52 protein-coding genes, 1 pseudogene and 2 riboswitches (2 of these 55 cut by a window edge) are annotated in these 56,986 nt (G+C 70.5%); of the genes and pseudogenes, 24 read left to right on the forward strand and 29 right to left on the reverse strand.

Annotated elements, in window-relative coordinates; translation table 11 throughout:
* Both ACGFIO_RS15350 and ACGFIO_RS15355 read left to right on the forward strand, forming a co-directional pair.
* On the forward strand, positions 1-2,375 hold the 3' portion of the coding sequence (locus ACGFIO_RS15350; protein ID WP_392826690.1) for a BTAD domain-containing putative transcriptional regulator. 931 nt of this gene lie to the left of the window's left edge; only the last 2,375 of its 3,306 coding nucleotides appear in the window; its start codon lies beyond the left edge, outside the window; its stop codon occupies positions 2,373-2,375.
* Between the two features lie 77 nt (positions 2,376-2,452).
* The gene (locus ACGFIO_RS15355) at positions 2,453-5,764 is read left to right on the forward strand and encodes a BTAD domain-containing putative transcriptional regulator (RefSeq protein ID WP_392826691.1); all 3,312 of its coding nucleotides are present in this window, start codon (positions 2,453-2,455) and stop codon (positions 5,762-5,764) included.
* Here ACGFIO_RS15355 and ACGFIO_RS15360 read toward each other — a convergent pair whose 3' ends face one another.
* The 3 genes from ACGFIO_RS15360 to ACGFIO_RS15370 all read right to left on the reverse strand — a co-directional run bounded on the left by ACGFIO_RS15360 (position 5,765) and on the right by ACGFIO_RS15370 (position 8,166).
* Positions 5,765-6,487, reverse strand: a complete 723-nt coding sequence (locus ACGFIO_RS15360; RefSeq protein WP_392826692.1) for a zf-HC2 domain-containing protein — start codon at positions 6,485-6,487, stop codon at positions 5,765-5,767.
* Entirely contained in the window at positions 6,484-7,005 is a 522-nt protein-coding gene (locus tag ACGFIO_RS15365; RefSeq protein WP_392826694.1) for a sigma-70 family RNA polymerase sigma factor, read from the reverse strand. Before ACGFIO_RS15365 ends, ACGFIO_RS15360 begins: the two co-directional genes overlap by 4 nt.
* Before the next feature lie 159 nt (positions 7,006-7,164).
* On the reverse strand, positions 7,165-8,166 hold the full coding sequence (locus ACGFIO_RS15370; protein ID WP_392826696.1) for a neprosin family prolyl endopeptidase: 1,002 nt from the start codon (positions 8,164-8,166) through the stop codon (positions 7,165-7,167).
* Positions 8,167-8,522: 356 nt separating this feature from the next.
* Here ACGFIO_RS15370 and ACGFIO_RS15375 point away from each other — a divergent pair, with 356 nt between their 5' ends.
* The 5 genes from ACGFIO_RS15375 (at position 8,523) to ACGFIO_RS15395 (ending at position 12,541) form a co-directional block, all read left to right on the forward strand.
* The gene (locus ACGFIO_RS15375; protein WP_392826697.1) at positions 8,523-9,515 is read left to right on the forward strand and encodes a magnesium transporter CorA family protein; all 993 of its coding nucleotides are present in this window, start codon (positions 8,523-8,525) and stop codon (positions 9,513-9,515) included.
* A gap of 40 nt (positions 9,516-9,555) precedes the next feature.
* Positions 9,556-10,893 carry a protein kinase gene (locus ACGFIO_RS15380; protein ID WP_392826698.1) on the forward strand — a complete coding sequence of 446 codons (1,338 nt, stop codon included), beginning with the start codon at positions 9,556-9,558 and terminating at the stop codon, positions 10,891-10,893.
* 220 nt (positions 10,894-11,113) lie between these two features.
* Positions 11,114-11,587 carry a cysteine dioxygenase gene (locus ACGFIO_RS15385; protein ID WP_392826699.1) on the forward strand — a complete coding sequence of 158 codons (474 nt, stop codon included), beginning with the start codon at positions 11,114-11,116 and terminating at the stop codon, positions 11,585-11,587.
* Entirely contained in the window at positions 11,584-12,009 is a 426-nt protein-coding gene (locus ACGFIO_RS15390) for a rhodanese-like domain-containing protein (RefSeq protein ID WP_392826701.1), read from the forward strand. Before ACGFIO_RS15385 ends, ACGFIO_RS15390 begins: the two co-directional genes overlap by 4 nt.
* Positions 12,010-12,103: 94 nt before the next feature.
* The gene (locus ACGFIO_RS15395; RefSeq protein WP_392826702.1) at positions 12,104-12,541 is read left to right on the forward strand and encodes a hypothetical protein; all 438 of its coding nucleotides are present in this window, start codon (positions 12,104-12,106) and stop codon (positions 12,539-12,541) included.
* Here ACGFIO_RS15395 and ACGFIO_RS15400 read toward each other — a convergent pair.
* The 4 genes from ACGFIO_RS15400 to ACGFIO_RS15415 form a co-directional block, all read right to left on the reverse strand.
* Positions 12,440-12,838 (reverse strand): hypothetical protein, encoded by a 399-nt coding sequence (locus tag ACGFIO_RS15400; protein ID WP_392826703.1) that lies wholly within the window; start codon positions 12,836-12,838, stop codon positions 12,440-12,442. The genes ACGFIO_RS15395 and ACGFIO_RS15400 overlap by 102 nt on opposite strands.
* Positions 12,839-13,045: 207 nt before the next feature.
* Positions 13,046-16,408, reverse strand: coding sequence for a LamG-like jellyroll fold domain-containing protein (locus ACGFIO_RS15405; RefSeq protein WP_392827072.1), 3,363 nt, complete (start codon positions 16,406-16,408; stop codon positions 13,046-13,048).
* Complete coding sequence (locus tag ACGFIO_RS15410; RefSeq protein WP_392826704.1) at positions 16,408-18,012, reverse strand: LamG-like jellyroll fold domain-containing protein; 1,605 nt, start codon at positions 18,010-18,012, stop codon at positions 16,408-16,410. The genes ACGFIO_RS15405 and ACGFIO_RS15410 overlap by 1 nt, the downstream gene beginning before the upstream one ends.
* A gap of 22 nt (positions 18,013-18,034) precedes the next feature.
* Entirely contained in the window at positions 18,035-18,541 is a 507-nt protein-coding gene (locus ACGFIO_RS15415) for a hypothetical protein (RefSeq protein ID WP_392826706.1), read from the reverse strand.
* A gap of 253 nt (positions 18,542-18,794) precedes the next feature.
* Here ACGFIO_RS15415 and ACGFIO_RS15420 point away from each other — a divergent pair, with 253 nt between their 5' ends.
* Positions 18,795-20,291, forward strand: coding sequence for a diguanylate cyclase (locus ACGFIO_RS15420; protein ID WP_392826708.1), 1,497 nt, complete (start codon positions 18,795-18,797; stop codon positions 20,289-20,291).
* Between the two features lie 58 nt (positions 20,292-20,349).
* Here the strand turns inward: ACGFIO_RS15420 and ACGFIO_RS15425 are convergent, their stop codons facing one another.
* Entirely contained in the window at positions 20,350-20,928 is a 579-nt protein-coding gene (locus tag ACGFIO_RS15425) for a hypothetical protein (protein WP_392826709.1), read from the reverse strand.
* Between the two features lie 308 nt (positions 20,929-21,236).
* Positions 21,237-21,593 carry a hypothetical protein gene (locus ACGFIO_RS15430; RefSeq protein ID WP_392826711.1) on the reverse strand — a complete coding sequence of 119 codons (357 nt, stop codon included), beginning with the start codon at positions 21,591-21,593 and terminating at the stop codon, positions 21,237-21,239.
* Between the two features lie 112 nt (positions 21,594-21,705).
* Here ACGFIO_RS15430 and ACGFIO_RS15435 point away from each other — a divergent pair, with 112 nt between their 5' ends.
* Both ACGFIO_RS15435 and ACGFIO_RS15440 read left to right on the forward strand, forming a co-directional pair.
* Positions 21,706-23,148, forward strand: coding sequence for a glycoside hydrolase family 76 protein (locus ACGFIO_RS15435; RefSeq protein WP_392826713.1), 1,443 nt, complete (start codon positions 21,706-21,708; stop codon positions 23,146-23,148).
* Positions 23,149-23,220: 72 nt separating this feature from the next.
* The gene (locus tag ACGFIO_RS15440; protein ID WP_392826715.1) at positions 23,221-25,455 is read left to right on the forward strand and encodes a putative bifunctional diguanylate cyclase/phosphodiesterase; all 2,235 of its coding nucleotides are present in this window, start codon (positions 23,221-23,223) and stop codon (positions 25,453-25,455) included.
* Here ACGFIO_RS15440 and ACGFIO_RS15445 read toward each other — a convergent pair.
* On the reverse strand, positions 25,395-26,000 hold the full coding sequence (locus ACGFIO_RS15445) for a TetR/AcrR family transcriptional regulator (protein ID WP_392826717.1): 606 nt from the start codon (positions 25,998-26,000) through the stop codon (positions 25,395-25,397). The two genes, ACGFIO_RS15440 and ACGFIO_RS15445, sit on opposite strands and share 61 nt — an antisense overlap.
* Before the next feature lie 172 nt (positions 26,001-26,172).
* Between ACGFIO_RS15445 and ACGFIO_RS15450 the strand changes: the two genes are divergently transcribed.
* Positions 26,173-27,072 (forward strand): ABC transporter permease, encoded by a 900-nt coding sequence (locus ACGFIO_RS15450; protein ID WP_392826718.1) that lies wholly within the window; start codon positions 26,173-26,175, stop codon positions 27,070-27,072.
* Positions 27,065-27,844: an ABC transporter ATP-binding protein gene (locus ACGFIO_RS15455; protein WP_392826720.1), complete on the forward strand. Its 780-nt coding sequence runs from the start codon at positions 27,065-27,067 to the stop codon at positions 27,842-27,844. Before ACGFIO_RS15450 ends, ACGFIO_RS15455 begins: the two co-directional genes overlap by 8 nt.
* A gap of 26 nt (positions 27,845-27,870) precedes the next feature.
* Here the strand turns inward: ACGFIO_RS15455 and ACGFIO_RS15460 are convergent, their stop codons facing one another.
* Positions 27,871-28,899, reverse strand: coding sequence for a coiled-coil domain-containing protein (locus ACGFIO_RS15460; RefSeq protein WP_392826721.1), 1,029 nt, complete (start codon positions 28,897-28,899; stop codon positions 27,871-27,873).
* A gap of 2 nt (positions 28,900-28,901) precedes the next feature.
* A riboswitch (cyclic di-AMP (ydaO/yuaA leader) is annotated at positions 28,902-29,049 on the reverse strand.
* 260 nt (positions 29,050-29,309) lie between these two features.
* A riboswitch (cyclic di-AMP (ydaO/yuaA leader) is annotated at positions 29,310-29,448 on the forward strand.
* A 3-nt stretch (positions 29,449-29,451) separates the two neighbouring features.
* Between ACGFIO_RS15460 and ACGFIO_RS15465 the strand changes: the two genes are divergently transcribed.
* Positions 29,452-30,489, forward strand: a complete 1,038-nt coding sequence (locus ACGFIO_RS15465; RefSeq protein WP_392826722.1) for a coiled-coil domain-containing protein — start codon at positions 29,452-29,454, stop codon at positions 30,487-30,489.
* 51 nt (positions 30,490-30,540) lie between these two features.
* Here the strand turns inward: ACGFIO_RS15465 and ACGFIO_RS15470 are convergent, their stop codons facing one another.
* The 8 genes from ACGFIO_RS15470 to ACGFIO_RS15505 form a co-directional block, all read right to left on the reverse strand.
* Positions 30,541-32,907 carry a glycoside hydrolase family 65 protein gene (locus ACGFIO_RS15470; protein WP_392826723.1) on the reverse strand — a complete coding sequence of 789 codons (2,367 nt, stop codon included), beginning with the start codon at positions 32,905-32,907 and terminating at the stop codon, positions 30,541-30,543.
* A gap of 55 nt (positions 32,908-32,962) precedes the next feature.
* Positions 32,963-33,703: an HAD family hydrolase gene (locus tag ACGFIO_RS15475; RefSeq protein ID WP_392827074.1), complete on the reverse strand. Its 741-nt coding sequence runs from the start codon at positions 33,701-33,703 to the stop codon at positions 32,963-32,965.
* 79 nt (positions 33,704-33,782) lie between these two features.
* Positions 33,783-34,301, reverse strand: coding sequence for an ATP-binding protein (locus ACGFIO_RS15480; protein ID WP_392826724.1), 519 nt, complete (start codon positions 34,299-34,301; stop codon positions 33,783-33,785).
* A 46-nt stretch (positions 34,302-34,347) separates the two neighbouring features.
* Positions 34,348-35,211, reverse strand: a complete 864-nt coding sequence (locus ACGFIO_RS15485; RefSeq protein WP_392826725.1) for a hypothetical protein — start codon at positions 35,209-35,211, stop codon at positions 34,348-34,350.
* A 111-nt stretch (positions 35,212-35,322) separates the two neighbouring features.
* Positions 35,323-36,819, reverse strand: coding sequence for a hypothetical protein (locus ACGFIO_RS15490; protein WP_392826726.1), 1,497 nt, complete (start codon positions 36,817-36,819; stop codon positions 35,323-35,325).
* 419 nt (positions 36,820-37,238) lie between these two features.
* On the reverse strand, positions 37,239-38,333 hold the full coding sequence (sepH, locus tag ACGFIO_RS15495; RefSeq protein WP_392826727.1) for a septation protein SepH: 1,095 nt from the start codon (positions 38,331-38,333) through the stop codon (positions 37,239-37,241).
* 163 nt (positions 38,334-38,496) lie between these two features.
* On the reverse strand, positions 38,497-39,618 hold the full coding sequence (gene serC, locus ACGFIO_RS15500; RefSeq protein WP_392826728.1) for a phosphoserine transaminase: 1,122 nt from the start codon (positions 39,616-39,618) through the stop codon (positions 38,497-38,499).
* A 9-nt stretch (positions 39,619-39,627) separates the two neighbouring features.
* Positions 39,628-40,734, reverse strand: a complete 1,107-nt coding sequence (locus ACGFIO_RS15505; RefSeq protein WP_392826729.1) for a citrate synthase 2 — start codon at positions 40,732-40,734, stop codon at positions 39,628-39,630.
* 189 nt (positions 40,735-40,923) lie between these two features.
* On the opposite strand from ACGFIO_RS15505, the gene pdxH reads away from it, so the two are divergent.
* From pdxH to ACGFIO_RS15540, 7 genes are read left to right on the forward strand one after another with little or no spacing between them, the layout of a single operon-like run.
* Positions 40,924-41,547, forward strand: a complete 624-nt coding sequence (pdxH, locus tag ACGFIO_RS15510; RefSeq protein WP_392827075.1) for a pyridoxamine 5'-phosphate oxidase — start codon at positions 40,924-40,926, stop codon at positions 41,545-41,547.
* The gene (locus ACGFIO_RS15515; RefSeq protein WP_392826730.1) at positions 41,544-42,860 is read left to right on the forward strand and encodes an MFS transporter; all 1,317 of its coding nucleotides are present in this window, start codon (positions 41,544-41,546) and stop codon (positions 42,858-42,860) included. The genes pdxH and ACGFIO_RS15515 overlap by 4 nt, the downstream gene beginning before the upstream one ends.
* A gap of 10 nt (positions 42,861-42,870) precedes the next feature.
* A complete protein-coding gene (locus tag ACGFIO_RS15520) occupies positions 42,871-43,800 on the forward strand; it encodes an aldose 1-epimerase family protein (RefSeq protein WP_392826732.1) in 930 nt (309 codons plus the stop codon).
* Positions 43,790-44,395 (forward strand): nitroreductase family protein, encoded by a 606-nt coding sequence (locus tag ACGFIO_RS15525; protein WP_392826733.1) that lies wholly within the window; start codon positions 43,790-43,792, stop codon positions 44,393-44,395. The genes ACGFIO_RS15520 and ACGFIO_RS15525 overlap by 11 nt, the downstream gene beginning before the upstream one ends.
* A gap of 36 nt (positions 44,396-44,431) precedes the next feature.
* The gene (locus tag ACGFIO_RS15530) at positions 44,432-44,725 is read left to right on the forward strand and encodes a type II toxin-antitoxin system VapB family antitoxin (protein WP_392826735.1); all 294 of its coding nucleotides are present in this window, start codon (positions 44,432-44,434) and stop codon (positions 44,723-44,725) included.
* A complete protein-coding gene (locus ACGFIO_RS15535) occupies positions 44,722-45,891 on the forward strand; it encodes an acyl-CoA dehydrogenase family protein (protein ID WP_392826736.1) in 1,170 nt (389 codons plus the stop codon). Before ACGFIO_RS15530 ends, ACGFIO_RS15535 begins: the two co-directional genes overlap by 4 nt.
* A gap of 29 nt (positions 45,892-45,920) precedes the next feature.
* Complete coding sequence (locus tag ACGFIO_RS15540) at positions 45,921-46,649, forward strand: DUF4230 domain-containing protein (RefSeq protein ID WP_392826737.1); 729 nt, start codon at positions 45,921-45,923, stop codon at positions 46,647-46,649.
* A gap of 81 nt (positions 46,650-46,730) precedes the next feature.
* Here ACGFIO_RS15540 and ACGFIO_RS15545 read toward each other — a convergent pair whose 3' ends face one another.
* Positions 46,731-46,919 carry a PspC domain-containing protein gene (locus ACGFIO_RS15545; RefSeq protein ID WP_392826738.1) on the reverse strand — a complete coding sequence of 63 codons (189 nt, stop codon included), beginning with the start codon at positions 46,917-46,919 and terminating at the stop codon, positions 46,731-46,733.
* A gap of 293 nt (positions 46,920-47,212) precedes the next feature.
* Between ACGFIO_RS15545 and ACGFIO_RS15550 the strand changes: the two are divergent.
* Together ACGFIO_RS15550 and ACGFIO_RS15555 are read left to right on the forward strand one after the other, a co-directional pair.
* Positions 47,213-47,500: pseudogene (locus tag ACGFIO_RS15550) on the forward strand (CDP-glycerol glycerophosphotransferase family protein); the annotation flags it as partial.
* A gap of 121 nt (positions 47,501-47,621) precedes the next feature.
* Positions 47,622-48,920, forward strand: a complete 1,299-nt coding sequence (locus ACGFIO_RS15555; protein WP_392826740.1) for an ABC transporter ATP-binding protein — start codon at positions 47,622-47,624, stop codon at positions 48,918-48,920.
* An 80-nt stretch (positions 48,921-49,000) separates the two neighbouring features.
* Here the strand turns inward: ACGFIO_RS15555 and ACGFIO_RS15560 are convergent, their stop codons facing one another.
* The 5 genes from ACGFIO_RS15560 to ACGFIO_RS15580 all read right to left on the reverse strand — a co-directional run bounded on the left by ACGFIO_RS15560 (position 49,001) and on the right by ACGFIO_RS15580 (position 51,991).
* The gene (locus tag ACGFIO_RS15560; RefSeq protein ID WP_392826742.1) at positions 49,001-50,059 is read right to left on the reverse strand and encodes an FG-GAP repeat domain-containing protein; all 1,059 of its coding nucleotides are present in this window, start codon (positions 50,057-50,059) and stop codon (positions 49,001-49,003) included.
* A gap of 261 nt (positions 50,060-50,320) precedes the next feature.
* The gene (locus tag ACGFIO_RS15565; protein ID WP_392826743.1) at positions 50,321-50,788 is read right to left on the reverse strand and encodes a nucleoside deaminase; all 468 of its coding nucleotides are present in this window, start codon (positions 50,786-50,788) and stop codon (positions 50,321-50,323) included.
* Positions 50,789-50,792: 4 nt separating this feature from the next.
* Positions 50,793-51,050, reverse strand: a complete 258-nt coding sequence (locus tag ACGFIO_RS15570; RefSeq protein ID WP_392826744.1) for a hypothetical protein — start codon at positions 51,048-51,050, stop codon at positions 50,793-50,795.
* A 30-nt stretch (positions 51,051-51,080) separates the two neighbouring features.
* Positions 51,081-51,539, reverse strand: a complete 459-nt coding sequence (locus ACGFIO_RS15575) for a lamin tail domain-containing protein (protein ID WP_392826745.1) — start codon at positions 51,537-51,539, stop codon at positions 51,081-51,083.
* A 107-nt stretch (positions 51,540-51,646) separates the two neighbouring features.
* Positions 51,647-51,991, reverse strand: coding sequence for a MerR family transcriptional regulator (locus tag ACGFIO_RS15580; RefSeq protein ID WP_392826746.1), 345 nt, complete (start codon positions 51,989-51,991; stop codon positions 51,647-51,649).
* Positions 51,992-52,059: 68 nt separating this feature from the next.
* Between ACGFIO_RS15580 and ACGFIO_RS15585 the strand changes: the two genes are divergently transcribed.
* Positions 52,060-52,851: an alpha/beta hydrolase family esterase gene (locus ACGFIO_RS15585; RefSeq protein ID WP_392826747.1), complete on the forward strand. Its 792-nt coding sequence runs from the start codon at positions 52,060-52,062 to the stop codon at positions 52,849-52,851.
* On the opposite strand, the gene ACGFIO_RS15590 is transcribed toward ACGFIO_RS15585, so the two are convergent.
* The gene (locus ACGFIO_RS15590) at positions 52,811-54,010 is read right to left on the reverse strand and encodes an erythromycin esterase family protein (protein WP_392826748.1); all 1,200 of its coding nucleotides are present in this window, start codon (positions 54,008-54,010) and stop codon (positions 52,811-52,813) included. The genes ACGFIO_RS15585 and ACGFIO_RS15590 overlap by 41 nt on opposite strands.
* Before the next feature lie 69 nt (positions 54,011-54,079).
* Between ACGFIO_RS15590 and thpR the strand changes: the two genes are divergently transcribed.
* Positions 54,080-54,571 carry an RNA 2',3'-cyclic phosphodiesterase gene (gene thpR, locus ACGFIO_RS15595; RefSeq protein ID WP_392826749.1) on the forward strand — a complete coding sequence of 164 codons (492 nt, stop codon included), beginning with the start codon at positions 54,080-54,082 and terminating at the stop codon, positions 54,569-54,571.
* Between the two features lie 214 nt (positions 54,572-54,785).
* On the opposite strand, the gene ACGFIO_RS15600 is transcribed toward thpR, so the two are convergent.
* The 3 genes from ACGFIO_RS15600 to ACGFIO_RS15610 form a co-directional block, all read right to left on the reverse strand.
* Positions 54,786-55,388, reverse strand: coding sequence for a hypothetical protein (locus ACGFIO_RS15600; protein ID WP_392826750.1), 603 nt, complete (start codon positions 55,386-55,388; stop codon positions 54,786-54,788).
* A 138-nt stretch (positions 55,389-55,526) separates the two neighbouring features.
* Positions 55,527-56,846: an MFS transporter gene (locus tag ACGFIO_RS15605; RefSeq protein WP_392826752.1), complete on the reverse strand. Its 1,320-nt coding sequence runs from the start codon at positions 56,844-56,846 to the stop codon at positions 55,527-55,529.
* A gap of 71 nt (positions 56,847-56,917) precedes the next feature.
* Positions 56,918-56,986: the end of a MarR family winged helix-turn-helix transcriptional regulator gene (locus ACGFIO_RS15610; RefSeq protein ID WP_392826753.1), read on the reverse strand. Its footprint extends 381 nt past the window's final position; only the last 69 of its 450 coding nucleotides appear in the window; the start codon falls outside the window, past its right edge — the gene reads right to left on this strand; its stop codon occupies positions 56,918-56,920.

The raw sequence follows: 56,986 nt of genomic DNA on the forward strand, positions 1-56,986 counted from the left end.
GCGAAGCCGGCATCGGCAAATCCGAGCTGCTCACCGCGGCCTTCGCCCGCACCACAGCGGCCGGCTGCCAGGTCGCCTGGAGCACGGCCGACGAACTCGGGCAGCGCGTGCCATACCAGGTGTTGATGGAGGCCCTTGGCCTGGAGACCACCTCCAGCGACCCGCGGCTGGCCGCGGCGGCCGAGCGGTTGCAGAGCGAGGGCGACACCGAACTGCTCGGCTTCGTACGCGAGGCCTGCCTGCGCGCGCCGCTGCTGCTGATCGTCGACGACATGCACTGGGCCGACGAGGCCACCGTGCTGGCCTGGGGCCGGCTGGCCAGCGCCGTGCAGCGCCTCCCGCTGCTGCTGGTGGCCGCGACGCGACCGGACACCCGGCTCGGGCAGCTACGGCGGGCGCTGATCGGCCGCGAGGCCCGTCTGCTCGAGCTGGCGCCGCTCAGCGTGCCGGATGTCGAGACGCTGATCGGCGGCATCGTCGGCGGCTCGCCCGGTGACGGGCTGCGGTCCCTGGCCGCGAAGGCCGGCGGCAACCCGCTCTACACCCGGGAAATGGCCGCCGACCTGGTGCGGCAGCGGTCGGTCACGGTCGTCGACGGCATCGCCGAGGTCGACGAGTCGATTGTGGACCAGCTGCCGGCCTCGCTGATCGGCGCGGTCCGGCGCACCCTGGAGTCCTTGTCACCGGACACCCAGGAGGTGCTGCGGCTGGCCGCGCTGCTGGGCATGGAGTTCGCCGCGCCCGACCTGGTCGCGTTGACCGGACGATCGCCGGTGCTGCTGGTGCGTACATTCGACGAGGCCGTCGCCGCGCACGTCCTCGTCGAGGCCGGCCGCTTCCTGACCTTCCGCCACCCGTTCCTGCGCCAGGCCCTGCACGACGCCATCCCGGTTCCCCTGCGCGCCACCCTGCGCCGGCACGCGGCCGAGGCGCTGGCCCAGGCCGGCAGCCCGGTCAACCGGATCGCCGAGCAGCTGGCGGCCGAGCCCATGGTGATCGACGCCTGGGTGGTCGGCTGGCTGCTCAGCCACCGGGCCAGGCTCATCGAGCAGGCCCCGGCCATGGTGGCCGACCTGCTCCGCCAGGTGCTGGCCACCGACGTGCCGACCGCCGACCAGCGCGAGACCCTGCTCGTGGCCACCACCAAACTGCTGTTCCGGCTGGACGAGTTTCCGGAGACCGAGGGGCGCGAGGCGCTGAGCGTGGCCACCGATCCGGCCGACCGGGCCGAGATGCGCCAGCTGCTCGCGGCCATGCGCTATCGCCGCGGCGACAAGTACGGCGCGATCACCCAGCTCAACGAAGCGCTCGGCGTGGCCGACACGCCGGAGATCTGGCGTACCCGGCACCGGGTGCTCCGCGCCCAGTTCAGCCGGGGCGACCTCGGCGACCTGGACAAGGCCGAACACCAGGCGATCGAGACGCACGACCTGGCCGATTCGGCCTACGAGGCGGCCTTCGCCCTGCAGACCCGCTGGCTGGTCGACTCGATCCGCCGCGACCACCTCGCCGCCCTGCACCATATCGACCAGGCCATCGAGACGATCGGCGACGAGGACGCCGCGCTGCTCTACGACCTGCTCGACAACAAGGTGTTCTCGCTGCAGAACCTGGACCAGCTCAAGGAGGCCAGCGAGACCATCCGGTCCGGCGCCGACGTGGCCCGGCGGCACGGCCTGCCGGCCAGCCTGCAGGTGGCCTCGGCGGTGCAGTTCTACTGGCAGGGCCGTTGGGACGAGGCGCTGACCGAGATCAACGAGGTGACCGACACCGACCCGGGCATCACCTTCCACGGCACCCGGGAGCCTCCGGCCGTCGCCATGCTGCTGCACGGGGTGGCCGCGCTGATCTCCGGCCGGCGGGGCGAGACGGCCACCGCCCGCGCTCACCTCGACGCCGCCGACGCGCAGCTGCCGGCCACCAGCTCCGAACGGGAGGCCATCGACTTCCTGTTGATGGCCCGGTCGCTGATGCTGGTGCAGGCCGGTCGGCCCGAGGAGGCGCTGGCCGTGGTCAAGCCGCTCTGGGAGCCGACCTACGCGCCGATGATGCTGCGCCACCAGTGGCTGCCCGACATCGTCCGGCTGGCCCGGTCGGTCGGCGCCGAGGATGTGGCCGCGAGCGCGGCCGCCACCTGCGCCGACGAGGCGGCGGCCGAGACCGTCCCGGCCCGGGCGTTCACCGCCGCCGCGCGGATCCGCACGCTGCGCACCGGAAATCCGGAGCACGCCCGGCAGGCGGCCGAGCACTACCGGTCGGTCGGGCGGATCCCGGAGCTGGCCGCGGCGTTGGAGGAGGCCGGCGACCCGGCGGCCGCCGAGATCTACCGTTCGCTCGGCGCGGCGTGGGACCTGCGCCGGATGAAGGGCATCTGACCTCGGTCGGATGACAGGGCATTATTTGAAGGGGCGAGTATTCAGGGGGACGCGGGGGAAGGCGTCGAGGGGGGCGGATGAGCGGAGAATTGCACGCGGAGGTGTTGGGCCAATTACGCGCCGTCGTCGACGGCGCGGACGTGGCCCTGGGACCATCTCGCCAGCGTGCCGTCTTCGCAGTACTGGTTTCGCAGGCCGGACGGGCGATGACCCGCGACGAACTGGTCGACGCGGTCTGGGGGGACAGCGCACCGGCCAGCGCGGGAGGCAGCCTGCACACCTACGTGTCCGGGTTACGCCGTGCGCTGGGCGCGGCCGCCGAACGTCTGTCCACCGTGGCCGGCGGTTATCAACTGACCGCGACATCGGTCGACGTCGAGGCGTTGACCAACGGCCGGAACGAGGCGAACCGGCGGCTGCGCGACGGCGACCGGGCCGGGGCGATCGCCGCCCTCGACGACGGGCTGGCCCGATGGCACGGCGAACCGTACGCGGATGTCACCGGGCCATACGTCGACCAGGAACGGCGCCGGCTCGGCGAGATGCGGCTGGGCATGCTCGAACAACGGGCCCGGACCATTCTGGAGCTGGGGCGCGGTGGCGAGGTGGTCACCGAGTTGCAGGGCCTCGTCCGCGATCATCCGCTGCATGAGGCACTCTACGAGTTGCTGATGCGGGCACTGGCGACGTCCGGGCGTACCGCCGAAGCTCTCGAGGTCTATCAAACCGCCCGCGGCGTACTCGTCGACGAACTCGGCATCGAGCCCGGCACCGCCCTGCGCAAGCTGCAGAAAGACCTGCTGGCCGGCGAGGTGGTCGCCCCGCCGCCGCCGGCCGCCGCCACGCCGCCGCCACCCCGGCCGGAAGCGTTGCCCCGGCTGCAGATCGTGCCCGCGCACGTCACCCGGGCCCGATCCGGCGTACCCTTCGTCGGCCGCCGCGACGAACTCGACCTGCTCGCCGAGCTCGTCGACGACCTGGCCGCCGGGCAGGGCAACGCGGTCTGGATCGAGGGCGAGGCCGGCATCGGCAAGTCCGAGCTGCTCACCGCGGCGTTCGCCCGGGCCACCGCGGCCGGCTGCCAGGTCGCCTGGGGCGTCGCCGACGAACTCGGGCAGCGGGTGCCGTTCCAGGTGCTCATGGAGGCCCTCGGCCTGGAGACCACTTCCAGCGACCCGCGGCTGGCGGCCGAGGCCGAGCGGCTGCAGGGCGAGGGCGACACCGGGCTACTCGGTTTCATCCGGGAGGCCTGCCTGCGGGCGCCGCTGCTGCTGATCGTCGACGACATGCACTGGGCCGACGAGTCCAGCGTGCTCGTCTGGGGCCGGCTGGCCAGCGCGGTCCGCCGCCTGCCGTTGCTGCTCGTCGCGGCCGCCCGCCCGGACACCCGGCTCGGGCAGCTCCGCCGGGCCCTGATCAGCCGCGAGGCCCACCTGCTCGACCTCACGCCGCTCAGCCCACCCGACGTGGAAACGCTGATCGGCGACATCGTCGGCGGCTCACCCGGCGAGGGGCTGCGGTTCCTGGCCGCGCGGACCGGCGGCAACCCGCTCTACACCCGCGAGATGGCCGCCGACCTGGTCCGACAGCAGTCGGTCACGGTGGTCGACGGGATCGCCGAGGTGGACGGTACGGTCGCCGACCGGATGCCGGCCTCGCTGATCGGCGCCGTCCAGCGCACCCTGGAGTCGCTGACCCCGGACACCCAGGAGGTGCTGCGGCTGGCCGCGCTGCTGGGCATGGAGTTCGCGGCGGCCGACGTGGTCGCGTTGACCGGCCGGTCGCCGGTGCTGCTGGTGCGTACGTTCGACGAGGCCGTCGCCGCGCACGTCATCGTCGAGGCCGGACGGTTCCTGACCTTCCGCCACCCGTTCCTGCGCCAGGCCCTGCACGACGCCATCCCCGTCCCGCTGCGGTCCACTCTGCGCCGGCACGCGGCCGAGGCGCTGGCCCGCGCGGGCAGCCCGGTCAACCGGATCGCCGAGCAGCTGGCCGCCGAGAGCATGGTGATCGACTCGTGGGTGGTCGATTGGCTCACCGGCAACCTGACCCGGCTGATCAAGGCCGCGCCCGAGGTCGCCGGCGACCTGCTGCGTCAGGTCCTGGCCACCGACGTGCCGGCCCGCGAGCAGCGGGTGGTATTGCTCGTGGCCACCACCAAGCTGCTGTTCCGGCTGGACGAGTTCCCCGAGGCGGAGGCCCGCGAGGCGCTGGGCATGGCCACCGAGGTGGCCGACCGGGAGGAGATGCGACACCTGCTCGCCACCATGCGCTATCGCCGCGGCGACGAGCACGGTGCGATCGCGTTGCTCAACGAGGCGCTCGAACAGCCCGGGGTGCCGGAGCTGTGGCGTACCCGGCACCGGATCCTGCGCGCCCAGTTCAGCCGGGGCAGCCTGGACGACCTGGACAAGGCCGAGCACCGCGCGCTGGAGATGCACGAGCTGGCCGATTCGGCCTACGAGGCGGCCTTCGCCCTGCAGTCCCGCTGGTTGATCGACTCGATCCGGCGCGACCACCTCGCCGCCCTGCAGCACATCGACCGGGCCATCGAGACGGTCGGCGACGAGGACGCCGCGCTGCTCTGCGACCTGATGGACAACCGGGTGTTCTCGCTGCAAAATCTGGACCGGCTGACCGAGGCCGGGGAGACCATCCGCTCGGGCGCCGAGGTGGCCCGCCGCTACGGCCTGCCGGCCAACCTGCAGGTGGCGTCGGCCGTGCAGTACTACTGGCAGGGCCGCTGGGACGAGGCCCTGGCCGAGATTCGCGAGGTAATCGACACGGATCCGGCTATCACGTTTCACGGCACCCGGGAACCACCGGCGGTCGCGATGCTGCTGCATGGGGTGGCCGCGCTGATCGCCGGCCGGCGCGGCGACCTGACCACCGCCAAGGCGCATCTGGACGCCGCCGAGGCCCAGCTCCCGACCACCATCGCCGAGCGCGAGGCCTGCGACTTCCTGCTGATGGCCCGGTCGCTGACCCTGGTGCAGGAGGGCCGGCCGGAGGACGCGCTGACCGTGCTCGCGCCCCTGTGGGAGCCGACGTACGCCCCGCTGATGCTCCGCCACCAGTGGCTGCCCGACATCGTCCGGCTGGCCCGCTCGGTCGGCAACGAAGAGGTGGCCGCGATCGCGGCGGCGACCTGCGCCGACGAGGCGGCGGCGGAAACCGTGCCGGCCCGGGCGTTCGCGGCCGCGGCCCGGATCCGCACCCTGCGGACCGGCAACCCGGAGCACGCCCGGCAGGCGGCCGAGCACTACCGGGCCGTGGGCCGGGTCCCGGAGCTGGGCTCGGCGCTGGAGGAGGCCGGCGACCCGGCCGCCGCCGACATCTACCGCACCCTGAGCGCGGCCTGGGATCTGCGCCGGGTGAAAGGGGCCTGATCAGTTGAGGTGGGCGGTGCCGAGCACATGTCCCTGCCGGTCGGCGATGGCCACCGCGCTGACGTTGGGCAGCTGGATCGAGCTGGCCCCGATCACCTTGGCGCTGCCGCTGGGCGTCGGGCCCCACACCGCCGCCTGCTCGATCTGCCCGCCGTAGTTGCGGACCTGGCAGATGAACGGGCCCTCGCCGGGCAGCCGGGAGACGTCCAGCGACACCGAGACACCCCAGGTCTTCGGGGTGAGCACGGCCTGACCGGAGAGGCCGCTGCCCGCCTCCGACTCGAACTGCGCGGTGATCAGCTCCGGGCTGGGCAGCACGGTCGGCGGCTGACGGCGGCTGCGGTCGGCGGTGATCACGCCGAAGCCGACCGCGACCGCCACCAGCACCACGGCCGCGGCGGCGAGCCAGCGAACCCGGGCCAGCCGCTGGGTGCGGGACTTCTCGGCGCGCATCCGGCGGAGCAGGCCCTCGATGCGTTCCGGGCTGGGCCGGGTGCCGATGGCCAGCGCCGGGCCGGCCGGGTCGGGGCCGCCGTTCGCGCGTACCGTCTCGGGCAGCCGCTGGAGCAGCTCCGGCACCGGCGCCAGGATGTCGAGCTCGCCGCGGCAGTCGTCACAGTCGCGCAGGTGCGCGTCCAGACGGTCGGTGTCCGCCTCGTCCAGGCCGCCGAGCAAGTACCCGCCGAGGAGCCGCCGCAGCTCGTCGTGATCGCTCGTACTCATCGCAGCACCCCCATCTCCTCGAAAGCAGTTCGGAGCGCTCGGACGGCATAGTAGGCCCGCGACTTGACCGTTCCCTCCGGAACGGAGAGCTTGCGGGCAGCGTCGGCCACGCTCTTACCCTCGTAGTACATGGCGCGGACCACGGCCTGGTGCTCGTCCGACAGCCGCTCCATCGCCTCGGCCACCAGCCAGCCCTCGACCAGCTGGTCGACGTTGTCGGCGGAGGGCACCGCGTTGACCGCGGCCTCGTCGGCGACCAGATGCGGCCGGCGCTGCTCGGCCCGCCACGCGTTGGTGACCACGTTGCGGGCGATGGTCAGCAGGTACGACCGGGTACGCCCGGGATCGGTGTCCAGGTGGTCGATGTGCTTCCAGGCCCGCAGCAGGGTCTCCTGCACCAGGTCTTCGGCCTTGTGCCGGTCGTGCACGTAACGCGAGACGAAGCTGAGAAGGACCGCGTAGTGCTCGGTGTAGAGCGCGGTCATCAGCTCCTCGTCGGGATTCACCCGTCTCTTCATCGCGCGCCCGGTTCCCTCCTGAGCGTTCGGCCCGGCCACCCTCTTGTACACCGTGAACCTGGATTCGGTTCGACCCGGGTCAGGACACGCACAAAAGGAGATGCCCGGTCCCCCCTCGCCGGGGACCGGGCATCGTCAGGGACGGACGCCGCTCAGGCGTCAACAGGCTCCGGCACCGCCGAAGTAGAACGCTCGTTCCTTGGCGAACACCGTGGGATAGATGCCCTTACCCGGCGGCATTTCCGGGCTCTTCGATTCCAGTGTCACCTTGAGGTCGGGGTTGTTGACCAGCGAGATGCTGCTGAAGCGGGCGGCCGAGTCCTTGCTGGCGTCGGTGCCGTTGCCCATGTCGGTGCACGGAGCCACCTTCGACGAGGCGACCTCGCCGTACCACTGGATCAGGCCGCTCTTCTGGAACTTGCCGCGCCACAGGCCGTTCGGGAAGTAGCCGATCCACTCCGAGTCGTACGCGACCCACCAGACGCTGTCGAACTGCTGGATGCCGAACTTCTTGTAGACCCCGGTCGGCAGCGTGTCACCGGGGACGACGTCGGTGCTCACCTGCTTCCAGCCGCAGCCGTTGTAGCAGGTGCCCACGCCGTCGACCCAGTGGTACACGAACAGGTGCGGGTCCTCGTCGCCGTTGACGTTGCGGCTGACGGTCCAGCCCACCTCGATGATCTGCTGACCGTCGGCGTCCTCCACGGCGACCTCGGCCAACGTGTGGTAGTCCTCGGCGGCCAGGTAGGGCTTGCCGATCACCAGGTTGGCCGAGGTGCCGTCGGCCACGGCGTACTGGTAGCCGGTGGCGTAGTGGTAGTTCACGTCGCGGGTGCCGGGCTCGGGCGCGCGGAGCGGGCCACCACCGACCTGCGGCGGCTTCGGCGGCACGGCGGTCCGGCCCTTCCGCAGCCAGCGCTTCTTGCCGGTGAAGCCCTTCGGGCCGTATTCCGGGGTCGGCACGGCCGACGGCTTGGTGCTCGCCGGTGCGATGTCGGCGCCGGTCGCGGCCAGCTGCGCGCTGGTCGCTCCGGGCGTGCCACGCTTCACGGCTTCCGGCTTGTCGCCCCACGGCAGCAGCGGCGGCGGCTTCGGCGCGTCATCGGCGACGGCCGGGGCCGGCTGAGCCGCGGCGGGAGCCTCCTCGGCGGCGGCGTTCACCGCGGTGAGAGCACCTAAGGAACCGGCTACGGCTGCGGCTAAGCCGGCGGCTAATAAACCGCGGCGGGGAATCGACACGTGTCCGTCCTCGTTCATCGGGGGATCGGAGGCGGGGTTTGCGAGGAACCTCCGGCACCGGCTTGAGCGGCGAGGCTCACCATATAGCTTCCTCGATTGCGCAGCCGCACTCTGAGCTGCTTTTCCGCCTTGACGGTTGCGCGTGTGGGCCGATCAGGTGATGGCATGACCACAGTGGTCGACGGAGAGTGTCGGCATCGTCGCTGAACGCCGACTTCAGCCACCGTTCAGAAAGAGGCAAACTGCCGAGAGACTCTTTCGGGTCTAGCGTGAGATCCATGTCCGGCGTGCGCGTTCTCGCTCTCACCGCGGACGGGGTCGAGGAGCACGCGATCACCGACGTGGCGGCGCTACTTTTGCACGAAGAAGTCCTGATCTGGGTGGACATTCCAGAGTGCAGTGACGAGGCGGTCACTCTGCTCACCGATGTCCTGGAGTTGCATCCCCTCGCGGTGCGCGATTGTCTGCAACGAAATCGAGTGCCCCGGGTTCGGATCTATCCACACGAACAATTGCTCATTCTGCACGGCCCCGAACGCGGTCCTTCCGGACATGTCCACTACATCGAATTGGACCAGATCATCGGGGAAAAGTACGTCGTCACCGTGCACGGTCCGATCAATCCCGCTGTCGACCCAGAGGTCGCTTTGCGCGAGACGAGCGCGGTCCGGCGGCGGATCGATTCGGGCCGGCTGCGGCCGCGCACGCCGATCGAGCTCTCGTACGCGATAGTCAACGCCCTGACCCACAGCCTGGAACAGTTCATCGAGGAGATGACCCGGGAGGTGTGGCGATTGGAGCAGCGGGTCACCGGCGGGCACATGGGCAACCCGGAGAAGTTCCTGGAGGAGCTGTTCCAGGCCCGGCACGGCCTGCTCGCGGTACGCACGATGGGCGCGCTCGGCGCCGAGGTCTACGGCCGGATGGCCACCCTGGGCAGCCGCCGCCCCGACGCCGAGGTCAACCTGCCGCTGGTCAACGACGTGGTCGACCAGCTCAACCGGATCCGCGGCCTGGCCGACGGCGAACGCGAGTACCTGCAGGGCGTGATCGAGTTCTACCGTGCCCGGGCCGAGACCAAGATGACCATCGCGGCCGAACGGCTGGCCGTCATCGCCGTGGTCACCCTCCCGATCACGGCCCTGTCCTCGATCTACGGCATGAACATCATCGTCAACGACCGCACCAACCTCGGTGCGCTGATCGGCGTCCTGATCGTCATGGTCATCATGTCGGCGTTGCTGCTGACCTGGGCCAAACGCCGCGGCTGATGGTAGCCATCATCGGGCCCCCCGGCTCCGAATCCAGGTCATGGACGACCTGGTCAACAACCGGTACCGCCTGCTCGACCGGATCGGCGCGGGCGGGATGGGCCGCGTCTTCCTGGCCACCGACGAACTCCTCGGCCGCACGGTGGCGATCAAGGAGATCGCCCCCGGCTCGGCGGCGGTGCTGCGGGAGGCCCGGGCCGCCGCCCGCCTCGACCACCCCGGAGTGGTACGCGTCTACGACGTCCTCCACGCGCCCGATCGCTGCTGGATCGTCATGGAGCACGTGCCGTCCCGTTCCCTGCACCAGGCCGCCCCGGTCGCCCATCGCGAGGCGGCGCGGATCGGCCTCGGCGTGCTCGACGCGCTACGGGCCGCGCACGCCGCCGGGGTCCTGCACGGTGACGTCAAGCCGCAGAACGTGCTGCTGGCCGACGACGGCCGGGTCGTGCTCACCGACTTCGGTCAGGCCACAGTGGACAACACCGGGCCCGATCCGGCGGTCGGCTCGCCGCAGTACCTCGCCCCCGAACGCGTCCGGGGCGAGCCGTCCGGGCCGGCCACCGATCTGTGGTCGCTGGGTGTGACGTTGCACGCGGCGGTCGAGGGCCGGTCGCCGTTCGCCCGGGACACCGCGATCGGCGCGCTGCACGCGGTGCTCACCGGGCCGCCCGATCCGCCGGCCCGGCGTGGGCCGCTCACCCCGGTCATCGAGCGGCTGCTGGTCTCCGATCCGGCCGCGCGGCTGACCGCCGACCAGCTGGAACCCCTCCTGCGCCGGATCGCGTCACGGCCGATGGGCTTCGTCCCCATGCCGACGGGCGCTGCCCCGGCACCGACGGCCGTCTTCCCGGCATCGACAAGCGCCCTGCTGGCGCCGACCGGCGTCCTTTCGAGGCCGACGGGGGCGCGGCGGGGGCTGGCGCGGAGCACGAAAGTCGGGGTGGCGCTGGCGGCGGTGCTGCTGGCCGGGACGGCCGGGACGGCTCTGGCCCGCGACGCGGTCAACCCCGCTCCCCCGGTACGCGCGTCCGCTCCCCCGGCCGACCTCTGCGACGACGCGGCGGTCGCCGGGGCGTACCTCGACCCCTCACCTACCCGGCCCGGCTATCTCCCGACCGGCTGGGTGCCGCACGACGATCCCCTCGGCTTCCGGCTGGCGCTGCCGCCGGGCTGGACCCGCGCGGCCGACGGGCGGTCGGCCTGCTTCCGCGATCCGGGCAGCTCCCGGTCGCTGCGGGTGACCGCGAGCGGCGGCCGGTACGCGGTGGACCGGACCACCGGCGGCCCGAACGACCACCTCGTGGACCAGATCGTGGCCACCCTCACGCCGCTCTCACATGGTGGTACCGGGATTGACCGGTCACCCGGCGCCCGATGACCATGGACGCATGACTCGGCAGGGCATCCTCCTCACCGCCCGCCTGGCGATCGACCTGGCGCGCTGCTCCAGCGCACGCTGTCCGCGCTGACCTGCGCTTTTCTTCCCCTGCAAGGCCGTGTTCGGCGGCCTGTGGCCGCGCGTCGGCATTATCCTGATCGTCATGTAGCGGTAAACCTATAGAGTTGATAGGCAATATATGCAAACCGAGGAGCTCCCCGTGACCGCCGTCGACCTTCGCCTCGACCACCTCGCCATCACCCGGCAGTTCGCCACCGACCCGTCGAGCTGGGCGGTCACGCCACGGTTCGACGCGTCCGAACGCTGGTACCACCGCCTGCACGTCGCCGACGACCACGAGGTCTGGCTGCTCACCTGGCTCCCCGGCCAGGGCACCGACCTGCACGACCACGGCGGCTCGGCCGGCGCCTTCCACGTGTACGCCGGCACGCTGACCGAGGACACCGTGGCCCAGCCGACCGGCGGCCCACCCCGGATCACCGCCCGCGAACTGGGCGAGGGCGCCGGTCGCCGGTTCGGCACCCAGCACATCCACCGCATCGTCAACCGGTCGAACCGCCCCGCGATCAGCATCCACGCCTACGGGCCGGCCCTGACCACGATGACCCGCTACCGGATCGGTGCCGGCGGGCTGACCGTGGAGACCGTCGAGCGGGCGGGAGCGCAGTGGTGACCGCCGTCCTGCGTACCGGGCCGAGCTTCGTGGCGCCGCCGCCCGGCTCGACCGGCATCGACGACCTGCTCGCCGCCGCCCGCTCCCGGCTGCACCGGCTGTCCGCGCCGGAGACCTCCGCCGCCGTCGAGCGGGGAGCCGTCCTGATCGACATCCGGCCGGCCGCCCAGCGGGCCGAGCACGGCGAGATCCCCGGCGCTCTGATCATCGAGCGCAACGTCCTGGAGTGGCGGCTCGACCCGCGCAGCGACGCCCGCCTCGGCTTCGCGACCCACTACGACCTCGAGGTGATCATCACCTGCCAGGAGGGCTACACGAGTTCCCTGGCGGCGGCGTCGCTGCAGGACCTGGGCCTGCGCCGGGCCACCGATCTGGCCGGCGGTTTCGCCGCCTGGAAGGCGGCCGGGCTCCCCACGAAATGACACCCTCTCCGGGTCCGGAGTAGGGGAGATCTCAGGGGATCTGGTGGTGTTAGCACCACCCCTCGGCCACGCCCGCGCCCTTAGGTTTGTCCGCATGAAGCGAATCGGTGCTGCACTCCTGTGGATCGCCGGGGCCTACTGCGTCGCTCGTGCCCTGATCGAGCCGTTCGTGATCGACTTCAGTGATCCGTCGACGTACCGGCACGACTGGGGCGGCCCGACTCTGGTCGGCGTGTTGTTCGTGCACTGTGGACTGGGAGTGCTGGCCGCCGCGCTGATGGCCTGGCGGCTGATGCGGCGCTCGTCGCTCCGCCTGACGGCCGACCGGCCCGCCCCGCCGTCCGCCGACGACGACGCGGGCGGGCCCGAGCCCGGCGTCGGGGCGCACCGGGTCGGGCCGCTGGCCGGCGTCGGGGCAGGCCGGGGCCGGTCAATGGCCGGCGTCGGGGCGGGCCTTGCGCGGCAGCAGGAACGCGGTGCCCAGGGCGGCCAGGATCATCAGGAACGCACCGCCGAGGCTGCGCACCGCTGAGTCGCGGAAGGCGTCCCGGACGACGCCCTGCGCGTACCTCTCAATCTCGCCTCCTGTCGGGCCCGCGGGGGCGGCCGGGCAGGAGGCGGGCCGCACGGCCGGGTCGTCCTCGGCCACCCGGTCGCGCAGGCAGGAGCGGATGGCGGCCGCGACGCCGGGCTGCTCACCGGCCTGGGTGAGCACCGCGGTCAGCTTGGCCGCGGAGTCGTCGACGTGCGTGGTGACCCCGCCCGGCAGCAGGCCGAAGAAGACCGTGCCGAGTACCGCGATGCCGAACGCGCCGCCCAGCTGTTGCACCGAGGTCAGGGCGCCGGAGGCCGAACCGGTCTCCTCATCGTCGACGCCGTGCGCAGAGCAAAGGGGCCAAGGCGGACAGCACGCGGGTGCGGTTGGTGCGCAGAGCAAAGGGGCCAAGGCGGACAGCACGCGGGTGCGGTTGGTGCGCAGAGCAAAGGGGTCAAGGCGGTCAGCACGCGGGTGCGGTTGGTGCGCAGAGCAAAGGGGTCAAGGTCGCGAGGGTGGCGGCTCGGAGGGGCAAGAAGGTGGACCGCTCGGACAGGACGGCAGCATCACCGGCGGGCTGATCGGCGCGGACGGATCCGGGCTCGAGGACGAAAACGACGACGCCGACGGCGCGGAGGACGACGGCACCGTGGAGGACGACGGCACCGTGGAGGACGACGGCACGGCGGAGAAGGACGGGATGCCGGAGAAGGACGGGCGGCCGGTCAGCGACGGGGAATTGGACGGGGCCGCCGAGGAAGCGGACGACGGCGCGGACGGCAAGGACGGAATTGACGAAGGGGTGGAGGGCACCGACGACGGGGGGCGGGTGGACGGGCGGCGGGCGGTGGAGGACGCCGACTGAGTGGCGGCCGCGATGCTCGACGGGGCGGTGAGGATGCCGGACGACGTCAGCTGGGCCGCCACGTAGTGGTCATAGACCTCCTGGGCGGTCAGCTCGCGGGCGTAGAAGGCCGCGTGGGCCAGGGAACCGTTCATGTAGCTGTTGTTCAGCGCGGTGAGGTTGGGCCAGCCGGTCATGTTGTCGGAGCCGGCGCGCCAGAAGCCGGCGTAGTTCTGGGGGCTGATGGAGGCCGGGTCGGAGGCCTTCAGGGCGCCGTCGACGTAGAGGCGCATGCCGCCTGTCGTCGACTGGGTCGCGACCACGTGGTGCCAGAGGTTGTCGTTGTAGCTGGCGCTCGTGGTCAGGGTGCGGTACGTGAGAAAGCCGGCGTTGTAGCCGTACACCAGCTTGTTGTTGGCGTCGAGGTAGACCAGCCGGTCGTAGCTGGTCGAGGCGCCGGTCGACTGATCGCCGAAGCCCATGATCCGCATGCTGTTGGCCGACGAGGTCCGGAACCAGATCTCCTCGCTGTACAGGGTCGGGTTGGTGGCCGCCAGCGGCGTCGCGACGTGGCCCATCGTGATGCCGTTGAAGGTGACGCCACCGCCGCCGCACGGGCCGCTGACGTTGTACGCCGAGACGTTGGCGTACTGGCCGTTCTTGCCGTTGCCGGAGCTGTCGGCGGCGGTCGTCCCGGACACCTCGGTCAGCTTGTAGTAGGCGAGCGCCGCGCTGCCGACGGCCGCGGCCTGGCAGGTGTAGTACATCGGCACCTTGACGATCGGGTTGCTGTTGGCCGGGTAGGCGGCCGAGTTGCCGATGTTGTCGTAGGTGACCAGCTGGTACTGGTAGCAGTTGTCGCCGGTGACAGTGGTGTCGTTGCGCGGCGAGGAGACGTTGCCATAGATCGTCGTCCAGGCGCTCCAGGTGGCGTTGCAGACGCCCAGGTCGAGGGAGGCCGACCGGCGCTGCAGCACGGTCGCCGAGGCGTTCAGGCCGGAGGCCGCGTCGGAGCCGGCCGCGAAGGTCAGCGTGACCGAGTTGCTCGAGGTGTAGCCGGCGTTGTAGGTCAACGAGCCCCCGGTCGGCGGCGTCGAGTCGTCGACCGGTGTGAACGACGCCGAGGCGGTGCTCAGCCCGGCGCCGTTGGTCGCGCTCACCTGCTTGGCGCCGGGCGCGGCGGGCGAGGCCGTCCACGAGTACGTGTTCACGCCCAGGCCGCCCGCCACCGAGCTCCAGCCGGTGCCCAGCGGCGGGAAGGTGTACGACGTGATCCCGGAGGCGGCGTCGGATGACGCGGCGGTGACGGTGAACGAACCGGTGGTGGAGCCGCGGTAGTAGACGGTGCTGCCGGTGGCGTACGCGTTGGTCAGCGCCGAGTACGACAGTGTCGGCGTGGCCGGGGCGGTCGTGTCGACCTTCACGTCCGCGCTGGTGTAGGTGGTCGTGTTACCCAGCAGGTCGGGCACCACGAACTGGTAGCGGTAGCAGGCCTGGTCGGATACGACGTCGTTCAGCGACGCGGCCGGGTCGGTCTGCACTGTCGCGAAGGCTCCGAACGTGCCGCACGAACCCGCGGTCAGCGAGGCGGTGGCCCGCTGCAGGAGGGCCCCGGACGCGGCCAGTCCCACGCCGGCGTCGGTGCCACGCGCGGTCGTCAGGGCCAGGGTGGTGGAGGTGGTGAAGCCGGCCGGGGCGGTAACGCCGCCGCCGGACGGGCCGGTCGAGTCGTTGACGAACGACAGCGCGGTGACGGTCGTGTTCCCGGCCACGTCCTTGGTGGTCACGGTCTCGGCGACGGTTCCGGCGGCCGCGGCGGTCCAGGTGAAGGCATTCGAGGTGTACGGGGCGGAGCTGACCGTCGACGGCGTGTGCGACCAGCCGGTGGTGGTGCCGGTCAACGCCGACGTAGTCGAGGAGGCCGGCCCCGACCCGGCGTCGGTAATGCTGTCGACCAGCGTGAACGATCCGCCGGCGGATCCGCGGTACCAGATTGTCGACCCGCTGAGCCGGGAGTTGGACGCCGACCCGAGGGCGAGCGACGAGCCCGGGGCCACGGTGTCGATCTGTACCGCCTGTGACGCGGCCGCCGAGCTGTTGCCGGCCGTGTCGGTGGCGTAGTACCGCACGGTCGTCGTGGCGGCGACGGTGAACGGACCGCTGTACGTCACCGCCGTACCCGAGAAGGTGGGGTCTGATCCGTCGACCGTGTAGCGGACCGAGGCGACGCTGGTGGTCACGTCGGCGGCCGACAGCGTGACCTGCACCGGCGACGTGGCGTTCCAGCCGTTGACGGCGACCGGCGACAGGACGGCGTTGACGGTCGGCGCCACGCTGTCGTAGGTGATCGTGGCCGAGGCGGTCGAGCCGTTGCCGCCGATCGCGTAGACGGTGTGCGTGCCCTGGGTGGTGGCCGGGATCGCGAGCGACGAGATCGGCGCCGAGCCGCTGGTGTCGACGACGCCCGGAAAGCCGGTCAGTGTGGTCGCCGCGTCCAGCCGGTAGGTGACCGTTTCGTTGACGCCGAAGCCGGTCAGTGTCCCGGTGGTCGAGGCGGCCGCGTTGTAGACGGTCTTGGCCAGGGTGAGCACCGGGTTGGTGACGGCCACGGCGGATGTCAGGCCGCTCTCGGTGCCGGTCCAGTTGGCGCCGATCCGCGGGTAGACCGAGTAGCGCCAGTTGCCCACCGGTACGCCGGTCTCGGTGCAGGTGGTGGCCCCGACCGTACCCGCGCAGCCGCCCAGCACGGTCTGGGTCAGCAGCGTCGCGGCGTCGTACCGTTTGACAACGTAGCCGTCCACCGCGACGCCGTTCGACAGCGTGACGGCGGACCAGCTCAGGGCGACGCTGGTCGCCGAAACGCGGTTCGCGACGGGAGTGGTGGCCGTGTTGACACTGGCGGCGAGCCCACCGCCGGCGGCGCCGGGGCTGACCGAGGCGCCCCAGTACGCCCAGGCCGCCGCACCGCCGAGGCTCAGCCCCGCGGCGACCAGCACCAGGATCGCCAGCCGCCGCAGCATCACGAGCCGTGCCCGGCGCGGTAGTGGTCCAGCACCGTGCCGGCGCTCAGCGCGACCGAGTACACGGCCAGTTCGTCGAGTGATCCGGCGAACGTCCCGGCGGTGAACCCGGTGCCGTCCAGCGCGGTGTTCAGCACCAGCGACTGCGCGCCCAGCGCCGTGCCGTCCAGGTACGCCTGCACGGTCCCGCCGTCGTACGCGAGCACCACGTGATGCCACGCGCCGTCGCTCGTGCCGTAGGGCAGGGTCCAGTCGCGCACCGCCGAGAACGCGTCCAGCCGCAGTCCGGTGGCCGAGGTGAGGCGCCCGGCGAAGAGTTTCCCGGAGCTCGCCGAGCCGTACCCGAACAGGTCGGCCGGGCCCGTATCGGTGCGTTTGAACCACAGCTCGGCCGACCGCGGCCCGGCGCCGACCGGCAGACCGGTCGGGGCGGCCACCCGCATGGCGCCGGCGACACCGTCCAGGGTGACCGATCCGTTCAGGTCACCGGCCAGCGCGCCGGGCTCGTTCTGCACCACCGTGCCCTGGTAGGTGCCGCTGTTGGGGCCGGCCACGTCGGCCGCGCCGGAGGAGGGCACCGGGTAGATCCGGAAGTTGTCCGCGTGCAGGCCGGTGGTGTCGGTGATCGCGGGCGACCCGGTGACGCCGAGGGCCAGACCGGCCCGGCCGGCCGCCGACAGCGCGGTGTCGGTGGCGGTGGTGAGCACGGTCCCGTTGACGGACAGCCGGAGTGACGTGCCGGTGGCTTCGAGCCGCAGCCGGTAAGTGTTGCCCGGTGTCAGGGTGGCGGCGGCCGAGCCGAGCCCGGTCTCCACCCCGTTGATCACCTTGACCAGCCGCCAGGTGGTGTCCGAGGTCTGGTAGCGCGCGGCGTAGTAGGAGTTGCCGCTGATCCGGGCGGCCACTCCGAGGGCGTCGCCGGTGACCAGCGTGACCGGCACGATGTCGGTCATCACGGCCTGGCCGGCCGAGCTCGCCGCGACCGAGGTCACCGTGATGGTGTTGCGGCGCAACCGGTTGGCCGGCGTCACCACGCCCGCGGAAAAGGTGGTCGAGCCGGTGAAGTTGTCCGAGGCGGTCGGCCCGGTGCCCAGTCGCCATAGGCTGACCAGTCCGGCGGTGCGGCGCACCAGCGTGTAGGCGTCGACGTCGGCGGCCAGGTAGACGGTGAAGGTGGCGCCCTGGCAGGCGTTGGCGGCTGCCGTGGTCATGCTCAGCGCCCCGGCCAGGGTGATTCCGAGCGATCCGCCGGCCGGTACGGTCCAGCCGTCGCCCGCGTTGGTCTGTGCGGCGAAGGACAGCACGCCGACCCCGCAGCCGGAGTGCGCCCCGTCCACCGCGAAGCCGCCGGTTCCCTGTGCGTTGTCCAAGGACAGGGCGCCGATGTGTACGCCGAAACTGTTCGGATTGGCGACGGTGACCGCGACGTTGGCGGTGCCTCCGGGGTAGACGCGAGTGGCCGGTGTCCCGGGCGACAGGGTGAGCGGGGCGGTCGTGGTCACCGAACTGGTGCCCGAGCCGCTGCCCGAGGTGCTCCAGAAGCCGTAGGCGGAGCCGGAGGCGAGCAGGGACGCGGCGATTCCCACCGCCACTGCCCGCTTCACCTCCGGCTCCCTCCTGGCGGAATCAGGCCGCCGAGAAGCTCAGGTTGACCGTGACGTTCTTGCAGTCGTCCTGGTTCTGGTTCGGCTTGTCGATCATCCGGATCGTGGCGCCGGACGACGCGTAGTTGGTGTCGCCGTTCGGCAGGTCCGCGTTGATCGCGGTGGGCTGCACGATGTCGAAGTCACTGGCGTCGCACGGGAACGCCGAGTTCGGGTCGTTGCCCGTTACTCCGGTCACGGCAATCGTGACATTGGCGATGTGTTGCGGGCTGAGTTTCGGGTTAGTGATCTTGAAAGCGATCGGCTGGGCGGTGCCACCTGGGGCCAGGCCGGACGGTGCCGTACCGGTCTGTGTGACGGTGACTGAGGCCGATGTGCCACTGGCCCCGGTGGCGGTTCCGGCACCGGAGGTGGTCCAGTACGCGAAGGCGGTGCCGGCCACGAAGACGCCGGCGACGGTCGGGACGAGCACCACTGCGGCACGCCGGCGAGACCTGCGACGCTCCTGGGCACTGCGCTTCGTAGCCATGAACCACTCCGTTTCCGCATGCGGCGACCGGCCCCTTCCGGTCGTGTACCTGCACCTTCGGCGTCCCACATGATCAACTTTGCCGGTGCGGCGAGCATTTTCGCCAAAGGGAAAAGTCAGGCGTTTCGGTCTCGGGTATTGGCACGAGCAGCAAACTGCCGATACTGGGGTCATGTCGGAGTGGATCGAGCCGGATGACCGGTTACCCGTGCCGGTAACCGCTTACGGCCCACTTCAGCTTTTCGCAGTCCGAGTGCACGTTCTGGCCACGACCGGGCGGGCGCCCGAGGCGATCGAGGCGGCCAACGCGTTCCTGATGATCGCCCAGGCCGTCCGCGACCAGAAAAGCGTCGCCTTCCTGCACCAGGGCCGGATGTACGCGTACCTGGACATGGGCCAGATCGACGAGGCCACCGCGGCCGGCGAGCACCTGCTCACCCTGCACCAGCAGAGCGGCAACGTGGTCGGCGAGGCCAAAGTGCTGTGCGACCTGGCCCGGCTGCGCGTGTTCCAGGGCCGGCTGGTCGACGGCATGCGCAACCTGGCCCGCGCCGGCATGCTGCTCGACTCCTGCCCGCGCTCCGACCGCCACCGGTCGGCGATGTGCTCGTTCGCCCAGTCGGCCGCGGCCGCGCAGATGTACGAGATCGCGGCCGACGCGTACGAGCACCTGACCGCCCAGGACAACGCCCGCGGCCGCCGCACCACCTCGTTCGACCTGGTCTACTCGCGCACCCTGCTCTACTGGGGCATCCGCCTCGGCCACGCCGGCCGGTGCGACGAGGCGGCGACCCGGCTCCGGCGTACCGCCGACATCACCCGCCGCTGGCTCGACCAGCACCCCGGCGACCCGTGCATGACCGCGGTCCAGGCGCTGGCCCTGGCCAAGCTGGGTGACACGGCCGTGGCCGAAAAGCTGGCGAGTTCCGCGATCATGCCGCTGCGACAGGGCGACAGCGGTGAGTTCGCCCGGATGGCGCATCTGGCCCTGGGCATCAGCCTGCGCGCCTCCGGCCGGCTGGCCGAGTCCCGCCGCGAGTTCCTGGCCGCCAGTCAGCTCTGCGACATCAAGCCGCCGCTGCCCGACGAGCGACCGATCATCCGTTACGAGATGGGCCTGACCGCGCTGGCGCTGGACGGCGGCCAGCCCAGCCAGGACCTGTTCGCCGCGGTCGCCAACCAGGTCCGCGAGCTGTGGCAGCTCCGGCTGCAGCGGGTCGGCATGCTGCGCCAGGCCCGGCAGCGCGAGGAACTGGAGGCGGCCCGGGCCGACGCGGAACTGCAGAGCCGCCGCGACGCGCTCACCGGGCTGGGCAACCGGCGCCGCTTCGATCTGCTGCTCGGCCAGGTCGACGCGGGCGAGATGGGCCGGCCGCTCACCCTGCTGCTGGTCGACCTGGACCACTTCAAGGCCGTCAACGACGCGTACTCGCACAGCGCCGGCGACCGGGTGTTGCGCGAGGTGGCCACGCTGCTGGTGAGCCACTGCCGCCCCGGCGACGAGGCGGTGCGCTACGCGGGCGACGAGTTCGTGGTGTTCCTGCGGGGCGACGGGACGCGCGCCCGTGAGGTGGCCGAACGCATCCGGCAGTCGGTGGCGCGGGCCGAGATCCTGGCCGGGGTGCGGCTCACGGTCAGCGTGGGCATGGCCGAGCTGACCGACGGGATGACCGCCGAGGCGTTGTTCCGGGCGGTCGACGACCGCCTCTACGCGGCCAAGTGGAGTGGCCGCAACGCCATCGCCGCCTGAACCCAGTGGTAGCCCAGGGCGGCGCCCGGACGCCCGGCCGCGCCCTGGGCTGCCACTGTCAGTTGGGGTAGACCACGCCGGATTCGCCGGCGTACGTGTGCCGGGCGCCGTCGAGCCAGTGACCGGTTTTCGGGGCGTCCAGCCAGACGACGTACGGCGTGCCCGAAGCCAGCCCGGAGATCGTGGTGGTGACCGTGCACCCGCCGGCCGGCGCGACGTCCTGCCACACCGGGTCCGGCTGCTTGCCCGAGACCAGCGGCTGCGGCACCGCGGTGATCCGGTAGTTCGAGCCGTTCTGCTGCGGCCACGTCACGGTCAGCGACCCGGCGCCCGCGACGATGGTCAGCGGGATCAGCACCGGTTCGGCCGTCCAGTTCCGCGGGCAGGACGGGTCGACCGGCAGGAACGACACCGGCGGCAGCGAGGCGCCGGCGTACTTGCCGTTGCCCCGGGTCGGTGTCGGGCTCGGTGTCGCCTTGCCGGTCTCGCCGACGATCCAGCCGGAGCCGCTGACCGGGCCGGTCGACGGGCTGGCCTCGGTGTTGGGGTGCATCGACATGTCCAGGCCGAGCGCCGCGCATCCGCTCAGGAACACGGGCACCAGCAACGCGACCACACCCAGCACCGTTTTCCGCATGCCAGCAGGTTCGGCCACTACCCCGAAGGTCTTAGCGGAGCCTTGACGGCCCAACCTCGCGCGATCAGGTCGCCGGTCGCGCTGATCGCGGCGCGAGAGACGCTCGGCGAAGCTTCCGGTCAGTTCCCGGTTGGGGTACGCCCGAAGCCCGCGGTTCCTCGCGGAAGCGCCCGGTCATCCAGCCCCGGATCGCCTCGCCGCCGCGCAGTCGGTCCTGCGTGAACGGGACACCCTCGTCGGCGGTCAGCGGGTACCGGTCGGGCCGGCATACCCGGGGCCGAGGACGCAGAGGGTGAGGAACGCGACGTCTATACCGGGAAAAGCTCGTGTCCCGCCATCTCGATCAGGCCGTCGCCGGTGACCCGGGCCGGCGTACGCAGCCCGTCCTCGTCGCGCAGGCGCACGTCGGCGCCGTCGACCGCGTACCAGCCGTGGGCTCTGCGGTCGCGGCCCTGAACCGTGAGGTCGTAGCTCAGGTCGTTGCGCAGCACCAGCGTGACCACGCCGTCCAGGCTGCGCCAGGTGCCGGCGATCGAGGGCGGCTCGGTGGCCTCGGTGACCACGGCCGGCGGCGGTGCGACGGCCAGCGCCGACCCACCGGTGCCGCCGCCCATGGCGATGGCGAGCAGCGAGGTGGCGCCGAGGATGGTGGTGTCGATGCGCATGGCCTCTTCGTTCGGCCGGGGCGGCGGATCGGAAAGAACTCCGTTTGTGGCAAAGCGGTTGCTTGTCACAAAGTCATTGAAGTTCGACAATCTTTACGGTTTATTTACAACTATGTCCAAGCGCAGGTTGGGTCGGCTGGCGATCGTCACCGTCGCTGCGGCTCTCATCCCCATCCCCTTCATCCCCTCATCCCCCGCGCAGGCCGCCACGGTCTGCAACAAGTACTGCGACGGCCGGGACGCCGGCCTCGCGCCGGGCGACCGGCCGACGGTCAACGCCGGCATCTACGGCCGCACCTTCCGCATGCACCTCAACGACACCGACGCCATGGCGTGGGCGACGATCGAGGGCGGCCAGGCCACCGACGAGGTGTGGCTGGACCGGTCCTTCGACGGCGGCCGCAGCTGGGCCGACAACAGCAAGCTGGGTGACACTCGCATCCCCACGGGTGCCACCTCGGCCCGGACCACCCAGTTCAACGTCGACGACTGGAACACCAGCGGCGTCGGCGCGCTGCGAGCCTGCGGCAAGGCCGGTGACCGGGCCGAGATCGCGTGCACGGCGTGGACCCGGAGCAACTGGAACGCCTGGGACCGGCGGACCGCCGCGGCGACCGCGCTGATGATGCGCTGGGACCGCGGCACCGGCCTGTTCGACGGCAACGGCTGGTGGACCGGCGCCAACGCGATCACCGCGGTGATCGAGAACGCCCGGGTCAGCGGCATGAACAGCTACCGGTACGCCATCGCCGGCACCTACGACAAGAATGTGAACTCGCGGCTGGGCCAGTTCCGCAACGAGTATCTGGACGACACCGGCTGGTGGGGTCTGGCCTGGGTGGCCGCGTACGACCTGACCGGCGACAGCCGCTATCTGAACACCGCCCGGGCCGACGCCGACCACATGTTCAACTACTGGGACACCCGATGTGGCGGCGGCATCTGGTGGAGCACCGCCAAGACGTACAAGAACGCCATCTCCAACAGCCTCTACATCCAGCTGAACGCCGCCCTGTCCCAGCGGATCTCCGGTGACACCGTCTACCGCGGCCGGGCCGCCGCCGGGTGGAGCTGGTTCCAGACCACCGGGATGCTGAACGGCTCGAACCTCGTCAACGACGGCGTCAACCTCAGCACCTGCCGCAACAACGGCGACGTGACCTGGACCTACAACCAGGGCGTGCTGATCAACGCGCTGGTCCAGCTGAACCGGCTCACCGGGGACGCGAACGCGCTGGCCACCGCCCGGCGGATCGGCGACGCGCTGACCAGCAGCACGTATCTGAACAAGAACGGGATCCTGACCGAGCCCAACGAGAGCGAGTGTGCCGGCGACGGCGCCTCGTTCAAGGGTGCGGCGGTGCGCGGGCTGGGCGTGCTGAACGCGGCCGCCGGCGGGGCGTACAACACCTACCTGCGCCGGCAGGCGGACAGCAACTACGCCAACAACCGGGACAGCATCGACGCGTACGGCAGCCACTGGGCCGGACCCCGGGTGGCGACCAACCACAGCTGTCAGCACAGCGTCCTTGATTTGCTCAACGTCACTAACTGACTACTCAAAATGACGGCCGGGCCGCCGATCTGACCATTCGTGGATCAGTGGTCCGGCCGTACGTTCCGACTGATGACCGTGTTGGTACTGGCCAACACGGTCGCCTTCGGCCTGTCCGTGGCCCTGGGCCGGCTATGGCCGCCCGCACTCAGCTGGCTCCCGTTGCCCATGATCATTTTGCTCGCGGCGCTCCTGGCCGCCCGGGCCGACCGGAACGCCGCGCCCGAGCTGCGCCGGTACTGGCGGCTCAACGTGGCCGGCCTGATCATCTTCGGCGCGGCCATGGCGCTCCGGGCGATCGACGCCGCCGCCGGCGGCGGGTCGGCGCTGGTCCCGATCGCCACCGTCCTGCACGTGGTCGGCGGCCTGACGATGATGGCCGCGCTCAACCAGCTGCCGCTCGGCGCGCGGTCCCGGTCCTCCCGGCTGACCGTGACCCTGGACGTCGGCACGCTGATGGTGGCCACCGGCGTGCTGGTCTTCCACTTCGCCGTGCTGCCGCTGCTGCAGGCGGCCCGGATCACCCTGTTCGACCTGCTGGCCGCGATCGTGCTGATGGCCGCCGGGATGGGCACCGTGCAGACCGCGGCCACGGTCGCCCTGTCCGGGGTGGCGACCATGTCCCGGCGCTCGCTGGCGGCGGTCGGCGCGTCGGCGGTCATCGGTGGCCTCGGCTCGGCGGTCGGCCTGCTGCTGCCGCTCGGCCTGCCGATCAACCCGATGGTGCTGCTGCTGCCGCTCGCGGCGTACACGATCGCGCTGAGCGCCCGGTTCCAGATGGTCGACGCCGAGCAGCCAGAGCTGCCCCGGCCACGGCGCGGGTACAGCCTGATGCCGTACGTCGCCGTAGCCGTGGTGTCGGTCATGCTCGCGGTCACCGCCCTGACCCGCGCCCCCGACCACCTGATCGTGGTCGGCTTCGCCGTGGCGATCATCGCCCTGGTCATCCTGCGCCAGCTGATCGCCTTCCGGCAGAACGACGCCCTGCTCCAGGAGAACCGCCGCCAGCGCGAACGGCTCAGCCACGAGGCCTCCCACGACGCGTTGACCGGCCTGCCCAACCGCACCCTGTTCGCCCGGCGGCTGGCCGCCGCGGCCGGCCGGGACGCACCGTTCTGCCTGGTCCTGGTCGACCTGGACGACTTCAAGGCGGTCAACGACACGATGGGGCACGCGGTCGGCGACGCGCTGCTGGTGCACGTGGCCGAGCGGATGACCGCGGGGGTACGCCCGTCCGACACCGTGGCCCGCCTGGGCGGCGACGAGTTCGCCATCCTCTTCGAGGGCGTCACCCAGGACCGGATCGGCACGGTCCTGTCCCGGATCTCGAACATCCTGCTCGAACCGGCGGTGATCGAGGGCGAACTGCTGAGCGTGAAGGCCAGCTTCGGCGTGGTCCAGGGCCGGCCCGGTGACGACCCGCACCACCTGCAGCGCCGGGCCGACATCGCGATGTACGAGGCCAAGGAGCGCGGCGAGGGTGGGCATCAGATCTACCAGCCGGGCATGGAGACCCGGGGCGCCGAGCGCAGCCGGCTGGCGGCCGAGCTGCGCGCCGCGATCGCCGGTGACCAGCTGGTGCTGCACTACCAGCCGGAGGTGACCCTGCCGGAGGGCCGGATCGTCGCCGCCGAGGCCCTGGTCCGCTGGCAGCACCCGGAGCGCGGGCTGCTCGGCCCGGGCGCGTTCGTGGACACGGCCGAGCAGACCGGGCTGATCGTGCCGATGGGCCACTGGGTGCTGCGCGAGGCGACCCGGCAGGCGGCGGTCTGGGCCGCCGGGGCCGGCGAACCGATCTCGATCTCGGTGAACGCCTCCGCCCGGCAGTTGCGTGACCCGGGCTTCCCCGGCGAGGTGGCCTCGGCGCTGGCCGGCAGCGGGCTACCGGCCGGGCTGCTCACCCTGGAGATCACCGAGTCGACGGCGGTCGGCGGCGGCGCCACCCAGCAGACCCTGGCCGAGCTGCGCGCGATCGGCGTACGGCTGTCGCTGGACGATTTCGGCACCGGCGCCTCCACCCTCAGCCTGCTCGCCACCTGCCCGGTGAACGAGATCAAGCTGGACCGGTCGTTCACGCCGCCACCCGGCACCGAGGCCATCGCGACAGCGGTGGTGCAGCTGGCCCGGGCCTTCGGCGTGGTCGCGGTGGCCGAGGGCGTCGAGACGCCCGAGCAGGCCGACCGGCTGACCGCCCTGGGCTACACCCGGGCCCAGGGCTTCCACTTCGCCCGCCCGATGCCCGCGGATCAGCTGTCCGAGCTGCTCCGCAACGCGGCCAGCACGGCCACGGTCAGCTTTTCCAGGTAGTCGTCGCTGAGCTCGGTGCGGGCGACCGCGAGCCGCCAGTAGAGCGGGCCGAGGATCAGGTCGACGGCCAGTTCCGGATCGGCGCCGGCGGGGAGCTCGCCCCGGGCCACCGCCTGGCCGACCAGCTTGTCGCCGACCGCCTGCTGGTGGGTCCGCAGCGCCTTCTCCAGGGTCGCGGCGATCTGCGGGTTGCGGGACGCCTCGGCCATCAGGTCGGGAATGATCTGCGAGGCGATCTTGTGTTGCAACGCCTTACTGACGATCATCATGAGCAGCTCGAGGTCGCCGGCGAAGCTGCCGGTGTCGGGCAGCGGAACCGCACGACCTGCGACATCCGACACGATCTCGAGAACCATCTCGAGCTTGTTGCTCCACCGGCGGTAGATTGCGGTCTTACCGACGCCGGCCCGTCGGGCCACCGCTTCGATCGACAGGCGGCCGTAACCGACCTCGGCCAGTTCACTCATCACCGCGTTGCGGATGGCCACCGTGATGTCCCCACGGAGGACCGCCGCCCCGGCCGGTGCACGCTTGACTGTCGCCACACAGTGACTATAGCGCTACGACGGAACGGTTGCGTTCCGCCGTTAGGTCGGATAGCGTCGTTCGTACGTCGATACGAATGCGTTTCGTCGGCGGATACTGGTTATCGTGTTGTCGCGCAAATCCCCCTGGTCCCGGCGATCCGCGGGACCATCCAGATCGGAGCGCCACCTCATGCCCCAGACGGCGGTCGCCGATTCCGGCACCGGCATCTCGCTCAAGGAGCTGGCAACGCGGCACGGCCTGCACTCGGCCGCCGCCCTGCCGAGCCTCCCGGCGTACTTCCGGGAAATTTGGGCGTACCGGCACTTCATCACGGCCTACTCGGCCGCCCGCATCACATCGTCGTTCGGCCAGACCAAGCTGGGCACGTTGTGGCAGGTCATGACACCGATCCTGAACGCTGCGGTGTATTACCTGATCTTCGGCGTCCTGCTCAACACCAACGGTCGCGACGTCTCCAACTTCATCGCGTACCTCTGCACCGGTGTTTTCCTCTTCGGATTCACCCAGACGGTCACGCAGGCGGGCATCAGCTCGATCCACGGCAACCTGGGACTGATCCGGGCGCTGCACTTCCCACGGGCCGCGTTGCCCATCTCGATCCTGCTGATCGAGGTGCGCAACATGATGGCCTCGATGACCGTGCTGGTCATCATCGTGCTGCTCACCGGTGAGCCGATCACCGTCGAATGGCTGTTCGTCCCGGTGATCCTCGTGCTGCTGGCCACGTTCAACTGCGGGCTGGCGCTGGCCGGGGCCCGGATCGGCTCCAAGCTGACCGACATCCGCCAGCTGGTCCCGTTCTTCATCCGGGTCTGGATGTACGGCTCGGCCGTGCTCTACCCGGTCCAGCGGTTCACCGACCATCTGCACGGGTGGAAGCTGTGGATCATCGAGGCCAACCCGATGCTCGTCTTCATCGAGCTGATGCGGCACTCGCTGATGGAAGACGTCAAGCTGGCCAGCCCGCTGACCCAGCTCTGGATCGAGGCCCTGGTCTGGGCCGCGGTCATGTTCAGTGTCGGCATCGTCTACTTCTGGCGCGGAGAGAAGGGCTACGGCCGTGGCTGACCCCACCGGGGAGCGCGTTCCCACCGTCATCGTCGACGACGCGCACGTGGTCTACAAGGTGCATGGTTCGCCGGCCTCCGGGACCGGCTCGCCGATCGCCAGCCTCAAGCGGATCGTGACCCGGACCAAGATGGCGAACATCCGCGAGGTGCACGCGATCAAGGGCGTCAGCTTCGTGGCCTACAAGGGCGAGGCGGTCGGGCTGGTCGGCAGCAACGGCTCCGGCAAGTCCACGCTGCTGCGGGCGATCGCCGGGCTGATGCCGGCCGAGCGTGGCGCGGTCTACGCCGCCGGGCAGCCGTCGCTGCTGGGCGTGAACGCGGTCCTGATGAACGACCTGTCCGGCGAGCGCAACGTGCTGCTCGGCTGCCTGGCCATGGGCATGTCCCCGGCCGAGGCCAAGGCCAAGGTCAAGGAGATCGTCGACTTCTCCGGCATCAACGAGCGCGGCGAGTTCAGCACGATGCCGATGCGGACCTACTCCTCCGGTATGGCGGCCCGGCTGCGGTTCTCCATCTCGGCGGCCAAGAAGCACGACGTGCTGCTGATCGACGAGGCGCTGGCCACCGGTGACGCCCGGTTCCGCCGGCGCAGCGAACAGCGCATCCGCGACCTGCGCGCCGACGCCGGCACGGTGTTCCTGGTCTCGCACAGCGAGGGAACCATCAAGGACACCTGCGAGCGCAGCATCTGGCTGGAGTCGGGCGTGATCAGGGCGGACGGCCCGACCGAGGACGTGCTGAAGGAGTACGGCGCCTACATGAGTAAGTAGGCTCCGTACCCCTTCGGGGGCCGGTGTTACTTCACCGACAGGTGCACGTGGTTGGTGTGGTCGCTGGACGGGTCGCCACCCGCGCCGGAATACGACTTCCAGCCACTGCTGGGCAGCCAGATCCGTTTGAACCAGATGACATACAACACACCGAGCGTGCTCGAGTTGTTGATGAAGTAGTTGGCCAGATTGTTGCCGTACGTCCGGCTGCTACCCGAGGCGACGCCGCCGAATCCACCCTTGTCGGCGGCGAAGTCGCACGCCCGGCCCTTCGGATGCTCACCGCTGTTCTGTGTTCGCCAGCAGTGCACGTAGTGGGTGAATCCGGCCTTCTTGGCCTCGTTCATGGCGTGCAGCAGACGCGGCGTGATGCAGCCGCCGCTGGTCGGGTCGTTGACCGTGCAGCCGCCACTGAGGTTGCCGCCGGGGCTGGCCTTGGCGCTCTTGCCGCCGCCGCCCGGCGAGCCGGCGTCCTGACCCTGCCCGGCCGCCTTGAGCGCGGCTTCGGCCTGGCTCTTGCGCTTGGCCATCACGGTCAGCTGCTTCTGCTGGTCGGCGATCTCGGTGTCGATCGAGGTCTTGGCCCGCACCTGCTGGTCCCGGGTGTCTTTGAGGTCCCGCAGCGCGGCATCCTGCTTGATCGCCACGGTCTGCAGGGTCTGCACCCGGTCGAGCATGCCGTTCGCCCCACCGTCGCCGGACGCGTTGATCAGCGCGCCCATCGTCCCGAGACGGCCGGTGCGGTAGCTCTGTGCGGCGATCTTGTCCAGCTCGGCCTGCCTCGGCCCGAGTTGCTGGTCCAGATTTTTGATCACCAGGACCAGCTTGGCCTGCCGCCCCTTCGAGGTGTCGAGGGCCTCCTTAGCCTCGACATAGCCCTTGGACGCGTCCTCGACCTTCTGGATCAGCGACTTGGAGCCGCCTTCGCCGTCGTCGCCGTTGTCGCCCGGCGCGGCGACGGCCGGGCCCGCCATGGTGGTGGCCGCGAGCCCGCCGGCCGCGATCAGGACCGCCAGTCCGGTCGCCAATCGCCTCCGGACAGAGTTCTGCCTCATGCCCATCCTTCCGTCGGCCGCCGGCCGGGTTAGCTGACGGGTTCGGGAGGGAAGCGCTCCCTACCGCGACGGGGGGCCGTCGCGGATTCACCCCATTGCCTGGGGTTTGGGTCCCCGGCTCGCCGGGTGGCGATTAGGCGGCGATCACCGTTTGATAACGCTGACCGACAGGAACGATACCTACGAATCAGATATTCGCCACCTCGCACTCTGCGCCACCATTCCAGCACCATCGGTTATTTCGACTATGGTGAGAATGTAACGACTCACATTGATAGGACGTGACCAGTCAATGTCACGTAAAGTCGTTGTCCGATAACACCTTTTCCGGCTTCGCCACGCTGAAGCGGGGCGTTTCGTCAGGTAAGCTGGCCGCCGGTCACTGCCAGGAGGCACTCCCCCAGGTTGCCGGCAGGACACCACCTAATCGCCCGAAAGGCGAGCCGGGGAACCACGTTCTCTGGGGTGAATCCGCGAGCCATCGCGGTAGGGAGCGCTTCCCTCCCGAACCCGTCAGCTAACTCGGCCGGTGGATACACGGAAGGAACATGCATGACGGCAAGCCCACGCCGGTGGCTGGTCCTCGCCCTGGCACCGCTCGTCGCTGTGACCATGTCGGTTTTCGCACCCGCGTCACCGGCCAGCGCCGAGCCGGGTGACGAAAACAGCACAACCAAGAGTGGATCGGCCGCGCCCGATGAGGGCAAGCAGGACGCCCTGCTCGAGGACGTGCTCGAGTCGACCGGTCGCCGCTACCTGGCCGCCAAGAACGCGATCCAGAAGTCCTCGAAGACCCAGCTCGACCTGGCTGTCCAGGTCAAGCAGGCGGAATCCCGGCGTGATCTGCTGCTCCCGCAGGTCGGCAAGATCGCCGGCCAGCAGTACCGCAACGGTGGCCTGTCGACGGCCAGCTTCCTGCTCGACAGCCCCGGCGCCGGCGGCTTCCTCGACCGGGCGATCTCGCTCGAGGAGCTGAACGCGCTCAACGACAACAAGCTGCGCGAGCTGAACGACGCGATCGACGAGGTCTCCCGGACCAAGGCGCGCCTCGATCAAGAGGTCAAGCAGCAGAAGAACAACGTGCTGCTGATGCAGAAGCAGAAAGAGGCCGCGGACAAGGCGCTGGCCCTGGTCGGCGGCCCGCTGACCGGCGGCTTCGTGGACGCCACGTCCAAGGTCGCCGCGCCCGCCCCGCGTGACAAGAACGGCGATTTCGGGCCGCAGAGCTGCAACGTCGACGACCCGACGACCGGCGGCTGCATCACCGCGCGCACCCTGCACATGTACCAAGAGGTAAAGAAGGCGGGCTTCAACCGCTTCGTCGGCTGCCACCGCGACGGTGGCCCGTTCGAGCATCCCAAGGGCCGGGCCTGCGACTGGTCCCTGGAGAAGTCGGGCTTCCGCAAGCACCACAACAACGACACACTGAAGTACGGCAACGATCTGATGGCGTTCCTGGTCCGCAACGCCGACCGGCTCGGCATCCTCTACGTGATCTGGAACAAACAGATCTGGTTCCCGACCCGCGGCTGGAGCAACTACCACGGCCCCAGCACGCACGAGGACCACGTACACGTGTCAATGCTCTGAGCCTCAGCGAAGAACCCCGCCTCCATCGATCGGAGGCGGGGTTCTTCCGTTCTAGCCGCTCGTCGCCCGGCGCACCGGGGCCCGTCCGGCCGGCTGCTCCGGCGGCGGCCCGGTCGGCGTGGCCGGCGGGATCGGCACGGTCATCGACTTGCCCTGGACGACCTCGAGATCCTTGCCGTGGTGCACCAGCTGCAGCCGGGACGAGCCCTGCCCGTTGCGCAGCGAGTAGGTCACCTCGTCCGCGGTCACGCTCACCCGCAGCCGCAGCCCGCGCCAGAGCAGCGAGAACTCCAGCTTGGTGATCCGGCTGGGCAGGCGCGGCGCGAACGACAGCTGACCGTTGAAGTCACGCATGCCACCGAGGCCGGCCACCAGCGCGATCCACGAACCGGCGAGCGAGGCCACGTGCACGCCGTCCCGCGCGTTCTGGTGCAGGTCGTGCAGGTCCATCAGGGCGGCCTCGCCCAGGTAATCGTGGGCCAGCTCGAGGAAGCCGACCTCGGCCGCCAGCACCGCCTGGACACAGGCCGACAGCGACGAGTCCCGGACCGTACGCGCGTCGTAGTAGGCGAAGTTGCGCGCCTTCTCCTCCGGGGTGAACGCGTCGCCCCGCACGTACATGGCCATCACCAGGTCGGCCTGCTTGACCACCTGCTTGCGGTACAGATCGAAGTACGGGTAGTTCAACAGCAGCGGGTACGCCTCCGGCGGCGTGTTCTCGAAGTCCCACTCCTGCAGCCGGGTGAAGCCCTGCGACTGCTGGTGCACGCCCAGCTCCCGGTCGTACGGGATGTGCACGGCCGCCGCCGCGTCCCGCCAGGACGCCATCTCCTCGTCGTCGACGCCCAGCCGGCGAGCCACCTCGGGGTGGCGCTTGGCCGCCTCGGCCGCCTCGAACATGTTCTGCTGCGCCATCAGGTTGGTGTAGATGTTGTCGTCGACCACGGCCGTGTATTCGTCCGGCCCGGTGACGCCGTCGATGTGGAAGCGCCCATGCCGGTCGTGGTGACCGAGCGACCGCCACAGCCGGGCCGTCTCGACCAGCAGTTCCAGGCCGGCCTCACGCTCGAAGTCGTAGTCGCCGGTGGCCTGCACGTACCGTCGGACCGCGTCGGCGATGTCGGCGCCGATGTGGAAGCCCGCCGTGCCGGCCGGCCAGTACGCCGAACACTCCTGCCCGCGGATCGTCCGCCACGGGAACGCCGCACCCTGCAGGCCCAGCGTCTGCGCCCGCTCCCGGGCCAGATCGAGCGTCGAGTGCCGCCAGCGCAGCACGTCGGCGGCCGCCGCCGGCTGGGTGTAGGTCAGCGCCGGCAGCACGAACGTCTCGGCGTCCCAGAAGGTGTGGCCGTCGTACCCGGGCCCGGTGAGGCCCTTGGACCCGATCGGGCGCTGCTCGGCCCGGGCACCGGCCTGCAGCGTGTGGAACAGCCCGAAGCGGACCGCCTGCTGCACCTCCGGGTCACCCTCGACCTGCACGTCGGAGTGGTCCCAGAACGCGTCCAGGTATTCCCGCTGTGCGTCGACCAGCCCCTCCCAGCCGTCCAGCCGGGCACTGGCCAGCGCGCCGCCGACCTGATCGCGGACGGCGGGCAGCGAGCGGTGGCTGGACCAGCCGTACGCGGCCAGCTTCACCACCCGCAGTTTCTGGCCCGGTTCGAGCTTGCAGGCGACGGTGGTCCGCAGCCAGTCCGGGTGCCCTTCGGTGGTGATGGCGTGCTTGCCCGGCGTCTCGACCAGGTGCTCCATCGCCGCGGCCATCCGCAGGTCGCTGGCCTTGGTCCGGTGCACGAGCAGGCCACCGGTCTTCTGCTCCAGCATCTCCTCGGCCTGCAGCGGGTGGTCGAGCACGGCCGCTACCCGCGGGTCCTTGCTGCTCATCGGCAGCTGCTCGTTGGCCACCAGCTCGGACTGCAGGATGAGCCGGGCGCTCTGCTCCAGCGGCTCGACCTCGTACATGATCGCCACGACGGCGCGCTGGGTGAACGACACCAGCCGGACGGTGCGGACCCGGATCGCCTGGCCGGAGGGCGACACCCACTCGGCCACGCGCTCCAGCGTGCCGGCCCGCATGTCCAGGATGCGCTCGTGGGAGCGCAGGTCGCCGTACCTGACGTCGAACGGCTCGTCGTCGACCAGCAGCCGCATGAGCTTGGCGTTGGTCACGTTGACCATCGTCTGGCCGGACTCCGGGAAACCGTAGCCGGCCTCGGCGTACGGCAGCGGGCGCAGCTCGTAGAACGAGTTCAGGTACGTGCCGGGCAGGCCGTGCGGCTCGCCCTCATCCAAGTTGCCGCGTACCCCGATGTGCCCGTTGGCCAACGCGAAAACCGACTCGGACTGGGCCAGCAGGTTCAGGTCCAGCCGGGTCTCCCGGATGTGCCAAGGATCGACGGGGTACGCCCGTTCACGGATCACGGTGGTGCCTCTCGATGAACTGAGAAAGGAGAAAAGTCTGAGCGAAAGTACGCGTCTACCGCGTCAGGAGTTCGGACAGATCCTGAACCACGATGTCGGCGCCATGCGCCTTGAGAGCCTCGGCCTGGTTCACCCGGTCGACACCGATGGTGATCCCGAAGCCTCCGGCCCGCCCGGCCTCCACGCCGGCCAGCGCGTCCTCGAAGACGGCGCAGTTTTCCCGCGGGACGCCGAGCAGCTCGGCGCCGTAGAGGAAGGTGTCCGGCTTGGGCTTGCCGGGCAGGCCGCGTTCTCGGGCCACCACGCCGTCCACCCGGACCTCGAGGTATTCCGAGATGCCGGCCGCTGCGAGGACGTCCTTGCAGTTGGCGCTGGCCGAGACGACGGCGCGGCGAAGGCCGGCCTCCTGGGCGGCACGCAGGTAGTCCACCGATCCGGGGTAGACCTGCACCTTGCCCTCCCGGATCTTGTCCAGGACCAGGATGTTCTTCTTGTTGCCGATGCCGTTGACGGTCGCCGCGTCGGGACCGTCGTCCGGGCTGCCCTCGGGCAGGTTGATGCCACGCGAGGCCAGGAAGGTGCGAACTCCATCGGCGCGCTGCCGGCCGTCGACGTACTGGTGATAGTCGGCGCCGGAGTCGAACGGCACGAACGGCTCGTCGTGCTTCTCGTACCAGTCCTCGAGGAACAGGTCGAACGTCTGTTTCCACGCTGCGTTGTGGACCAGGGCGGTATTGGTGAGCACGCCGTCGAGGTCGAACAGGCAGGCCGTTACGTGAGGAGGAAGACCGAGCACGCGCCCCAATGTAGTCGTCATGCCGTGTGGATACGCCGCAACGGGGCACCCCAGGTTTCCGGCGTGCTGCGCCGAGGTTTCAAACGCCCGACGACGCGCCGTTGACCAGGTCAGACGTGATGTGTGCGGCGGAACAGGCCATTCGCAGGCCGATCGTCGTGCCGATCGGGCCGGTGGCCATGCTCACCTCGTCGCACAGCCGGTGCGCCAGCCAGATGCCCCGGCCGCTGACGTCGAACGTGTCGGGTACCTCGGGCGGGTGCTGGAACCGGGCCGGGATGCCCGGGCCGGAGTCGGTGATCGTGCACCAGATGGATTGTCCGGATCGCGAGACGACTATCCGCCCGCGGCCGCCCGCGTGCAGCACGACATTGGTGATGATCTCGTTGATCGCCAGCACGAAGGCCTGCAACCGGTCGCCGGTGAACCCGGCGTCGACCAGTCGGCCGTGGACGCCGTGCCGGATCACGGTGATGTCATCGGGCCCGAACACCTGGTCATACAGGTCGTCACTGGTCGCGGCCCGCGCGACCGGCTCGCGCGGTGCCACCGGACGCGCTGCGTCCAGTCCCCGGCGTCGCCCACGTGTCTCGTCCACCGACGAGCAGCCTACGCGGGTCCGCTCGCCGGTGGCAGACACGAACTCAGAAGAGATGCGCGATCGTCCGGAAGATCTCCGCGTAGAAATTGCCGTCGAGTTCGCGGTAGAGGCTGAACTTCATGTCCGGGCTGCCGAAGAACGGCCGCAGCGTCCAGGCCAGCTGGGTGCCGACGAAGCCGAAGAGCAGGATCCAGATGTACAGCAGGGTCATGCTGGGCGGAGCGGACGGCTTCGGGGCCATCGGCGGGCGCGCGTACGGGTGGTGCGTACCCGGCGGGAAGGGTTGGGGTCCTTCTTTCTGCGCGGGCGCGGCCGGCGCACCGACCGCGACCAGGGCTGGGACGGCCGGGCTGACCGGGGCCGGGTTCTCCGCGACCGCCGGGCGGGTCTCCGCCGGAACCGCCGGCGACAGCAGCCCGTGCTCGTTCAGCACTCGCATGCCGCCGGTCAGGAACTTCAGCCCGACCAGGGCCGACAGCGCGAGGATGGCCACGTTGAGCAGCTTGAAGAAACCGTAGTCGTTGGCCGTGATCAGGAAGAACAGACTGATCGGGGCGAACGCCAGGGCCAGCATCGCGGTGACCGTCAGCGCGACCATGACCAGCGACAGCGACTGCCGGACGCTGAGCCGCGCCCCGAAGACGAGGTTGAACAGATAGAGCGTGGGCAGACAGATCGCCAAGGTGACCAGGAAGAGCAGCGGCAGCTTCACCGCCGAGGTCAGCGCCATCTGCACACTGTGGAACGAGCCCAGCACCGCGCCATAGACGGCCAGGGCGACCACCGAGCTGACCAGCATCTGGCCGGTCAGCCGGGTCAGGTCACGGTCCTCGACGACTTGCTGCCAGATGCCTTGCCTATCCCGGAGGATGCGTTCGATAACCAGCAATCCCGATGCTTTGGCCACGCCGGTTCACCCCTTACGACAGGTCGCAACGTCATCGTCGATACGGCACCGCACCGACGCGTGCCAGGGAGCATAGACCCAAAGGTCAAGGATTTGTAACAACGACGAACGTCAGTGTCCGGAGCGGATCACTTCGGGAGCGGTCAGCAGCCATGCGGCGGCGGCGCGGGAGCGGGCCGGCAACCGGTCGTCGGCCCGGACCTCGGCCAGCAGCGTGCGGTGCCCGTCGGTGCCCATGCCGTAGGTGACGGCGTACAGGATCTCCTCGCCCAGCCCCAACGGCATCCGCCGCCACGCCTGGAACTGCACCTGCAGGATGCGGCGCCAGATGGCCTCGTCGTACCGGCCGGCACAATGCGGGGTCGCCCAGGCCGCAGCGTGCCGGGCCGCCTCGCTGAAGCCGTTCCCGGTGAGGATCTGAGCGATCAGCACCCGGTGGTCGGTCGACCCCAGGATGGTCAGGGTACGCAGCGCCGGCGCCAGCCCCGCCTCACTGCGCCGCCGCAGGTCGGTCACCAGGTCCTCGACCAGCGTCCGGGCCACCACCGGGGCGTACGGCGTGCCCGCGATGAACATCGCCGCGTGCATCCGCTCGTCCGGGTTGGCGTTGTGCAGCGCGTCGTCGACCAGCCCGGCCAGGATCGGATCGGTCCCGTGCCCCGGCAGCAGCTCGGCCGAGGCCATGACCGCCGCCCGATGCGGCACCGGCTGGACCCGCGGCACCGGCACACGCTCGGCCTCGGCCCCGCCGTTCATCGTCCGCCCGACCTCGTCGATCAACGGCCGCAGGCTCGCCGACAACGCCGAGTCGTCCAGCAGCCCCGTCATCGACGCGCCGAGCCGGCCCAGCTGATCCGGCGTGAAGTGCCCGACCCGGACCTTGCGCACGCTGGCCAGCAATGCGCCGTACAGTGCCCGCCCGTCGTCGGCGGCCGCGATGGTCCGGCAGATGTGCCGGTTGGCGTCAGGGAGGGCACTCGCGTCGAGCAGCGACAACGGCTCGACCACGACCGGGCTGCTGCGGTCGGCGGCCAGGCTGATGCACGCGTCCACGGCATGCGCCCCCGCGTCCGGATGCTCCAGCAGCCGGGACATCGCCTCCTGACGCAACAGCCAGGCCGTGTCCTCGGCCACCACAAGCTCGTCGAGCAGCCGGTGCGAGACCCGCTCCCACAGGCCCGGCGGGTGCAGCACCAGCCCCGGGCAGGCCTGCACCAGCTCGCTCAGCTCGCCCCACCGCTGCCCGGTCATCGACCCGCCGGTGGTCGCCCGTTCCAGCAGCTCGTGGAAGCGTCGCTGGTCAGGCACCACACCGGCCGGAAGGGCGGGCTGGGTCAGCCCCGCGGCGCGGTCGACGGCATCCTTGAGCGAGGTCAGTGCGTGCGGGGCCAGGCCGAGCAGGTCTTCGTAGCGCCGGATGGTCTCGCGCCGCGGCAGCACGGTGCCGTCTTCCCACCGGGTCACCTGCGACGGCGCCAGCGGCCGCTCACCGGCATCCCGGAAGGCGGCCGCGAACTCCTTGCCGGCGCGCAGCCGCGGGTCACCGGCCAGCCGCCGGTTGACGCGCAGCAGCCAGCTGGTGCGCTCCCGGATCGGCGTGGCGGACACGGGCGCAAAGGTACCGCCACGTGACAGATCCACTCAATCGGTAAGCAGTCTCATCAATGGCCGAAAGAGATAGCCGCCCGTGCAATTGCAGGGGCCGGTCCGCGCTGCAATCGATCACCCATGGAGGGTGGGGCGCGCGCTACCGTCCGGAAAGGCTCATGTGGCGGAGTGAGCCGAGCCCTGTGCCCGGTGGCGGCGGCACAGGGCTCTTTACGTTCAACTTCAAGATCTGGTCGTAGCGGGGTGGGTGGTACAGACCGCTGCTCCCGCCGAGGGTCGCTTCGCTCCACCTGCGCAAGTGGTCCCGCCCAAAACCCTCAGTGGTGGCCGGCGCCGCCATCCGCCCCGCGAACAGCGCCCCCCACCTACCACCGTCGACCCAAGTGGTAGCCCAGGGCGGTGTCCGAGGGGAAGGTGGGTCAGGAGGATTCGCGGGCGGCGGGGCCACCGCCAAAGAGCACGTCGTCCCAGCTGGGCAGACGCTTGCGGGGCTTCTGCTCGCCGGACTCGTCGGTCGCCGAGGCGCCCTGCTGCTGACCGCCCTGCCCAACCGTGCGACGTGGACGCAGCACCGCCAGCGACGGCACGGCCGGAACCTCTTTGGGAAGGTCGGAGTCCTCGTCGAAGGCCGAACCGGCACCGCCGCCGAGCAGCGCCGCCGCACCACCCGCGACCGGGCGGCGCGGGCTGTCGGCCGGCGAAGGGTCGAGCCCACGGCCGGTGGCCGGGTTGAGCGGACGGTCCAGCGAGGCCAGCAGCGCGTCGCGGCCGGCGCGGATCGGGTCGCGGGTCGGCCGGCTCTCGGTGCCCGGCGAGGGCAGCCCGTGGCCGCCGCGGGCCGGCTCGACCGACCGGGACGGGCCGGGCAGGCCGTGGCCGCCCCGCTCACCGCGCTCGGGCGCCGGCTCCTGGCCGAGGATCTGGGTGGGCCGCTCGGCGCACAGGTATTGCGCCATGTCGTCGTGCGGGGACACCACCTGGCGTCCCTTGTCGAGATCCCAGATGGCCTGGGCCGTGGCCTTGCCCGACGGCCAGGTGGCGACGATCCGCCAGGTGCCGTCGTCGCGGCGGTACGCGTCCCAGGAGATCTTCTCGGTGTCGATGCCGTGCTGGGCCAGCCGGCCGTCGACGACCTCGGCCAGCGGTGCGCCGGAGTCGGAGGTCTTCAGCCTGGTCCGCCGGGCGTGCTGGGCGAGCATGGCCCGTTCCTGCAGCACCGGGCCGGCGTAGCGCAGCACCCGGTCGACCGGCACGCCGGCGATGCGGGCGACGTCCTCGGCCGACTCACCGGAGCGGATCCGGGACTGGATGTCGCGTGGGGACAGCACAGCCATCGTGGTCTCGGGCGCGGCGACGGCGACCGTCGACCCGGCCGGCGAGCTCGGGTGCGGTCCCTCGGTGATGGCGCCGTTGATGCGGTCGTCGATCGGCAGGGCGAGGAGCCGGCCGACCTCGTCGGCGAGCACCAGGGCCTGGCCGTCCTCGGAGAGGGCGACGAAGCGTACCGGCCGCATGCGTTGCCTCCGTCCCGTCGCTCGCTGACCTGTGCTCCCGAGACTCACGTACCCGGGCGCGATTGGAGAACACGCTACGCGCCCTGGTCACCCGATGGGGGTAAGCCACGCCGGGCGAGTCGCTGAGCAGCCAAGATGATCTTCATGGTACTGAGGTCAGGCCTCAGAGCCGCTCGACAACATAGTCGATGGATTGGGTCAGCGCCTCCACGTCGGCCGAGTCGACCGTCGGGTAGAGAGCGACCCGGAGCTGGTTGCGGCCGAGCTTGCGGTACGGCTCGGTGTCCACGATGCCGTTGGCCCGCAGGACCTTGGCGATCGCGGCCGCGTCGACCCCGTCGGCGAAGTCGATCGTGGCCACGACGTTCGACCGGATGGCCGGGTCGGTGACGAACGGCGTGGCGTACGACGACCGACCGGCCCAGCCGTAGATCACCGCCGCGCTCTCGGCACTGCGCTTGGTCGACCAGGCCAGGCCGCCCTGTGCGTTCATCCACGCGGTCTGCTCGGCGGCCAGGAAGACGGTGGCCAGCGCGGGCGTGTTGTAGGTCTGCTCCAGCCGGCTCTGCTCGATGGCCGTGACCAGGTCGAGGAACTGGGGGATGTATCGCCCCGACGCCTTGATCGCGGCCGCCCGGTCGAGCGCGGCCGGCGACATCAACGCGATCCACAGCCCGCCGTCGGAGCCGAACGCCTTCTGCGGCGCGAAGTAGTACACGTCGGTCTGGGTCAGGTCGACGTCGAGCCCGCCGGCCCCGGAGGTGGCGTCGGTGAGCACCAGCGCGTCCGGGTCGGCGCCGTCCGGCCGCCGCACCGGCACCGCCACCCCGGTCGAGGTCTCGTTGTGGACGCTGGCGTACGTGTCCACCCCCGGCTCCGCCGCCAGGAACGCGGCCTGCCCGCCGGGCGCCTGCCGGACCGACGGCGCGGCCAGGAACGGCGCGTCGGCCACGGCCTTGCGGAACTTGCCGCCGAACTCGCCGAACTCGGCCAGCTGGGCCCGGTCGCGGATCAGCCCGAACGCCGCCGTCTCCCAGAACGCGCTGGTCCCGCCGTTGGAGATGATCACTTCGTACCCGTCGGGCGCGGTGAAGAACTCGGCCATCGACCGGCGTAGCCGGGCCACCTGGTCCTTGACCGTGGGCTGCCGGTGCGAGGTGCCCAGGTAGGTACGCGACACCGCGGCCAGCGCCTCGACCGCCTCGGGACGGACCTTGCTCGGCCCGGAGCCGAACCGCCCGTCGACCGGCCTGAGATTGTCGGGAATCCGGATGGCGTCAGTCACCGGCCGATCCTATGCATTGTGGGGTACTTGGTCCCACCCCTCGACGTCCTGGGGCTTGCGGGTGGCCGGGCCGACGTACGTGGCCGAGGGCCGGACCAGCCGGCTGAGCTTTTTCTGCTCCATGATGTGCGCGCTCCACCCGGCCACCCGGGCGCAGGTGAACATCGAGGTGAACATGTGCGCCGGAACCTCGGCGAAGTCGAGCACGACGGCCGACCAGAACTCGACGTTGGTCGCCAGCACCCGGTCGGGTTTGCGGGCCCGGAGTTCGGCCAGCGCGGCCCGCTCGAGGGCCTCGGCCACCTCGAACCGGGGCGCGCCCAGCTCTTTGGCCGTGCGCCGGAGGACGCGGGCCCGCGGGTCCTCGGCCCGGTAGACGCGGTGCCCGAAGCCCATCAGCCGTTCGCCGCGGTCGAGCGCGCTCTTCACGTACCCCTCGGCGTCGCCGCTGCGTTCCACCGCCTCGATCATGTGCAGCACCCGGGAGGGCGCTCCGCCGTGCAGCGGGCCGGACAGCGCCCCGATGCCGGAGGAGATGCAGGCGGCCACGTCGGCGCCGGTCGAGGCGACCACCCGGGCGGTGAAGGTGGAGGCGTTCATGCCGTGCTCGGCGGCCGAGATGAAGTAGGCGTCGACCGCTTTGACGTGCCGCGGGTCGGGTTCGCCGCGCCAGCGCTTCATGAACCGCTCGACCACGGTCTGCGCTTTGTCGATGTCTTTCTGGGGGACGGCCGGAAGGCCTAAACCGCGCGCCGCCTGCGCGATGAACGACAGTGCGGTGACCGACACCCGGGCCAGGTCGGAGCGGGCCTGGTCGTCATCGATGTCGAGCAGCTGGGACAGGCCCCAGTAGGGTGCCAGCATGGCCACCGCGGACTGCACGTCGACCCGGATGTCGCCGGAGTGCACCGGCACCGGGAAGGGTTCGGCCGGCGGCAGGCCAGGGCCGAACCGGCCGTCGACCAGCAGCGCCCACACGTTGCCGAAGGAAACCTGGCCGATCAGGTCTTCGATGTCCACGCCGCGGTAGCGCAGCGCGCCACCGGCCTTGTCCGGTTCCGCGATCTCGGTCTCGAAGGCGACCACACCCTCGAGGCCGGGCTTGAAGTCGGTCACGTCGCCTCCCGGCCATTCATGGGACCCGTAAGTGATTCATCTTGCCCGCTGGGTAACCGCGGGGCGACCCGGCGCGAATGTGCTCTCCGCGACATCCATCCTGACGGACCTGACGGATCACCGGTGGCGACTTAGGTTCATAAGTGACTTATCGAGGAGGGCGGGCCTGTGACCTCGGAACCGGCCGGGATGCGGCGTGACTACAGCGAGCACGGCGGGCTGCTGGAGGACGACCTGGCCGCCACCTGGCCGGCGCAGTTCGCCGCCTGGTTCGCCGAGGCCGCCGCCTGGGGCTTGACCGAGCCGAACGCGATGATCGTCGCCACCGCCGACGCCCAGGGCCGGCCCAGTGCCCGGACGGTGCTGCTCAAAGGCTATGACGAGCGGGGCTTCGTGTTCTACACCAACTACGAGTCGCGCAAGGGTGCCGAGGCGGCCGTCAACCCGTACGCCAGCCTGGTCTTTCCCTGGTTCCCGATGCAGCGCCAGGTGCTGGTGGCCGGCGCGGTCGAGCGGGTCGGCCGAGCCGAGACCGAGACCTATTTCGCGTCCCGGCCGCGCGGCTCGCAGCTCGGCGCCTGGGCCAGCCCGCAGTCCCGCGTCGTCGGTTCGAGAGCGGAGGTCGACGAGGGGTACGAGCGGGCCGCCGACCGTTTCGCCGACGCCCCGGTGCCGGCCCCGCCGCACTGGGGTGGCCTGCGCGTGATCCCGGACACGGTCGAGTTCTGGCAGGGCCGCACCAGCCGACTGCACGACCGGCTGCGGTTCCGGCGGGAGGACGGCTCCTGGGTGACCGAACGGCTGGCCCCGTGAGCCAGGAACCCACCCAGACGCCGGTCGAGGACACCGCCAAGGCGACCCGCAGCTGGGTGATCGACGTCCGGCCGCTGCGCGTGCTGGCGTACCGCCGGATGTGGATCGGCAACGGCGCCAGCTTCTTCGGCTTCCAGTTCACCTCGGTCGCCGTACCGGTCGAGATGTTCGACATCACCCGGTCGTCGGCCTGGGTCGGACTGCTCGGCCTCGCCGGCCTGGCGCCGTTGCTGGTCTTCGGGCTGTGGGGCGGCGCGGCGGCCGACGTGGTCGACCGCCGCAAGCTGCTGCTGGCCAGCTCGGCCCTGACCTGGCTGGCCACGCTCGGCTTCCTGACCCAGGCGATCCTGCGGGTGCACAGCCCGGTCCTGCTGCTGGCGCTGATGGCGGTGCAGTCGGCCGGGTTCGCGGTCAGCTCGCCGGCCCGGCAGGCGATCATCCCGCGGATCGTGCCGGTGCACCTGGTGCCGGCCGCGAACACGCTGGGCTACACGACCACCACGGCCGGCGGGGTGCTCGGGCCGCTGGCGGCGGGGCTGATCTTCGGGGCGTACTCCACCGACGGCGGGGTGATGGTCGCCTACGCGGTCGACGCCCTGCTGTTCACCGTGACGTTCTGGGCCACCTGGCGGCTGCCGCCGATCCCGCCGGTCGAGCACGTCCCGGGCGAGGAGAAGCCGTCGGCCGGGTTGCGGGGCATCGCCATCGGGCTGCGCTTCCTGGCCACCCAGCCGGTGCTGCTGCTGTCCTTCGCGGTCGACATCGTGGCGATGGTGCTGGCCATGCCCCGGGCCCTGTTCCCAGAGATCGCCGAGGAACGGTTCGGCGGCGGCTCGGCCGTGGGCTGGCTGTTCGCCGCGATCGCGCTCGGCTCGGTGGTCGGCGGGCTCACCTCGGGCTGGATCAGCAAGGTCCAGCGGCAGGGCGTCGCGCTGGTGATCGCCGTGGTCGGCTGGGGGGTGGCGGTCGGTTTCGCCGGGTTCGCCCAGCACCTCTGGCTGATGGTGCTGCTGCTCGCCGTGGGCGGCGCGGCCGACCTGGTCAGCGCGGTCTACCGGCAGTCGATCCTGCAGGTCTTCGCGCCCGACCGGCTGCGCGGCCGGTTGCAGGGCGTCTTCACGGTCGTGGTGGCCGGCGGCCCGCGGCTCGGCGACCTGCGCTCCGGCGCGACCGCCGACCTGACCGGTCCGACCGCGTCCTGGGCCGGCGGCGGTTTCGCCGCCGCGGGCGTGGCGATCGCGCTTGCTCTGGCCTTCCCGGCCCTGCTCAGGTATCGACCTCCGGCCGAAGAGCCGGAAAACACCACCCGCTAGGGTCCAATCCATGACGAGCGTCGTACGCGCGAAGAGCGGCACCCAGTGGACCATCGAGGCGGACGGTCACCAGGCCGTGTTCGCCGAGGTCGGCGGCGTGCTGCGAACGTATCGCGCCGGTGACCGCGAGGTGGTCGACGGCTTCGGCCCGGACGAGATCTCGCCCGCCTCGGCCGGCCAGATCCTGGCGCCGTGGCCCAACCGGATCCGCGACGGCCACTACTCCTTCCAGGGGACCAGCCACCAGCTGGCGATCACCGAGCCGGCCCGCGGCGTGGCCATCCACGGCCTGACCAACTGGGCCCGCTGGCACGCCGCCGAGCAGTCGGCCGACGCGGTGACGCTCGAGTTCGACCTGCCGCCGCAGATCGGGTACCCCTGGTCGCTGCTGCTGCGCACCCGGTGGAGCGTGAGCGCCGACGGCCTGCGCTGCGAGCAGCAGGTGACCAACACCAGCGACGGGGACGCGCCGTGGGGCTATTCGGTGCACCCCTATCTGCAGCTCACCGGCGTCGCCGTGGACGACATCCGGCTCCAGGTCCCCGGGCACACCCGGGTGCTGGCCGACCAGCGGCTGCTGCCGATCGGCGCGGTCAAGGTGGCCGGCAGTGAGTACGACTTCACCGAGCCACGCCGGGTCGGCGACCTTGTGCTCGACACCACGTTCGGTGACATCGACCACGGTCCGGACGGCGGCTCGGCGGTGACCATCGCCGCGCCCGACAGCTCGGCCAAGATCGAGGTCTGGGCCGACGAGAGCTTCAAGTGGTGGCAGGTCTTCTCCGGCGACACCCTGCACGGCGAGCGGTTCCGCCGGTCGCTGGCGATCGAGCCGATGACCTGCCCACCGGACGCGTTCCGGTCCGGCCGCGACCTGATCGTGCTCGCACCGGGTCAGACCTGGTCGGCGACGTGGGGGATCCGCCCGCATGGAGTTTGATGAGGTCGTCCGCCGGCGGCGGATGGTCCGGTCGTACGACCCGGACCGCCCGGTCCCGGCCGAGGTGCGGGACAAGCTCCTGGCCCACGCGCTGCGGGCGCCGTCGGCCGGGTTTTCCCAGGGCTGGGGCTTTCTGGTGCTCGAGGAGCCGGCCGATCGCGAGCTCTACTGGTCGGTGACCCGCTGGGACGAGGACCTACCGGACGGCTGGCTCGAGCGGATGAGCCGGGCCCCGCTGATCATCGTGCCGATGTCCAACAAGTCGGTCTATCTGGAGCGCTACGCCCAGCCGGACAAGGGCTGGACCGACAAGGACGAGGCGCACTGGCCGGTACCGTACTGGGACATCGACACCGGCTTCGCCGCGCTGCTGATTCACCTGACCGCGGTCGACCAGGGACTGGCCTCCTGCTTCATCGGGCTGCCGGCCGGATCGCACCCGAGGTTCCGGGCGGCGTTCGGGGTTCCGGAGGAGTTCGCCCCGATCGGGGCGCTCACTGTCGGCTACCGTGCGCCCGACAAGAGGTCACCGTCACTACGCCGGGGTCATCGCCCGGTCGACGAAGTGGTGCATCATGGCCGGTGGACTGGATAAGGCCGGAAGGGCAGGGTCGGAGGGGAGCGTGCCGTCGTGATCTTCAGAGCGGTCCGGGACGGAGCTCCGTACCCCGACCACCACACGACGTTGAAGGACTGGGCCGAGATTCCGCCCCGGCCGATCCGCCTCGCCGACCTGATCACCACCAAACGCGAGCTCGCGCTGGACAAGCTGCTGGCCGAGGACTCGACGTTCTACGGTGACCTGTTCCCGCACGTCGTCGAATACCAGGGCTCGCTCTACCTCGAGGACGGCCTGCACCGCGCGCTCCGGGCCGCGCTCCAGCAGCGCAACCAGATCCACGCGCGGGTGCTGGTGGTCCAGTGACGGCCCCGCTCGACCTGCTCGACCTGGGCGACCTGCTCTCCGACGAGGAGCGCGACGCCCGCGATCTGGCCCGCCGGGTCGCCGACGACCGGGTCCGCCCGCACGTGGCCGAGTGGTACGAGCAAGGCACCGTCCCGGTCCGCGAGCTGGCCCGTGAGTTCGGCCGGGTGGGTCTGCTCGGCATGCATCTGCGGGGTTACGGCTGCGCCGGCGCTTCGGCCGTGCAGTACGGCCTGGCCTGCATGGAGTTGGAGGCGGCCGACTCGGGTGTCCGTTCCCTGGTCAGCGTTCAGGGTTCGCTGGCGATGTTCGCTCTTCACGCGTACGGGTCGGAGGAGCAGAAACAGCGCTGGCTGCCCGGCATGGCGGCGGGCGAGCTGATCGGCTGTTTCGGGCTGACCGAGCCCGACCACGGCTCCGACCCGGCCAACATGTCGACCCGGGCCCGCCGCGAGGGCGACGACTGGATCCTGACCGGCGGCAAGATGTGGATCACCAACGCGCCGGTGGCCGACGTGGCGGTGATCTGGGCCCGGGCCGAGGAGGGCGTGTTCGGCTTCGCGGTGCCCACCGACACGCCCGGCTTCACCGCCCGGGAGATTCGGCACAAGATGTCGCTGCGGGCGTCCAGCACCGGTGAGATCACCCTCGACGAGGTACGCCTGCCCGACGCGGCCCGCCTGCCCGGGGCGCGTGGCCTGAAGGCGCCGCTGTCCTGCCTGACCGAGGCCCGATTCGGCATCATCTGGGGCGCCTTGGGGGCTGCCCGTGACTGTCTGCACACGGCGATCGACTATGCGACCACCCGTGAGCAGTTCGGCCGGCCGATCGGCGGCTTCCAGCTGACCCAGGCCAAACTCGCCGACATGTCCCTGGAACTGCAGAAGGGCTTTCTGCTGGCGTTGCACCTGGGCCGGCGGCGGGACGCGGCCGGTGCGCTGCGCCCCGAGCAGGTGAGCGTGGGCAAGCTCAACAACGTCCGCGAGGCGATCGCGATCGCGCGGCAGTGCCGGACGATCCTCGGCGGCAACGGGATCAGTGGTGAATACCCGGTGATGCGGCACGCCGCCAACCTGGAGTCGGTGCTCACGTACGAGGGAACCTCGGAGATCCATCAGCTGGTCGTCGGTCAGGCATTGACCGGCTTGAACGCCTTCGCGGGCTAAATGTCCCCGCCGGCCTTACCGTGTTGGGTATGGCAGACGTAGAGGAAACGACCAAGGAGTTTCCGCCTGTCGATGCGGCGAAGTCGCACGACCAGGAGACTGTGGTCGAGCGCAGGCGCGGTGGCCTCCGCGTACTCGCCTTCATGGGCATTGTGTTCGCGGTGCTGGTCGGGCTCTGCTTCGGGATGCGGGCGCTCAATGTGCTGCCCAGCTTCGACAACCCGTTCGACGATCAGGAGACCGACCGCAGCCAGCCGGTCCTGCTGCAGTCGATGCGCGACCTGAGCCGTTACGTCGCCGCCGACGGCACTTTCCAGGTGATCGTCGACCTGCAGCAGAACAAGGAAAACATTCCCGACTTCCTGGTCAACCAGCGCACGCTCTTCGTCGGGTCGGGGTCGGTCGAGGCGTACGTGGACTTCGGTTCCCTGGCCGACCAGGCGCTGGCGGTCGACGAGGCGAACAAGTCTGTCAAGATCACGCTGCCGCCGCCGGAGCTGTCCCAGGCCGCGCTGGACATGCAGCGCAGCTATGTCGTGACCGAGGAGCGTGGCCTGCTCAACCGGATCGGTGACGCCTTCAAGGAGGACCCGAACAAGCAGCAGCGGGTCTATCAGGAGGCGCAGAAGCGGATCACCGAGGCGGCCCGGGGCAGCGGCCTGGATCAGCGGGCGAGAGACAACACCCAGAAGATGCTGGAGTCCCTCTTCGCCCGCCTCGGCTACACCTCGGTCACTGTCGCCTACGGCAACCCGTGACAGCGGTAGCCAGGAGCGGTATCCGCGTGGCGGATACCGGCCTGGGCTACCACTGCGGGAGGGTCACCACTGCGGTAGGACTCAGTACTCCTGGGGCATCATCACCCAGAGGATGATGTAGATCAGGACCTGCGGGCCGGGCAGCAGGCAGGAGACCAGGAAGATCAGGCGCATGACGCCGCTGGAGATGCCGAATCGGCGGCCCAGGCCGGAGCACACACCGGCGATCCAGCGGTCGTCACGGGGGCGGGACAGGCGGCGGGTCGTCACGGTCACTCACTCCTTCAGATCGGCCCCGGCGCGGTGCCGCGACCTGATTCAACGGTAGGAATGCGGTGCCAGTCCCGCACTCGGGTGATCCCCGTAGATTCGAGCACGGGGGTTCCCTGATGTGCGCGCTTGCTAACCTCGGCAGCGACGACACTGCTCAGCGTGGTGGCGCCGATACACGGCGTGCGGGGATATCTGGCGCGGTCCCTGGACTCGGCCTGACGGCCGACCGGCGGTGATCCCGTACGCCCCCACCCACCGCGAGTGGCACCGCCCGGGCGCCCCGGTTCTGCGACTATTCGTCGGCGATGTTCGACTTCGCCGTGCTGGACCGTCCGATCGTGATCTTCGCGCCCGACTGGCCCGCTTATCAGCAATTGCGCGGAGTTTATTTGGATCTGCTGGCACAACCACCGGGATCGGTAGCGGTGACGTATTCGGAACTTTTGGCGATCATGTGTTCGGGCTCCTATACGGAGGATGCGGCCACGACGGCATGGGCCGCCTTCCGAGCGCGCTTCTGCACCCTGGAGGACGGGAAAGCGGCCGAACGCGTGGCCCGGCGGATCATGCCTGCGTAATCGGACGGTCACGGTAGGCGAATGGCACGTTCGACCGATGGTTCAGCATCGATGTCGCTGGTCACAGTGGTCCGATCGCGGACGGTTATGCCCGCAGTTCAGGGACCGCAGGAGGCAGACGGTGTCGACCGTCAGTATCAATGACGTGACCAAGGTGTGGCCGGACGGCACACTCGCGGTCGACCGGGTCAGCCTCGACGTCAAGCACGGCGAATTCCTCGTCCTGCTGGGCCCGTCCGGGTGCGGGAAATCAACGATTCTGCGGATGATCGCGGGCCTCGAGGACCCGACCGACGGGAACATCCTGCTCAACGGCGAACCGGTCCTCGACGTGGCTCCCCGGGACCGCAAGATCGCGATGGTGTTCCAGGATTTCGCCCTCTATCCGCACATGAGCGTTAACGACAACATCGGTTTCCCGCTCAAACTCTCCGGCATCGAGACCCAGGCCCGGGGCGAGCAGGTCGGCAACGTGGCCAGCGCGCTGGGCATCGGCGACGTGCTCGCCCGCAAGCCCAGCCAGCTCTCCGGCGGGCAGCGGCAGCGGGTCGCGATGGGCCGGGCCATCGTCCGCCGGCCCGAGCTCTTCCTGATGGACGAGCCGCTGTCCAACCTGGACAGCGGGCTGCGGGCCGAACTGCGCGCCGAGATCACCGGCCTGACCCGCGAGCTCGGCGTCACCACCATGTACGTGACGCACGACCAGGCCGAGGCGCTGACCATGGCCGACCGGGTGGCGATCATGCGCAAGGGCGTCCTGCAGGACATCGGCACACCCACCGAGGTGTACGGCCGGCCGGCGACGCTCTACGTGGCCGCGTTCCTCGGCGCCCCGCGAATGAACCTGCTCGAGGCGTCGGTCTACGTGCACCTCGACCGGCACGTCGCCCTGAACTTCGGCGAGCAGGCGCTCTACCTGCCGTGGACCGACATCCGGGCCCGGGCCGTGGCCCGCTACCACGGCGAACGGATCGTGGTCGGCATGCGGGCCGAGGCGCTCACCCCGGTGGCCCCCGACGCTCCCGGCGACGTGCTGCACGGGCGGATCCGCTACCTCGAGCACCACGGCCACGAATCGCTGGCGTTCCTGGACATCGGCGCCACCGCGATCGTGGTCGACGAGATGGGCCAGGCCGCCCACGAGGGCCCGGCGGCCGAATCCGGCACCCTGCGCCGCATCGGTGGCGCCCTGTCCCGCCTGACCGGCCGCGGCTCGGCCCCCACCGCGGTCCGCGAACCGGAGGAGACCAGCGTCCTGGGCGACAACGGCCGTCACCACCGGCGCCCGGCCGAACTGGCCGTTCGCCTGGCCCCCTACCCGGCCGTCACCCCGGGCCACCCGTTGGCCGTCGCGGTCCGGATGGACGCCCTGCACTTCTTCGACGACAAGGGCGACCGCATCGACATCGGTTACCGCTAGAAAATCGATTACCGCCGCGAACACGAAACGCCCCGGGAAGCCAGAGGGCTTCCCGGGGCGTCAGGTGGTGTCGAGGTGGATCAGAACAGGCGGAAGTTCGCCCAACCGGAGCCGACCACAACCTCGTCATCGTGCATGTCGCTGTCCGGGGAGGCGATGAGCAGCGTGCCGTCCTTGAGCTGCCACAGCACGTCGGGCAGCGCCGGCAGGCCGACATCCGTGGTCAGCTTGGAGTCCGAGGTCAGGTCACCGGGGCCGACGATGCCCTTGAAGAATTTGCCGGCCTCAGCGTCGTCGATGATGTCCTCGCCCTTGCCGATCGGCATCGTGCCGGACTTGCTGGTGTAGAACCTGATGATGCCCTTGGTGTTGCGGAAGAAGTAGTCGGTGCGGCCGTCGCCGGACACGTCACCGATGGCGGTGAGCAGGTCACCCTTCCAGCCGGTGCCGATGATCGTGCCGCGGGTGCTGAACGGCTTCGAGATGTTGTTGGTGCCGGTGTAGAGGGCCAGCTCGCCGTTCGTCTTCTGGCCGAGCAGGTCGTCCTTGCCGTCGCCGTTGAGGTCGCCGGCGCCGGTGATCGAGGAGAAGCCGCCCCAGCCGGTGCCGGCCGCGGTGCCCTTCTTGAACATGGCCGACGAGTTGCCGGTGCCGGCGTAGAAGGCCAGGTTGCCCTTGGCGTCGCGGGTCAGGATGTCCTGCCGGCCGTCGCCGTTGAAGTCACCGTGCCGGACCAGGCTGTTGAACTTGCCCCAGCCCGTGCCGACCTTGATGCGGCTGCCGAACAGGCTCTGCCGGGTGCCACCGCTGTAAACGAGACGCTTGCCCGGGTACACGTACATGGTGCCGCTGCTGTCGATGGCGGCCAGGTCGGCCTTGCCGTCGCCGGTGAGGTCACCGAAGTCGAGCTCGTTGGTCGCCGCACGGGCGGCCAGGGCGCGCACCTTGGACTTGCTCAGGGCGGGCATGGCCTTCCTCATGTCGGCCGCGGCCGCGCGGGCGGCGGCGACGTGGTCGGCCGCGGGAACGGTCTCAGCGCCGGCGGTGCCGTTCGCGAGGATGGTCCCGGTGACCGCTACGGCTGCCACGACCGCGCTGACGGCGATGGGCAGACCGGCACGCCGGAGGCGCAGATTCATGTAATACAACTCCCCGTTGCAGAGGTACGACGGGTGCCGATTGAGTGGCCCCGGCGTGCAGACCGGCAAAACGTACCCGAGCCGGTCCAGCTTTTCTGCCCCGATTTACTGTCCGAATCGTCGGGCCCACAGTGATTTACGCCAATATGAATCACCGACGGTCCGGCACAGAACACGAGAGGTGTTCAAAACGAGGTTGATCGGTCCGAACGGCCGGTCAAGGAAAAGCCATGAGTCTCGAAAAGGTCATTTCCGGACCAATTAGCCCTGGACTCGGCGCTCGTGCAGCTGCCGGATCTGCTCATCGAACGGCTCCACCGGCCCGGTCACGGATACGCCGGGCACGACCGCGCCGATCGGCAGCGTCACCACCGGCGACGAGGGCAGCCCCCAGCCGGCGCGCCAACCGGCCAGCTGGGCGCTGGACGCGGCGTACACGATCGGACCGAGCCCGACCCACCCGTGCGCCGCCGCGCACATCGGGCAGTGCTCCCCCGACGTGTAGACCGTGGAAACGGCCCGGACCTCGGGCGACAGGTGCTCGGCGGCCCACCGCGCCAGCGCCAGCTCAGGGTGCGCGGTCGGGTCGCCGGAACTGGCCTCCCGGTTGCGGTCCTCGGCCAGCACCGCGCCGTCCGGACCGGCCAGCACCGATCCGAACGGGTCGTCGCCCTCGGCGAGAGCCTGCGCCGCGAGCTCGAGGCAACGGCGCAGGTGCTCGGTCGACATCCGGCTACTCCTCGGTGGCGGCCGGGCCGTCCTCGGCCTCGGCCACCTCGCCCTCGTGCACCGGCGAACCGGTCAGCAGCTCGACCTCCCAGCGCTCGATCAGCCCGTCGACCTCCTCGTCGGACTCGAGGTAGCTACGCACCCGGACGCCCAGGCCCAGCTGGTTGGCCGCCCGGAGGTGCTCGGTCACCTCATCGATGCTGGTCAGGTAGTGGGTGGCGATGAGGTCGGGTTGCACGGTGGTCTCGTCGAGATCAGTCACCGCCCCACCCTAGAAGCCGAGCCGGTCGCCTCAGCAGCCGGTGTGGCCCGATCCCACCTTCGTCCACTTGCAGGTGTCGTACAGCCGCCCGGACGCCGAGCGCAGCGCCGCGGTGTCGCCGGGGTTGTTCCAGACGTAGTTGCCCGAACCCCAGTACAGGTCGGAGCCGGTGTTGGTGCCCTTGCCGGTGTGCACCCACACCCGGGCGCCCTTGCCGATGGGCAGGCTCGGGAACGTGAAGGTGTGCCCCGACGCGTCCTTGAGCGTCCAGTTCTTCAGATTGTTGGCCGGCCCGTTGTTGGTGATCCGCACGTATTCGGCGTTCAGACTGGCGTTGGATCGGGTGTCCGAACCGGGCGAGTCGTACACGATGTAGGTGAACTGCAATTGCGGAACGGCGGCCTGTGCGGGCGAGGCGAGCCCGATTCCGGCGCCGGCGACGACGGCCATCGCGGCGGCGGCGATTGCCTTGCGGGAGCGCATTCTCATGCTCGGCAGAATATGGTCGCGCCCGCGCTTTCCCCATCGACCTGTCGACCGAGCGCGACGGCACGAATCATCGCGGTCACGGCCTGAGTGGACGGAACTTTGTGGACCTACCGGTCGGCGAGAAAGCTGGTCAGGGTGTCACGGGTACGTTCCAGCTGAGTCACCCGGGCGGCGATGTCGTCGCGAATGGTGGCGACGCGTTCCACGACGTCGCGGCAGACGGCCTGATCGGTCGCGCCGCCGTCGGTGCAGGGCAGCACGGTGCGGATCAGGTCGGTGGGGAATCCCAGGTCGAGCAGGGAACGTACGGTCAGCGCGGTGAGCACCGACCCCTCGTCATAGTCGCGGTAGCCGTTGGGCCGGCGTACCGAGGTGATCAGGCCCTGCTGCTCCCAATAGCGCAACGAGCGCGGGCTCACGCCGGTCTTCGCACTCAGATCGCTGATCCGCATCCCTGCCCCCAACCCGAACCCGACCTTGACCTTGACCTTGACACGATGTCAGAGTTTAGCGTCGCCGCATGCGTGACAGTGTTGAGGTTGGCGGCCGGACCAGGACTTTCACCGTGGTCGGCGGCCCGCCCGCCCGCGACCTGATCCTGGTCTTCCACGGCTCCAAGCAGACCGGGGACAAGCACCGCGAGTTCACCGGCCAGATCTTCGACGCGCTGGCCGCCGACGGCCGGACGACCGTCGCCTACCTGGACGGCTACCGCGGCAACTGGAACGACGCCCGCCGGGGCAGCTCCTTCCCGGCCCGGACCGAGAAGGTCGACGACGTCGGTTTCGTCCGGGCGGTGGTCGGCAAGCTCCGGCCCGAGCGGGTGTTCGCGGTCGGCTACTCCAACGGCGGCCAGATGGTGATGCGGCTGATGCACGAGGTGCCCGACCTGCTCGCCGGGGCGGCGGTGATCGCGGCCACCATGCCCGCGCCAGAGAACTTCCTGCTGCCCGGGGCCGAGCCGAAGCCGATGCCGGTGGTGCTCATCCACGGCACCAAGGACCCGATCGTCAGCTACCAGGGCGGCGAGATGCCCTGGTGGATGCGGAAGTTCTTCAAGGTCGCCGGGCGGATGCTGTCGGTGCCGGAGACCGCGCACTACTTCGCGACCAGCAACGGCATCACCGAGCCGCCGACCGTCACCGCCGGGACGACCGAATATCGCCAGGCCGGCCACCCACCGGTCGTGCTCTACACCCTGCACGGGGCCGGGCACACCGTACCCGGACCCAAGAGGGCGCCGGCCGTCCTGGGCCGGACCAACCAGGACGTCAACGCGGCCGAGCTGGTCCGACGCGCGTGGCTGGAGTGATCTTGGGGAGGGCGGCGACCAGGTCGAAGGCGTGGGCCACCGGCACGTCGAGGTAGCCGTCCATGACCCGGATGCGCCGCGGCCCGAAGCCGGCCGCCCGGCGCAGCGGACGCAGGTCGGTCACCTGGTCGCCGTCCGGCCGCGTACGCAGATAGGCCTCGATGCTGCCCTCCACCGGCTCCGGCAGCTCGACGCCGGCCAACTCCACGCCGCCCGGCGCGTCCGGGGCCGGCCGGCGGCTCGGCGTACGGCCGCCGTCGCAGGTCAGTGCCACCGCCACGTAGTCGTCGCCGAGGGCGTCGGCCAGATGGACGCCGGCCACCGGCAGCTCGTACTGTTCCAGCCGCATGGGCACCCGCTGAAGGTGGGTGTTGGCGGCCAGCAGGACCATCCGCCCGCCGTCCCGTTCCAGCAGGCGCAGGGCGGTGCCCGCCATCGCGGCGTCGCGGACGTTGACCACCGCCGGTTGGCCGGCGTCGGCCGCCTCGGACTGCGTACGCAGCATCTGGTCCAGCTGGACGGCCAGCCGCAGCTCGTGCCGCGTGGTCTCGTACCGGTCGGCGCCGGTCCGGCGGACGTACAGCGGCCGCATGGCGTCAAAGCGCGCGCTCAGCCCGGCCAGCAGCAACGTCAGCTGATCGCGGTCGGCCGGCGCCATCGCCCGGTAGGCGGCGAACGCGGGCATCGTGTGCGGTCCGGCGTACATCTCGGCCAGCCGCCGCGCCCGCCCCGCCAGCGCGTCCCCGTCCGGGTCGAGGTCGGTGAGGTACCCGTCCAGGCTGTCCAGCGCCGGCAGCAGCGAGGCCAGGTCGGCGGGCAGGTCGAGCCCCGCATAGGTGAGCCGCCCGCCCCCGGCGTTGACCTCACGCACCCAGGTCAGCAGCTCGTGCATCTCCGGGTACTCGCCGAACCGGTAGGTCATCCCCTCGGCCGCGACCTCTCGCACCGGCGCGTCCCCGCCGTGCACCCACCGGTTGACCAGCAACCCCTCACTGAACCCGGACTCGACCGTGACCAGGGTGAACCCCAGTTCCTCGACCAGCGTCCGCGCCATCCGGTGCCGCACCTGGGTGTATTCGCGAACATAGTGGGACGACTCACCGATGCCCACGACCCGGGCGTTCCCGACCAGCGCGCGGAAGGACTCGAGGGACTCCAACGCCTTCTCCTCCGGATCGGGCCGTCCTGGGTGGACCGCCGCGAAGATTACCCGGTTAAGGTCGCCCGCGTGCGATTGTTTGTGGCCCTGTTCCCCTCCGAGGATGCCCGCTCCGATCTGCGCCGACACCTGCGAACGGCAACGACCAGGCCGGTCCGCCTGACCCCGGCCGACGACTGGCACATCACGATGGCCTTCCTGGGCGAAATTCCCGACCCGTCCCGGCCCTCGATCGAGCAGGCCATCACCCCCGCCGTCGCGGGCGGCCCGGTCCGGCTGCGTCTGACCGGCGGCGGCAGCTTCGGCACCGCGCAGTGGGCGGGCGTGGACGGCGACCTTCCGGCCCTGTTCCGGTTGCAGGCGGCCCTGCGTCGCGCGCTGAACCTCGACGACCGGCCGTTCACCCCGCACCTGACCGTGACCTACCGGGGCAGCCGCGAGGTGCGGGCCGCGCTCGACGGCTACGCCGGCCCGTCCTGGACGGCCACCGAGCTGGTCCTGGTCCGCAGCCACCACACCACCGCCGGCGGGTATGAACCGCTGCGCAGCTGGAGCCTCTAGATGCTTCAGGTCAAGAGCAGGATGTCGTAGCTGGGTGGGTGGTGCGGACCGCTGCTCCCGCCGGGTCGCTTCGCTCCACCTGCGTAATCGGTCACCCTCCCCCGCGGGCCCCGCATGACGAACGCTCACCCTCCCCGTCTGGCCAGGGCCGGTCTGGCCAGGCCAACCCGCCTTGACCCATCGCCGAGCGCAACCGACCGACCACGGCCACAGCTCAACGATCGGCGGGGCGGATGGGCGGAAGCCCGGCGGCGATGAGCTCAGCCTCAACCCGGAGCCGCTCGATCTCACGATCCATCGAGTCCGTCAAACACGACAGATGGTGCGAGACAGACATGTACGTGCACGCGACCTGCAGCCACCGGTCATAAGCGCTGACCACGGCCCGCGCCCACTCCTCGGACTGTTGCGCCGGCCCGCCCAGACGTTCCCGGTCGAGTCGCCGCAGCTCGGCCATGACCTGATCGAACGTCGGCATCCCCCAGCCCGGCGTCGCGCCCCCGCAGCGGCAGCCACGCCGGCCGTCGACTTCCGGGAGGGAGACGTCGGTGGCGAAATTGGAGCCGTCGACGGCCCGGGCATGCTCGCGGTCGACGGTCACGACGTCGCAGAACATGCACCCGGCCCGGTCGCAGGAGTGATCCGGGTGGGCGAGATGGCTGTCCAGCCGGCGGAGCCGGGGTCGTTCCAGGCGTGCCCGCCGCAGCCAGGCGCGCCTGACCACCGACTCGGCCCGCACCATCCGGAAAAGGGCACACGGCAGGCCCAGCAGCGCTGCCAGCGCCGCCATGAGCACCACGGTGTGCGGAGTCATCACCCAGCGACGTTATGTGCCGCGCGCCCGGCGAACCTCGACTGTTCGGCCGAGCCGCCATGCCATCCCATATTCAGTTCCACCCTGCGGACCACCATAAAGGACGGACAACATCACCTGAACAACTGGTGACCAGGCCTGTCACGCGGCCGAGCGCAGCTCCGGTTCGAGCGTGGCGGACGCGGCGACGGGCATCGGAACCAACGTCAGCGAGGGCCGTGGCCGTACGCGTACCCGCAGTCGATCGCCGCTGGACCGCAACTGCCAGACCAGCGCGCCCACCCCGGCGATCGCGCACACCGCACCGGCCACCCAGATGCTGGACGGCACCCCGTAGTGCTCTCCCCACCAGCCGGCCAGCGACGCCCCGATCGGCGTGGTGCCGAGGAAGACCAGCACATAGAGCGCCATCACCCGGCCCCGGTAGGACCCGTCGACGCCCATCTGCACCCGGTGGTTGGCCGCTTGGGCGAGGAAGATCGAGCAGAATCCGGTGGGTACGAGCAGGATCATCGCCACCACGAAGTTGGGCGCGAAGCCGACCGAGATCTCGAACAGGCCGAAGGCGATGGCCGCCCACAGCACGAGGTACGGTCCCGGCCGGGCGCGGCGCCCGCTGCCGGCCAGAGCCCCGCACAGCGAGCCGACGGCGAGCGCGGTGGTGAGCAGCCCGAAGGTGGACGGCCCAGCGTGGAAGTCGATCTTCGCCAGGGAGGCCAGGGTCACCGGGAAGTTGAAGCCGATCATGCCGATCACGGCCATCAGGGCAATCGGCAGCACCAGGTCCTGCCGCTTGAAGACATAGCGCAGACCGTCGGCGATGCTGGTGCTGGTGTCCTTGTCCGGTCGTTCGGCGGTGAACAGCTCGGCCGTCCGCATCGCGGTGTAACTGAAGGTCGGCGCGATGCACAACAGCGTGGCGATCACGAAGACGGGGCCGGTGCCGAACAGCGCCAGGGCCACGCCGGCCAGGGCCGGGCCGCCGATCCGGGCGGTGTTGAAGGTGGCCGCGGACAGCGCCAGCGCGTTGGGCAGCAGCGGCATCTCAACCAGTTCGGAGACGAACGATTGACGGACCGGGGTCTCGATCGCGCTGGCCGTGCCGAGCAGGGCGGCGAACAGGAAGACATGCCACAGCACGGCGATGCCGGAGGCGACCAGGATCGCGAAGACGATCGCGGTGACGGCGAACACCGCGTTGGCGGCCATCAGGAGCTTGCGTTTGTCGTACCGGTCGGCCAGCTTGCCGCCCCAGAGCGTGAGCAGCAGCACCGGCGTGAACTGCAGCGCGGTGACCAAGCCGAGCGCCCCGGGTGAGTTGCCGGACAGGTCGAGCACGAGCCAGTCCTGGGCGGTGAACATCATCCAGGTGCCGAGCAGCTTGATCAGCTGCCCGGTGGAGAAGAGCCGGTAGTTACGAACCTGCAAGGACCGGAATGTCGTGCTCAGGACTGCCCGCACTCGTGTGCGCCCCCTCAAACGGTCGTACGCGTCATCAACGTGTGACGGAACGACCGGAGGGTTCCCGGCGGTCAGGCTTTGGCCACCTGTTGCATGATCTCGGCCGCCCGGGCGAGGGCTTCGCGTTCGGAGGGGGCCAG

Source organism: Actinoplanes sp. NPDC049265 (assembly GCF_043197135.1).
In the GTDB taxonomy this organism is placed as follows: domain Bacteria; phylum Actinomycetota; class Actinomycetes; order Mycobacteriales; family Micromonosporaceae; genus Actinoplanes.

Coding starts and splice junctions, on each gene's coding strand:
- ACGFIO_RS15355 (WP_392826691.1), top strand. CDS start 2,453: ATGAGCGGAGAATTGCACGCGGAGGTGTTGGGCCAATTACGCGCCGTC.
- ACGFIO_RS15360 (WP_392826692.1), bottom strand. CDS start 6,487: ATGAGTACGAGCGATCACGACGAGCTGCGGCGGCTCCTCGGCGGGTAC.
- ACGFIO_RS15365 (WP_392826694.1), bottom strand. CDS start 7,005: ATGAAGAGACGGGTGAATCCCGACGAGGAGCTGATGACCGCGCTCTAC.
- ACGFIO_RS15375 (WP_392826697.1), top strand. CDS start 8,523: ATGTCCGGCGTGCGCGTTCTCGCTCTCACCGCGGACGGGGTCGAGGAG.
- ACGFIO_RS15380 (WP_392826698.1), top strand. CDS start 9,556: ATGGACGACCTGGTCAACAACCGGTACCGCCTGCTCGACCGGATCGGC.
- ACGFIO_RS15395 (WP_392826702.1), top strand. CDS start 12,104: ATGAAGCGAATCGGTGCTGCACTCCTGTGGATCGCCGGGGCCTACTGC.
- ACGFIO_RS15405 (WP_392827072.1), bottom strand. CDS start 16,408: ATGCTGCGGCGGCTGGCGATCCTGGTGCTGGTCGCCGCGGGGCTGAGC.
- ACGFIO_RS15415 (WP_392826706.1), bottom strand. CDS start 18,541: ATGGCTACGAAGCGCAGTGCCCAGGAGCGTCGCAGGTCTCGCCGGCGT.
- ACGFIO_RS15425 (WP_392826709.1), bottom strand. CDS start 20,928: ATGCGGAAAACGGTGCTGGGTGTGGTCGCGTTGCTGGTGCCCGTGTTC.
- ACGFIO_RS15430 (WP_392826711.1), bottom strand. CDS start 21,593: ATGCGCATCGACACCACCATCCTCGGCGCCACCTCGCTGCTCGCCATC.
- ACGFIO_RS15435 (WP_392826713.1), top strand. CDS start 21,706: ATGTCCAAGCGCAGGTTGGGTCGGCTGGCGATCGTCACCGTCGCTGCG.
- ACGFIO_RS15440 (WP_392826715.1), top strand. CDS start 23,221: ATGACCGTGTTGGTACTGGCCAACACGGTCGCCTTCGGCCTGTCCGTG.
- ACGFIO_RS15450 (WP_392826718.1), top strand. CDS start 26,173: ATGCCCCAGACGGCGGTCGCCGATTCCGGCACCGGCATCTCGCTCAAG.
- ACGFIO_RS15460 (WP_392826721.1), bottom strand. CDS start 28,899: ATGAGGCAGAACTCTGTCCGGAGGCGATTGGCGACCGGACTGGCGGTC.
- ACGFIO_RS15465 (WP_392826722.1), top strand. CDS start 29,452: ATGACGGCAAGCCCACGCCGGTGGCTGGTCCTCGCCCTGGCACCGCTC.
- sepH (WP_392826727.1), bottom strand. CDS start 38,333: ATGCGGCCGGTACGCTTCGTCGCCCTCTCCGAGGACGGCCAGGCCCTG.
- pdxH (WP_392827075.1), top strand. CDS start 40,924: ATGCGGCGTGACTACAGCGAGCACGGCGGGCTGCTGGAGGACGACCTG.
- ACGFIO_RS15520 (WP_392826732.1), top strand. CDS start 42,871: ATGACGAGCGTCGTACGCGCGAAGAGCGGCACCCAGTGGACCATCGAG.
- ACGFIO_RS15525 (WP_392826733.1), top strand. CDS start 43,790: ATGGAGTTTGATGAGGTCGTCCGCCGGCGGCGGATGGTCCGGTCGTAC.
- ACGFIO_RS15540 (WP_392826737.1), top strand. CDS start 45,921: ATGGCAGACGTAGAGGAAACGACCAAGGAGTTTCCGCCTGTCGATGCG.
- ACGFIO_RS15560 (WP_392826742.1), bottom strand. CDS start 50,059: ATGAATCTGCGCCTCCGGCGTGCCGGTCTGCCCATCGCCGTCAGCGCG.
- ACGFIO_RS15565 (WP_392826743.1), bottom strand. CDS start 50,788: ATGTCGACCGAGCACCTGCGCCGTTGCCTCGAGCTCGCGGCGCAGGCT.
- ACGFIO_RS15575 (WP_392826745.1), bottom strand. CDS start 51,539: ATGAGAATGCGCTCCCGCAAGGCAATCGCCGCCGCCGCGATGGCCGTC.
- ACGFIO_RS15580 (WP_392826746.1), bottom strand. CDS start 51,991: ATGCGGATCAGCGATCTGAGTGCGAAGACCGGCGTGAGCCCGCGCTCG.
- ACGFIO_RS15585 (WP_392826747.1), top strand. CDS start 52,060: ATGCGTGACAGTGTTGAGGTTGGCGGCCGGACCAGGACTTTCACCGTG.